General features: G+C 71.3%; 64 protein-coding genes and 1 pseudogene (1 of these 65 only partly in view). 52 read left to right on the forward strand and 13 right to left on the reverse strand.

The features are described from left to right. Positions 1-25 precede the first annotated feature (25 nt). The 30 genes and pseudogenes from rpsJ to CR162_RS22885 all read left to right on the forward strand — a co-directional run bounded on the left by rpsJ (position 26) and on the right by CR162_RS22885 (position 17,052). Positions 26-334, forward strand: coding sequence for a 30S ribosomal protein S10 (gene rpsJ, locus CR162_RS15350; protein ID WP_007004401.1), 309 nt, complete (start codon positions 26-28; stop codon positions 332-334). A gap of 20 nt (positions 335-354) precedes the next feature. After that, on the forward strand, positions 355-1,041 hold the full coding sequence (rplC, locus tag CR162_RS15355) for a 50S ribosomal protein L3 (RefSeq protein ID WP_099096417.1): 687 nt from the start codon (positions 355-357) through the stop codon (positions 1,039-1,041). A gap of 10 nt (positions 1,042-1,051) precedes the next feature. Then, a complete protein-coding gene (gene rplD / locus CR162_RS15360; RefSeq protein WP_099096418.1) occupies positions 1,052-1,672 on the forward strand; it encodes a 50S ribosomal protein L4 in 621 nt (206 codons plus the stop codon). Positions 1,673-1,701: 29 nt separating this feature from the next. After that, on the forward strand, positions 1,702-1,998 hold the full coding sequence (locus tag CR162_RS15365) for a 50S ribosomal protein L23 (RefSeq protein ID WP_456316220.1): 297 nt from the start codon (positions 1,702-1,704) through the stop codon (positions 1,996-1,998). Positions 1,999-2,002: 4 nt separating this feature from the next. Continuing rightward, positions 2,003-2,836 (forward strand): 50S ribosomal protein L2, encoded by an 834-nt coding sequence (gene rplB / locus CR162_RS15370; RefSeq protein ID WP_099096420.1) that lies wholly within the window; start codon positions 2,003-2,005, stop codon positions 2,834-2,836. A gap of 5 nt (positions 2,837-2,841) precedes the next feature. Next, positions 2,842-3,120 (forward strand): 30S ribosomal protein S19, encoded by a 279-nt coding sequence (rpsS, locus tag CR162_RS15375; protein ID WP_007004406.1) that lies wholly within the window; start codon positions 2,842-2,844, stop codon positions 3,118-3,120. A gap of 3 nt (positions 3,121-3,123) precedes the next feature. Beyond that, complete coding sequence (gene rplV, locus CR162_RS15380) at positions 3,124-3,528, forward strand: 50S ribosomal protein L22 (protein WP_099096421.1); 405 nt, start codon at positions 3,124-3,126, stop codon at positions 3,526-3,528. A gap of 2 nt (positions 3,529-3,530) precedes the next feature. Next, positions 3,531-4,208 carry a 30S ribosomal protein S3 gene (gene rpsC / locus CR162_RS15385; protein WP_099096422.1) on the forward strand — a complete coding sequence of 226 codons (678 nt, stop codon included), beginning with the start codon at positions 3,531-3,533 and terminating at the stop codon, positions 4,206-4,208. A 12-nt stretch (positions 4,209-4,220) separates the two neighbouring features. Further along, a complete protein-coding gene (rplP, locus tag CR162_RS15390) occupies positions 4,221-4,643 on the forward strand; it encodes a 50S ribosomal protein L16 (RefSeq protein WP_099096423.1) in 423 nt (140 codons plus the stop codon). 4 nt (positions 4,644-4,647) lie between these two features. After that, entirely contained in the window at positions 4,648-4,854 is a 207-nt protein-coding gene (gene rpmC / locus CR162_RS15395; protein WP_099096424.1) for a 50S ribosomal protein L29, read from the forward strand. A 16-nt stretch (positions 4,855-4,870) separates the two neighbouring features. After that, the gene (gene rpsQ, locus CR162_RS15400) at positions 4,871-5,167 is read left to right on the forward strand and encodes a 30S ribosomal protein S17 (RefSeq protein ID WP_099096425.1); all 297 of its coding nucleotides are present in this window, start codon (positions 4,871-4,873) and stop codon (positions 5,165-5,167) included. Positions 5,168-5,183: 16 nt separating this feature from the next. Further along, complete coding sequence (rplN, locus tag CR162_RS15405; RefSeq protein ID WP_099096426.1) at positions 5,184-5,552, forward strand: 50S ribosomal protein L14; 369 nt, start codon at positions 5,184-5,186, stop codon at positions 5,550-5,552. 3 nt (positions 5,553-5,555) lie between these two features. Beyond that, positions 5,556-5,876, forward strand: coding sequence for a 50S ribosomal protein L24 (rplX, locus tag CR162_RS15410; RefSeq protein ID WP_007004413.1), 321 nt, complete (start codon positions 5,556-5,558; stop codon positions 5,874-5,876). After that, positions 5,873-6,433, forward strand: a complete 561-nt coding sequence (rplE, locus tag CR162_RS15415) for a 50S ribosomal protein L5 (RefSeq protein WP_099096427.1) — start codon at positions 5,873-5,875, stop codon at positions 6,431-6,433. The genes rplX and rplE overlap by 4 nt, the downstream gene beginning before the upstream one ends. Before the next feature lie 66 nt (positions 6,434-6,499). Continuing rightward, positions 6,500-6,805 carry a 30S ribosomal protein S14 gene (gene rpsN / locus CR162_RS15420; protein ID WP_099096428.1) on the forward strand — a complete coding sequence of 102 codons (306 nt, stop codon included), beginning with the start codon at positions 6,500-6,502 and terminating at the stop codon, positions 6,803-6,805. Positions 6,806-6,814: 9 nt separating this feature from the next. Next, positions 6,815-7,213: a 30S ribosomal protein S8 gene (gene rpsH / locus CR162_RS15425; RefSeq protein ID WP_099096429.1), complete on the forward strand. Its 399-nt coding sequence runs from the start codon at positions 6,815-6,817 to the stop codon at positions 7,211-7,213. A gap of 13 nt (positions 7,214-7,226) precedes the next feature. Then, the gene (gene rplF / locus CR162_RS15430) at positions 7,227-7,763 is read left to right on the forward strand and encodes a 50S ribosomal protein L6 (RefSeq protein WP_099096430.1); all 537 of its coding nucleotides are present in this window, start codon (positions 7,227-7,229) and stop codon (positions 7,761-7,763) included. Between the two features lies 1 nt (position 7,764). Next, complete coding sequence (gene rplR / locus CR162_RS15435) at positions 7,765-8,127, forward strand: 50S ribosomal protein L18 (RefSeq protein ID WP_099096431.1); 363 nt, start codon at positions 7,765-7,767, stop codon at positions 8,125-8,127. 12 nt (positions 8,128-8,139) lie between these two features. Then, positions 8,140-8,751, forward strand: a complete 612-nt coding sequence (gene rpsE / locus CR162_RS15440; RefSeq protein ID WP_099096432.1) for a 30S ribosomal protein S5 — start codon at positions 8,140-8,142, stop codon at positions 8,749-8,751. Further along, positions 8,744-8,944, forward strand: a complete 201-nt coding sequence (gene rpmD, locus CR162_RS15445; RefSeq protein WP_099096433.1) for a 50S ribosomal protein L30 — start codon at positions 8,744-8,746, stop codon at positions 8,942-8,944. Before rpsE ends, rpmD begins: the two co-directional genes overlap by 8 nt. A gap of 1 nt (position 8,945) precedes the next feature. Continuing rightward, positions 8,946-9,437: a 50S ribosomal protein L15 gene (rplO, locus tag CR162_RS15450; RefSeq protein WP_099096434.1), complete on the forward strand. Its 492-nt coding sequence runs from the start codon at positions 8,946-8,948 to the stop codon at positions 9,435-9,437. Positions 9,438-9,556: 119 nt separating this feature from the next. Further along, entirely contained in the window at positions 9,557-10,924 is a 1,368-nt protein-coding gene (gene secY / locus CR162_RS15455; RefSeq protein WP_099096435.1) for a preprotein translocase subunit SecY, read from the forward strand. Between the two features lie 43 nt (positions 10,925-10,967). Beyond that, on the forward strand, positions 10,968-11,615 hold the full coding sequence (locus CR162_RS15460; protein ID WP_099096436.1) for an adenylate kinase: 648 nt from the start codon (positions 10,968-10,970) through the stop codon (positions 11,613-11,615). A 245-nt stretch (positions 11,616-11,860) separates the two neighbouring features. Continuing rightward, on the forward strand, positions 11,861-12,238 hold the full coding sequence (gene rpsM / locus CR162_RS15465; protein WP_099096437.1) for a 30S ribosomal protein S13: 378 nt from the start codon (positions 11,861-11,863) through the stop codon (positions 12,236-12,238). A 1-nt stretch (position 12,239) separates the two neighbouring features. After that, positions 12,240-12,632 (forward strand): 30S ribosomal protein S11, encoded by a 393-nt coding sequence (rpsK, locus tag CR162_RS15470; protein ID WP_099096438.1) that lies wholly within the window; start codon positions 12,240-12,242, stop codon positions 12,630-12,632. A gap of 24 nt (positions 12,633-12,656) precedes the next feature. Beyond that, positions 12,657-13,673, forward strand: coding sequence for a DNA-directed RNA polymerase subunit alpha (locus CR162_RS15475; RefSeq protein WP_099096439.1), 1,017 nt, complete (start codon positions 12,657-12,659; stop codon positions 13,671-13,673). A 27-nt stretch (positions 13,674-13,700) separates the two neighbouring features. Beyond that, on the forward strand, positions 13,701-14,132 hold the full coding sequence (gene rplQ, locus CR162_RS15480; protein WP_099096440.1) for a 50S ribosomal protein L17: 432 nt from the start codon (positions 13,701-13,703) through the stop codon (positions 14,130-14,132). 175 nt (positions 14,133-14,307) lie between these two features. Further along, a complete protein-coding gene (locus CR162_RS15485) occupies positions 14,308-15,162 on the forward strand; it encodes a carbon-nitrogen hydrolase family protein (RefSeq protein ID WP_099096441.1) in 855 nt (284 codons plus the stop codon). After that, complete coding sequence (locus CR162_RS15490; protein WP_176559869.1) at positions 15,159-15,983, forward strand: NAD kinase; 825 nt, start codon at positions 15,159-15,161, stop codon at positions 15,981-15,983. Before CR162_RS15485 ends, CR162_RS15490 begins: the two co-directional genes overlap by 4 nt. Before the next feature lie 376 nt (positions 15,984-16,359). Continuing rightward, a pseudogene (locus CR162_RS22885) lies at positions 16,360-17,052 on the forward strand (tripartite tricarboxylate transporter substrate-binding protein). 52 nt (positions 17,053-17,104) lie between these two features. On the opposite strand, the gene CR162_RS15505 reads toward CR162_RS22885, so the two are convergent. Next, positions 17,105-18,691 (reverse strand): ABC transporter substrate-binding protein, encoded by a 1,587-nt coding sequence (locus CR162_RS15505; RefSeq protein WP_099096444.1) that lies wholly within the window; start codon positions 18,689-18,691, stop codon positions 17,105-17,107. Between the two features lie 106 nt (positions 18,692-18,797). Between CR162_RS15505 and CR162_RS15510 the strand changes: the two genes are divergently transcribed. From CR162_RS15510 to CR162_RS15535, 6 genes are read left to right on the forward strand one after another with little or no spacing between them, the layout of a single operon-like run. Beyond that, positions 18,798-20,402 (forward strand): ABC transporter substrate-binding protein, encoded by a 1,605-nt coding sequence (locus tag CR162_RS15510; protein WP_099096445.1) that lies wholly within the window; start codon positions 18,798-18,800, stop codon positions 20,400-20,402. A 5-nt stretch (positions 20,403-20,407) separates the two neighbouring features. Beyond that, positions 20,408-21,379: an ABC transporter permease gene (locus tag CR162_RS15515; protein WP_099096446.1), complete on the forward strand. Its 972-nt coding sequence runs from the start codon at positions 20,408-20,410 to the stop codon at positions 21,377-21,379. A 1-nt stretch (position 21,380) separates the two neighbouring features. Next, on the forward strand, positions 21,381-22,310 hold the full coding sequence (locus CR162_RS15520) for an ABC transporter permease (RefSeq protein WP_099096447.1): 930 nt from the start codon (positions 21,381-21,383) through the stop codon (positions 22,308-22,310). Positions 22,311-22,333: 23 nt separating this feature from the next. Beyond that, positions 22,334-23,380, forward strand: coding sequence for an ABC transporter ATP-binding protein (locus CR162_RS15525; RefSeq protein ID WP_099096448.1), 1,047 nt, complete (start codon positions 22,334-22,336; stop codon positions 23,378-23,380). Continuing rightward, entirely contained in the window at positions 23,377-24,429 is a 1,053-nt protein-coding gene (locus tag CR162_RS15530) for an ABC transporter ATP-binding protein (RefSeq protein WP_099096449.1), read from the forward strand. Before CR162_RS15525 ends, CR162_RS15530 begins: the two co-directional genes overlap by 4 nt. 55 nt (positions 24,430-24,484) lie before the next feature. Further along, positions 24,485-24,916, forward strand: coding sequence for a hypothetical protein (locus CR162_RS15535; protein ID WP_099096450.1), 432 nt, complete (start codon positions 24,485-24,487; stop codon positions 24,914-24,916). A gap of 10 nt (positions 24,917-24,926) precedes the next feature. On the opposite strand, the gene CR162_RS15540 is transcribed toward CR162_RS15535, so the two are convergent. From CR162_RS15540 to CR162_RS15560, 5 genes are all read right to left on the reverse strand, one after another. Further along, positions 24,927-25,391: an Lrp/AsnC family transcriptional regulator gene (locus CR162_RS15540; RefSeq protein WP_099096451.1), complete on the reverse strand. Its 465-nt coding sequence runs from the start codon at positions 25,389-25,391 to the stop codon at positions 24,927-24,929. Positions 25,392-25,546: 155 nt separating this feature from the next. Continuing rightward, entirely contained in the window at positions 25,547-26,677 is a 1,131-nt protein-coding gene (locus CR162_RS15545; protein ID WP_099096452.1) for a type III PLP-dependent enzyme, read from the reverse strand. 575 nt (positions 26,678-27,252) lie between these two features. After that, positions 27,253-28,056, reverse strand: coding sequence for a thiazole synthase (locus CR162_RS15550; RefSeq protein ID WP_099096453.1), 804 nt, complete (start codon positions 28,054-28,056; stop codon positions 27,253-27,255). Between the two features lie 4 nt (positions 28,057-28,060). Next, positions 28,061-28,273, reverse strand: coding sequence for a sulfur carrier protein ThiS (gene thiS / locus CR162_RS15555; protein WP_099096454.1), 213 nt, complete (start codon positions 28,271-28,273; stop codon positions 28,061-28,063). Between the two features lie 80 nt (positions 28,274-28,353). Then, the gene (locus CR162_RS15560) at positions 28,354-29,064 is read right to left on the reverse strand and encodes an outer membrane lipoprotein (protein WP_176559870.1); all 711 of its coding nucleotides are present in this window, start codon (positions 29,062-29,064) and stop codon (positions 28,354-28,356) included. Between the two features lie 249 nt (positions 29,065-29,313). Here CR162_RS15560 and CR162_RS15565 point away from each other — a divergent pair, with 249 nt between their 5' ends. From CR162_RS15565 to aat, 6 genes are all read left to right on the forward strand, one after another. After that, the gene (locus CR162_RS15565; protein ID WP_245870407.1) at positions 29,314-31,293 is read left to right on the forward strand and encodes a BCCT family transporter; all 1,980 of its coding nucleotides are present in this window, start codon (positions 29,314-29,316) and stop codon (positions 31,291-31,293) included. 75 nt (positions 31,294-31,368) lie between these two features. After that, entirely contained in the window at positions 31,369-31,704 is a 336-nt protein-coding gene (locus CR162_RS15570) for a four-helix bundle copper-binding protein (RefSeq protein ID WP_099096456.1), read from the forward strand. A gap of 193 nt (positions 31,705-31,897) precedes the next feature. After that, positions 31,898-32,353, forward strand: a complete 456-nt coding sequence (gene aroQ / locus CR162_RS15575; protein WP_099096457.1) for a type II 3-dehydroquinate dehydratase — start codon at positions 31,898-31,900, stop codon at positions 32,351-32,353. Positions 32,354-32,402: 49 nt separating this feature from the next. Next, positions 32,403-32,870: an acetyl-CoA carboxylase biotin carboxyl carrier protein gene (gene accB / locus CR162_RS15580; protein WP_099096458.1), complete on the forward strand. Its 468-nt coding sequence runs from the start codon at positions 32,403-32,405 to the stop codon at positions 32,868-32,870. A gap of 27 nt (positions 32,871-32,897) precedes the next feature. Further along, positions 32,898-34,241: an acetyl-CoA carboxylase biotin carboxylase subunit gene (gene accC / locus CR162_RS15585; RefSeq protein ID WP_099096485.1), complete on the forward strand. Its 1,344-nt coding sequence runs from the start codon at positions 32,898-32,900 to the stop codon at positions 34,239-34,241. Positions 34,242-34,347: 106 nt separating this feature from the next. Beyond that, complete coding sequence (gene aat / locus CR162_RS15590; RefSeq protein ID WP_099096459.1) at positions 34,348-35,019, forward strand: leucyl/phenylalanyl-tRNA--protein transferase; 672 nt, start codon at positions 34,348-34,350, stop codon at positions 35,017-35,019. 12 nt (positions 35,020-35,031) lie between these two features. Here the strand turns inward: aat and CR162_RS15595 are convergent, their stop codons facing one another. The 7 genes from CR162_RS15595 to CR162_RS15625 all read right to left on the reverse strand — a co-directional run bounded on the left by CR162_RS15595 (position 35,032) and on the right by CR162_RS15625 (position 40,800). After that, on the reverse strand, positions 35,032-36,459 hold the full coding sequence (locus CR162_RS15595; protein ID WP_099096460.1) for an alpha,alpha-trehalose-phosphate synthase (UDP-forming): 1,428 nt from the start codon (positions 36,457-36,459) through the stop codon (positions 35,032-35,034). Then, complete coding sequence (locus tag CR162_RS15600; RefSeq protein ID WP_099096461.1) at positions 36,447-38,240, reverse strand: glycoside hydrolase family 15 protein; 1,794 nt, start codon at positions 38,238-38,240, stop codon at positions 36,447-36,449. Before CR162_RS15600 ends, CR162_RS15595 begins: the two co-directional genes overlap by 13 nt. Further along, positions 38,237-38,992 carry a trehalose-phosphatase gene (otsB, locus tag CR162_RS15605; RefSeq protein ID WP_099096462.1) on the reverse strand — a complete coding sequence of 252 codons (756 nt, stop codon included), beginning with the start codon at positions 38,990-38,992 and terminating at the stop codon, positions 38,237-38,239. Before otsB ends, CR162_RS15600 begins: the two co-directional genes overlap by 4 nt. A 213-nt stretch (positions 38,993-39,205) precedes the next feature. After that, entirely contained in the window at positions 39,206-39,601 is a 396-nt protein-coding gene (locus tag CR162_RS15610) for a DUF2155 domain-containing protein (RefSeq protein ID WP_099096463.1), read from the reverse strand. Then, the gene (locus tag CR162_RS15615) at positions 39,601-39,870 is read right to left on the reverse strand and encodes a hypothetical protein (protein ID WP_099096464.1); all 270 of its coding nucleotides are present in this window, start codon (positions 39,868-39,870) and stop codon (positions 39,601-39,603) included. Before CR162_RS15615 ends, CR162_RS15610 begins: the two co-directional genes overlap by 1 nt. Continuing rightward, positions 39,867-40,397: an outer membrane lipid asymmetry maintenance protein MlaD gene (gene mlaD / locus CR162_RS15620; protein WP_099096465.1), complete on the reverse strand. Its 531-nt coding sequence runs from the start codon at positions 40,395-40,397 to the stop codon at positions 39,867-39,869. The genes CR162_RS15615 and mlaD overlap by 4 nt, the downstream gene beginning before the upstream one ends. 46 nt (positions 40,398-40,443) lie before the next feature. Beyond that, entirely contained in the window at positions 40,444-40,800 is a 357-nt protein-coding gene (locus tag CR162_RS15625; RefSeq protein WP_099096466.1) for an NADH-ubiquinone oxidoreductase subunit NDUFA12 family protein, read from the reverse strand. 233 nt (positions 40,801-41,033) lie between these two features. On the opposite strand from CR162_RS15625, the gene CR162_RS15630 reads away from it, so the two are divergent. The 10 genes from CR162_RS15630 to CR162_RS15675 form a co-directional block, all read left to right on the forward strand. Beyond that, positions 41,034-42,620, forward strand: coding sequence for a TSCPD domain-containing protein (locus CR162_RS15630; RefSeq protein WP_141563174.1), 1,587 nt, complete (start codon positions 41,034-41,036; stop codon positions 42,618-42,620). 43 nt (positions 42,621-42,663) lie between these two features. Then, positions 42,664-43,137, forward strand: coding sequence for a RidA family protein (locus CR162_RS15635; protein ID WP_099096468.1), 474 nt, complete (start codon positions 42,664-42,666; stop codon positions 43,135-43,137). Continuing rightward, positions 43,134-43,565: a GNAT family N-acetyltransferase gene (locus CR162_RS15640; protein WP_218014912.1), complete on the forward strand. Its 432-nt coding sequence runs from the start codon at positions 43,134-43,136 to the stop codon at positions 43,563-43,565. The genes CR162_RS15635 and CR162_RS15640 overlap by 4 nt, the downstream gene beginning before the upstream one ends. Before the next feature lie 119 nt (positions 43,566-43,684). Beyond that, positions 43,685-45,100: a YcjX family protein gene (locus CR162_RS15645; RefSeq protein ID WP_245870409.1), complete on the forward strand. Its 1,416-nt coding sequence runs from the start codon at positions 43,685-43,687 to the stop codon at positions 45,098-45,100. 34 nt (positions 45,101-45,134) lie between these two features. Then, a complete protein-coding gene (locus CR162_RS15650) occupies positions 45,135-46,130 on the forward strand; it encodes a DUF697 domain-containing protein (RefSeq protein WP_176559871.1) in 996 nt (331 codons plus the stop codon). Between the two features lie 85 nt (positions 46,131-46,215). Further along, on the forward strand, positions 46,216-47,370 hold the full coding sequence (locus CR162_RS15655) for a GNAT family N-acetyltransferase (protein WP_099096471.1): 1,155 nt from the start codon (positions 46,216-46,218) through the stop codon (positions 47,368-47,370). Between the two features lie 93 nt (positions 47,371-47,463). Continuing rightward, positions 47,464-48,345 (forward strand): DMT family transporter, encoded by an 882-nt coding sequence (locus CR162_RS15660; protein ID WP_245870410.1) that lies wholly within the window; start codon positions 47,464-47,466, stop codon positions 48,343-48,345. After that, entirely contained in the window at positions 48,342-50,312 is a 1,971-nt protein-coding gene (locus CR162_RS15665) for a DUF2075 domain-containing protein (RefSeq protein ID WP_099096472.1), read from the forward strand. Before CR162_RS15660 ends, CR162_RS15665 begins: the two co-directional genes overlap by 4 nt. 131 nt (positions 50,313-50,443) lie before the next feature. Beyond that, complete coding sequence (locus CR162_RS15670) at positions 50,444-52,228, forward strand: thiamine pyrophosphate-requiring protein (RefSeq protein WP_099096473.1); 1,785 nt, start codon at positions 50,444-50,446, stop codon at positions 52,226-52,228. Between the two features lie 133 nt (positions 52,229-52,361). Continuing rightward, positions 52,362-53,547, forward strand: the start of a protein-coding gene (locus CR162_RS15675) for an FtsK/SpoIIIE family DNA translocase (RefSeq protein WP_141563175.1). The gene runs 1,583 nt beyond the window's last position; 1,186 of the gene's 2,769 nt are visible here — the first part of the coding sequence; it begins with the start codon at positions 52,362-52,364; its stop codon lies off the right edge, out of view.

Consider the following 53,547-nt stretch of genomic DNA (forward strand, 5'->3'; position numbering starts at 1 on the left):
AGCGGAAGAGAGACAGGCGCCAGACATGGACAGCCAGAACATCCGCATCCGCCTCAAGGCGTTCGATCACCGCGTGCTGGATGGCAGCACGCGGGAGATCGTGAACACCGCGAAGCGGACGGGCGCGCGCGTGCGTGGGCCCATCCCGCTGCCGACGGAGATCGAGCGTTTCACCGTGAACCGCTCGCCGCACGTCGACAAGAAGAGCCGTGAGCAGTTCGAGATCCGGACTCATCGGCGTCTGCTTGATATCGTCGACCCCACCCCGCAGACCGTGGACGCGCTGATGAAGCTCGACCTGGCCGCCGGCGTGGACGTCGAGATCAAGCTCTAAGGCCCGGGGAGCAATCTGCCATGGCCGCGAAGAATGGTCGCACCGGCCTGATCGCGAAGAAGCTGGGCATGACCCGGCTGTTCAACGACGACGGCTCGACCGTGCCCGTCACCGTGCTGCACCTGGACCAGGTGCGCGTGGTGGCCACCCGCACGGAAGAGAAGGACGGTTACAATGCGGTTCAGCTTGGCTTCGGCCAGGCGAAGCCGAAGAACGTCTCGAAGCCCAACAAGGGTCACTTCGCCAAGGCGGGTGTCGAGGCGCCGAAGAAGGTCGTGGAGTTCCGCGTGGCGGCTGACGCCGTGCTGGAGCCCGGCGTGAAGCTCTCCGCGAATCACTTCGTGAAGGGCCAGATCGTCGACGTGACGGGCGCCTCGAAGGGCAAGGGGTTTGCCGGCGCCATGAAGCGCTGGAACTTCGCCGGCCTCGAGGCCTCGCACGGCGTGTCGATCTCGCACCGCAGCCACGGTTCGACGGGCAACCGTCAGGACCCTGGCAAGACCTTCAAGAACAAGAAGATGGCTGGCCATCTGGGCGTTGAGCGCGTGACCACGCAGAACCTGGAGGTCGCCGGCTTCGACCTCGACAAGGGGCTGCTGATGGTCAAGGGCGCGGTGCCTGGTGCGAAGGGCGGGTATGTGCTCGTGCGCGACGCGGTGAAGACCGCCCGCCACGCCGACGCGCCGTTCCCCGCGGCCGTGGCCTGAGGGTAAGGACATGCAGGTTCCTGTCATCACCCTGGACAACGGCCAGGCCGGCGAGATCGATCTGCCGGACGCGCTGTTCGCCGCCTCCCCCCGCGCCGACATCATGGCGCGCGTGGTGCACTGGCAGCTCGCCAAGCGCCGCGCCGGCACCCACAAGGTGAAGGGGATGGGCGAGGTTTCCGGGACGACCAAGAAGCCGTATCGGCAGAAGGGTACCGGTAACGCCCGCCAGGGCTCGCTCCGCGCGCCGCAGTTCCGCACCGGTGGTGTGGTGCACGGCCCCGTCGTGCGCGACCATGGCTACTCGCTGAACAAGAAGGTCCGCCGCCTGGGCCTGATCAGCGCGCTGAGCCAGAAGGCCGCCGAGGGCAAGCTGATCGTGCTCGACGCCGCCTCGCTGGGCGACGCCGCCAAGACCTCCGCCATGGCCTCCAAGGTCAAGGCGCTGGGCTGGAAGAGCGCGCTGGTGGTGGACGCCGCGGTCGAGGACGGCTTCGGCCGCGCCGTGCGCAACCTTCCGCATGTGAACGTGCTGCCCACCATGGGCGCCAACGTTTACGACATCCTGAAGCATGACGTGCTGGCGGTGACCCGCCAGGCCGTCGAGGCTCTGAAGGAGCGGCTGGCATGAGCGAGACCGCGACCAAGAAGAAGCCCGTGATCTCGCGCGAGAAGATGTATCTGACCATCCTCGCGCCGGTCATCACCGAGAAGGCCACCGGCCTCGCGGAGCAGAACCAGGTCACCTTCAAGGTGCCGCTGACCGCTTCCAAGCCGGAGATCAAGGCCTCGGTCGAGGGTCTGTTCGGGGTGACGGTCGTCACCGTGAACACCCTTGTCATGAAGGGCAAGACCAAGCGGGTGCGTGGCCGTGAGGGCCAGCGCTCCGACTGGAAGAAGGCGGTCGTCCGTCTGGCCGAGGGCCAGAGCATCGACCTCACCACGGGGCTCGCTTAACGCCATGGCGCTGAAGCACTTTAACCCGGTCACCCCCAGCCAGCGCGGCACGGTCCTGATCGACCGCTCCGAGCTGTACAAGGGCAAGCCGGTCAAGCAGCTGACGGAGGGCAAGAGCCACTCCGGCGGCCGCAACAATCATGGCCGCATCACCGTCCGGTTCCGGGGCGGCGGGCACAAGCAGAGCTACCGCGTCGTCGATTTCAAGCGCCGCAAGTTCGATGTGCCGGCCACCGTGGAGCGGCTGGAATACGACCCGAACCGCACCGCCTTCATCGCGCTGCTGAAGTACGAGGATGGCGAGCTCGCCTACATCCTCGCGCCGCAGCGCCTGAAGGTGGGCGACACGGTCGTGGCCGGTGAGCGCGTCGACATCAAGCCCGGCAACGCGATGCCGCTCGGCTCGATCCCGGTCGGCACGATCATCTACAACATCGAGATGAAGCCTGGCGCCGGCGGCAAGATCGCCCGCTCGGCCGGCACCTACGGGCAGCTCGTCGGCAAGGACGCCGGCTATGCCCAGGTGAAGCTGATGTCCGGCGAGCTGCGCCTGGTGCGCGGCGAGTGCATGGCCTCGATCGGTGCGGTGTCCAACCCGGACAACCAGAACCAGCACATCGGCAAGGCTGGCCGCTCGCGCTGGCTGGGCCGCAAGCCGCATCAGCGCGGCGTCGTCATGAACCCGGTCGACCACCCGCATGGTGGTGGCGAGGGCCGGACCTCGGGTGGCCGCCACCCGGTGACGCCGTGGGGCAAGCCCACCAAGGGCTACAAGACCCGCACCAACAAGCGCACGGACAAGCTGATCGTCCGTCGCCGCAACGTGACGAAGGGCTGACCGCGATGTCGCGCAGTGTCTGGAAGGGGCCGTTCGTTGACGGCTACCTGCTGAACAAGGCGGAAGCGGCCCGTGCCTCCACCCGCAACGAGATCATCAAGATCTGGTCGCGCCGGAGCACGATCCTGCCGCAGTTCGTCGGGCTGACCTTCGGTGTCTACAACGGCAAGAAGTTCATTCCCGTCCAGGTGTCCGAGAACATGGTGGGCCACAAGTTCGGCGAGTTCTCGCCGACGCGCACCTTCACCGGGCATTCCTCGGACAAGAAGGCGAAGCGGGGCTAAGCGATGAGCAAGCCAAAGCACGAGCGCACGCTCGCCGAGACCGAGGCGAAGGCCGTGACCCGGAACATCCGGGTCTCGCCCTACAAGCTCAACCTGGCCGCCGGGCTGATCCGTGGCAAGAAGGCGCAGGACGCGGTGGCGATCCTGACCTTCTCCAAGCGCCGCATCGCCCAGACGGTGAAGGCGACGCTGGAGAGCGCCATCGCGAACGCGGAGAACAACCACCAGCTCGACGTCGACCGCCTGGTCGTGTCGCGCGTGGAGGTGGGCCGCGCCATCGTGATGAAGCGCTTCCATGCGCGCGGCCGCGGCAAGGCGGCGCGGGTGGAGAAGTGGTTCAGCCACCTCTCCATCGTGGTTGCCGAGAAGCAGGCGGACGCCGAGCCGGCGCAGCAGGAGGCCGCGTAAACATGGGCCACAAAGTCAATCCGATCGGGCTGCGGCTCGGCATCAACCGGACCTGGGATTCCCGCTGGTTCGCCGATGCCGACTATTCCCGCCTGCTGCACGATGACCTGAAGCTTCGTAACACGCTGAAGTCGCGCCTGAAGGGCGCCGGCGTGTCGAAGGTCATCATCGAGCGTCCGGCGAAGAAGCCCCGCGTGACGATCCACGCCGCCCGTCCGGGCGTCGTGATCGGCAAGAAGGGCGCCGACATCGAGGTGCTGCGCAAGGACCTGGCGAAGCTCGCCGGGGCCGAGGTCGCGCTGAACATCGTCGAGATCCGCAAGCCGGAGATCGAGGCGCAGCTGGTGGCCGAGAGCATCGCCCAGCAGCTGGAGCGCCGCGTGGCGTTCCGCCGCGCGATGAAGCGCGCCGTGCAGTCCGCCATGCGCCTCGGCGCGGGCGGCATCCGGATCAATTGCGGCGGCCGCCTGGGCGGCGCCGAGATTGCCCGGATGGAGTGGTACCGCGAGGGCCGCGTGCCCCTGCACACCCTCCGCGCGGACATCGACTACGGCACGGCGACCGCGAAGACGACCTATGGCACCTGCGGTGTGAAGGTCTGGATCTTCAAGGGCGAGATCATGGCGCACGACCCGCTCGCGCAGGATAAGCGCGCGGCGGAGCAGGCGCCGCAGCGCTGAGGATAACGGACAATGCTTTCCCCGAAGCGCACGAAGTTCCGTAAGGCGCACAAGGGCCGCATCAAGGGCGTGGCGAAGGGCGGCTTCACGCTGTCCTTCGGCGGCTTTGGCCTGAAGGCTCTCGAGCCGGAGCGCGTCACCGCGCGCCAGATCGAGGCCGCGCGTCGTGCCATCACCCGCGCCATGAAGCGCCAGGGCCGGGTGTGGATCCGCATCTTCCCCGACGTTCCCGTCTCCACGAAGCCGGCGGAAGTCCGCATGGGTTCGGGCAAGGGCGCGCCGGAGTACTGGGCGGCCCGCGTCAAGCCTGGTCGCATCATGTTCGAGATCGACGGCGTCTCGCTCGAGACGGCGCGCGAGGCGCTGACCCTCGGCGCGGCCAAGCTGCCGATCAAGACCAAGCTCGTGACCCGCCTGGGCGCGGCGGAGGCCTGATCCTATGACCAAGATCGTGGATGTCCGCGCCAAGAGCGCGGACGAGCTCAAGGCGATGCTGCTGGACCTCCGCAAGGAGCAGTTCAACCTGCGCTTCCAGCGCGCGACAGGCCAGCTTGAGGCGGTTTCCCGCATCAAGGTGGTGCGCCGCGACATCGCCCGTGTTAAGACCGTCCTGGCCGAGCAGTCCCGCTCGGCCGCCAAGGCCTGACGAGGAGACCCCGGCTATGCCGAAGCGCGTCCTCACCGGGCGGGTGGTCAGCGACAAGATGGACAAGACCGTCACGGTCTTGGTCGAGCGTCGCGTGATGCACCCGCTCTACAAGAAGTTCATCCGGCGCTCCAAGAAGTACGCCGCGCATGACGACGCCAACCTGTGCAAGGAAGGCGACGTCGTGGCGATCGAGGAGTGCCGCCCGATCAGCAAGCGCAAGACCTGGCTGGTGATCGAGCGCAATGGCGCTGCGGTCGAGACCGCCGGCTTCACCGTGGGCGCCCCCGCGGCTGCCGACGCGCAGGCCTGAGAGTCGAGACTGACCGATGATCATCGTTGAGTCCAACCTCGAGGTCGCCGACAACTCGGGCGCGCGCCGCGTCCAGTGCATCAAGGTGCTAGGCGGCTCCAAGCGCCGCACCGCCTCGGTGGGCGACATCATCGTGGTGTCCGTGAAGGAAGCGATTCCCCGCGGCAAGGTGAAGAAGGGCGACGTGCAGCGCGCCGTGATCGTGCGGACGGCCTATCCCGTCCGCCGTCAGGACGGCACCGTCATCCGCTTCGATCGCAACGCGGCCGTGCTGCTGAACAAGCAGAACGAGCCGATCGGCACCCGCATCTTCGGGCCCGTCGTGCGCGAGCTGCGCGCGCGGAAGTTCATGAAGATCATCTCGCTGGCGCCGGAGGTTCTGTAATCCATGGCCGCGAAGATCAAGAAGGGCGACCGCGTCCAGATCCTGACGGGGAAGGACAAGGGCAAGCGCGGCGAAGTGCTGCGCGTGCTGCCGGAAGAGGGCCGTGCCGTGGTGCAGGGCCTGAACATGGTGAAGCGCCATACCAAGCCGAAGGGCATGGGCCAGCAGGGCGGCATCGTAGAGAAGGAGGCCTCGCTGCACCTCTCCAACGTTGCCCTGATCGACCCCAAGTCTGACAAGCCGACCCGCGTCGGCTTCAAGGTGCTTGAGGACGGCAAGAAGGTCCGGGTCGCGAAGGCCTCGGGCGAGGTGATCGACGCATGAGCGAGGCGAAGGAACTGCCCCGCCTCCAGCAGCATTATGCTGAGACGGTGCGCAAGGCCCTGGCGGAAGAGTTCGGCTACAAGAACCCGATGGAGGTTCCCAAGCTGAGCAAGATCGTCATCAACATGGGCGTGGGCGAGGCCGCGGGCGACCAGAAGAAGCTCGACGCCGCCCTGGCCGACCTGACGATGATCGCCGGCCAGAAGCCGGTGAAGACCCTGGCGAAGAAGGCGATCGCCGGCTTCAAGATCCGCCAGGGCCAGGCCATCGGCTGCAAGGTGACGCTGCGTCGCGCCCGGATGTTCGAGTTCCTCGACCGTCTGGTGACGATTGCGCTGCCGCGCATGCGTGACTTCCGCGGAATCCCTGGTAATAGGGGCTTCGACGGGCGGGGGAACTATTCCCTCGGCCTGAAGGAGCAGATCGTGTTCCCCGAGATCAGCTACGACAAGGTGGACGCGATCCGCGGCATGGACATCGTGTTCGTCACGACGGCGAAGACGGACAAGGAGGCCAAGGCCCTGCTGAAGGGCTTCGACCTTCCTTTCGTCAACTGAGTTTGGAAAACCGCCCTGGTACCCTGAGCCATGGGTGCCGGGCAGGTTCCGGAGGATTTAAACCGCATGGCCAAGACCTCGGCTGTCGAGAAGAACAAGCGCCGCGAGCGCCTCTCGAAGCTGCATTCCGCCAAGCGCGCCGCGCTGAAGGCCACGATCATGGATCGTGAGCTTCCGGTGGAGGAGCGCTTCGAGGCGACGCTGAAGCTGGCGGAGATGCCGCGCAATGCTTCGCGCGTTCGCGTCCGCCTGCGCTGTGAGCTGACTGGCCGCCCGCGCGGCAACTACCGCAAGTTCAAGCTGAGCCGTAACGCGCTCCGTGACCTGGCCTCGAACGGCCAGATCCCGGGGCTCGTCAAGGCCAGCTGGTAAGGGGGCCGCATGTCGCTGTCCGATCCGCTGGGCGATATGCTGACGCGCATCCGCAACGGGCACCGTGCCCGTAAGGCGCGCGTCTCGTCTCCCGCCAGCCGTCTTCGCGCCGATGTGCTCGAAGTCCTGAAGCGTGAAGGCTTCATCCGCGCCTACCGCGCCGAGCAGGTCCGCCCGGGCGTCAACGTGCTGGATATCGAGCTGAAGTACTCGGAGGGTGAGCCCGCCATCAAGGAGATCATGCGCGTCTCCAAGCCTGGCCGGCGCGTCTACTCCAAGATCAAGGAGCTGCCGAAGTTCTACAATGGGCTCGGCATCTCCATCCTCTCCACGCCGCGTGGCGTGATGAGCGACAACGAGGCCCGCGCTGCCAATGTCGGCGGCGAGGTCCTGTGCCGCGTGTTCTGAGGGAGGGATAGTCATGTCGCGCGTCGGCAAGTATCCCGTCACGGTTCCCGCCGGTGTTACGGTCGCTCTGAAGGACGGCACCATCTCCGCCAAGGGCAAGCTGGGCGAGCTTTCGCTCCCGCTGGTCACGGACGCGGTCGAGGTGAGCGTCGAGGACAACAAGGTCACGGTCAAGCCGCTGGGCTCCGACCGCCGTGCGCGCACCCTCTGGGGCACCACGCGGAGCCTGATCAACGGCATGGTGACCGGCGTCTCCGCCGGCTACTCCAAGTCCATGGAGATCACCGGCACGGGTTACCGCGCCGCGGTCCAGGGCAAGGAGCTGGTGCTGAACCTCGGCTACAGCCACGAGATCCGCTACGCGATCCCGGACGGCATCAAGATCACCACGGAGCGCCCGACCGCCATCAAGGTCGAGGGCGTGAACAAGCAGGTGGTCGGCCAGGTCGCCGCTGAGATCCGCGCCTTCCGCGGCCCCGAGCCGTACAAGGGCAAGGGCGTCCGGTACACGGACGAGGTGATCCTCCGGAAGGAGGGGAAGAAGAAGTAAGATGGCGAACAAGCTCAACCTGCTGGAGCGGCGGCGCGCGCGCCTGCGCTACCAGCTGCGCCTCAAGAGCGGTGGTCGGCCCCGTCTTTCGGTCTTCCGCTCCGGGAAGCACATCTACGCCCAGGTCATCGACGACAAGGCCGGCCGCACCCTCGCCGCCGCCTCGTCGCTGGAGAAGGTCCAGCGCGACAGCCTGCGCACGGGCGCGGACCGTTCGGCGGCCACGACCATCGGCAAGCTGCTGGCGGAGCGTGCTCTGGCGGCCGGCGTGACCGAGGTCGTGTTCGACCGTGGTCCCTATCTGTATCACGGCCGGGTGAAAGCCCTGGCGGACGGCGCCCGCGAGGGCGGGCTGTCGTTCTAAGGAGCACAGAATATGGCACGTGAACCGAGGAGCGGCGGCGGCGGTGACCGCGATCGCCGCGGCCGGGGTCCGGACCGCAACACCGAGCGCGAGCCGGGCGACGAGCTGAAGGACAAGCTGGTCACCATCAACCGCGTCGCCAAGGTGGTGAAGGGTGGCCGTCGCTTCTCCTTCGCCGCGCTGGTCGTGGTGGGCGACGAGAAGGGCCGCGTGGGCTGGGGCGCCGGCAAGGCGCGCGAGGTTCCGGAGGCGATCCGCAAGGCGACCGAGCGCGCCAAGCGGACGATGATCCGGGTGCCGATGCGCGAGGGCCGCACGCTGCATCACGACGTGATCGGCGAGTTCGGCGCCGGCCGCGTGATCCTGCGCGCGGCGCCCGCCGGTACCGGCATCATCGCCGGCGGCCCGATGCGCGCGGTGTTCGAGACGCTGGGCATGGGCGACGTCGTCGCCAAGTGCACCGGCACCACGAACCCGCACAACATGGTCAAGGCGACCTTCGCCGCCCTGACGCGCTCCACCAGCCCCCGGGCTGTGGCCGCGCGCCGTGGCAAGAAGGTGTCCGACCTGCTGGGCCCGCGCAAGGACGCGGAGCCGGCGGCGCAGGAGGCTGCCAGTGTCTGAGGCCAAGAAGACCGTTCGGGTGACGCAGGTCGCGTCCCCCATCGGCCGCAAGCCGGGCCAGCGCGAGACGCTGATCGGGCTGGGGCTCAACAAGATCCGCCGTACGCGCGAGCTGGAGGACACTCCGGCCGTGCGTGGCATGATCCGCAAGGTCGCGCACCTGATCCAGGTGGGCGAGACCACGGAGAAGTAAGATGAAGCTCAACGAGCTGCGCGACAACGAGGGCGCCCGCCTGAAGTTCAAGCGCGTCGGCCGTGGCATCGGGTCGGGCAAGGGCAAGACCTCGGGCCGCGGCGTGAAGGGCCAGAAGGCGCGCACCGGCGTGTCGCTGAACGGGTTCGAGGGCGGTCAGCTCCCGATCTACCGGCGGCTGCCGAAGCGGGGCTTCGTCAACCCGTTCCGCAAGGAATACGCGCCGCTGAACCTCCGCTCGCTCGACGCGGCGATCGAGTCGGGCCGCCTGCCGGCGGACCAGCCGATCGACGAGGCGGCGCTGGAGGCGGCCGGCCTGGTCCGCACCGGGGCCAAGGTGGCGGGCGTCCGCCTCCTGGCGCAGGGCGAGATCAAGCGCGCGGTGACCATCACGGTTTCCGGCGCCTCGGCGGCCGCCCGCGCGGCGATCGAGGCGGCGGGCGGCACCATCACGGTGCTGGTGCCGGCCAAGGAAGAGGCGCCCGCGGCGTAACGCTTGCGCCCCCCGCCCCCGGGGGGCTAGGTGATGCACGTCAGGGCTGGCAGCGGCGCCGCGGGAATTGCCCCCGGCGCCGCAGTCATGTTGTCCGCGTGAGAATGAAGGGCGAAATCATGGCGTCCGCCGCCGAACAGCTTGCGGCCAACCTCAATCTCGGCGTGCTGTCCAAGGCCACCGAGCTCAAGAAGCGCATCTGGTTCACGCTGGCCGCGCTGATCGTTTACCGCATCGGCACCTATGTGCCCGTGCCGGGCGTGGACGCCGCCGTGATGGCGGACATCCTGCGCCAGCATGGCGGCAGCATCCTGGGCATGTTCGACATGTTCACGGGTGGCGCGCTGGGCCGCATGACGGTCTTCGCGCTGAACATCATGCCGTACATCTCGGCCAGCATCATCATCCAGCTCATGAGCGCGGCGGTGCCGACGCTGGAAGCCCTCAAGAAGGAGGGCGAGTCGGGCCGGAAGAAGCTGAACCAGTACACGCGCTACCTGACGGTGCTGATCGCCGTCTTCCAGGCCTACGGCATCGCCGTCGGGCTGGAACAGATGCAGGGCAGCTTCGGTCCGGCGGTCTATGATGCCGGCCTGTTCTTCCGCCTCTCCTGCGTGGTGACCCTGGTGGGCGGCACCATGTTCCTGATGTGGCTGGGCGAGCAGATCACCGCCCGCGGCGTCGGCAACGGCATCAGCCTGATCATCTTCGCGGGCATCGTGGCGAACCTGCCCTCGGCGCTGGTGGCGACGCTGGAGCTGGGCCGCACGGGCGCGCTGTCGCCGGTGTTCATCATCGCCTTCCTGCTGATCGCGCTGGCCGTCATCGCCTTCGTGGTGTTCATGGAGCGCGCCCAGCGGCGCATCCCCATCCAGTACCCGAAGCGCCAGGTCGGCAACCGCATGTTCGGCGGCGAGAACACGCATCTGCCGCTGAAGCTGAACACGGCCGGCGTCATCCCGCCGATCTTCGCCTCCTCGCTGCTGTTGCTGCCGGCCACCTTCGCGGGCTTCGCGGCGGCCGATCCCACGGCCGATTCCTGGCTGCTGCGGGTGGCCAACGCGCTGGCGCACGGGCAGCCGCTCTACATGGCGCTCTATGTGGCGCTGATCGTCTTCTTCGCCTTCTTCTACACGGCCGTGGTGTTCAACCCGACCGAGACGGCGGACAACCTGAAGAAGCATGGCGGCTTCGTGCCCGGCATCCGCCCCGGCCAGGCCACGGCCGACTACCTCGACCGCGTGCTGACCCGCCTCACCGGCGTCGGCGCCATCTATCTCTGCATCGTCTGCCTGCTGCCCGAGATCCTGATCAGCCAGTATGGCGTGCCCTTCTATTTCGGCGGCACTTCCCTTCTGATCATCGTTTCGGTCACCATGGACACGGTGGCGCAGGTCCAGTCGCACCTGTTCGCCCACCAGTATGAGGGCCTGATCCGCAAGGCCCGCATGGGCGGCGGGCGCGGCGGCACGCCGCGGATCCGCTGAAGGGAAGGGGACGGAGCATGATGATGGCGGGAACCGAGTGCCGATGAACCTGATTCTGCTGGGGCCCCCGGGGGCCGGCAAGGGCACCCAGGCCAAGCGGCTGGAGGAGCGCCACGGCATCGCGCAGATCTCCACCGGGGACATGCTGCGGGCCGAGGTGAAGAGCGGCAGCGAGATCGGCCGCGAGGCCAAGGCGATCATGGAGCAGGGCGCCCTGGTGCCCGACGCCATCATCACCGCCATGCTGGCCAATCGCGTCTCGCAGCCCGACGCGGCGCGCGGCTTCATCCTGGACGGCTTCCCCCGCACCACGCCGCAGGCCGAGGCGCTGGACATCATGCTGCGCGACAAGGGCCTCCAGCTCGACCACGTGATCGAGCTGAAGGTGGATGACGCGGCGCTGGTCGAGCGCATCGCCGGCCGCTTCACCTGCGCCAGCTGCGGCGCCGGCTACCATGACAGCTTCAAGCCCACGGCGAAGCCCGGCGTGTGCGACAGCTGCGGCGGCACGGAGTTCGTCCGCCGCGCCGACGACAAGGCGGAAACCGTGGCCGCCCGGCTCGAGGCCTATCACCGCCAGACCGCGCCGCTGCTGCCCTATTACGAGGCGCAGGGGAAGCTGAGCCAGGTGGACGGCATGGCCTCGATGGACGAGGTGGCCCGCCAGGTCGAGGCGATCCTGTCGCGCTGAGCGGCCCGGCCATGCCGGCGGAGACGGAAAGGGGCGGTTCTTCCGCCCCTTTTTCATGCGGTCATTCCGGCTTGACTCCTGGGGCGCGCCCTCGCTAAACCCGCCGCTCTCGCGGACGGAGGCAACTCCGGCCGCGATGATGGCCGTGTCTGGGGCACTTGAACCCGGGCCGGTTGATCACCTTCGCCGGACACATTCTGCCGGTACCGAACGGGAGCCCCCGGGGCTCCAGGAGCAGGTCATCGATGGCACGCATTGCAGGCGTGAACATTCCTACCAACAAGCGCGTTCTCATTTCCCTTCGCTACATCTACGGCATCGGTCCGTCGAACGCGAAGGTGATCTGCGAGCAGCTCGGCATCCCCGAGGATCGCCGCGTCAACCAGCTGACGGATGAGGAGATCCTCAAGATCCGTGAGCTGATCGACCGCGAATACCGGGTCGAGGGCGATCTGCGTCGCGAGAACGCGATGAACATCAAGCGCCTGATGGACATGGCCTGCTACCGTGGCCTGCGTCACCGCAAGGGCCTGCCGGTCCGTGGCCAGCGCACCCATACCAATGCCCGCACGCGCAAGGGCAAGGCCGTGGCGATTGCCGGCAAGAAGAAGGTGACGAAGTAAGATGGCCCGTCAGCCCACCGGTCGTCCGCGCAAGAAGGAGCGCAAGAATATTGCCTCCGGCGTGGCGCACGTCCTCGCCTCCTTCAACAACACCATCGTCACCATCACCGACAGCCAGGGCAACGCCATCGCGTGGTCCTCGGCCGGCAGCCAGGGCTTCAAGGGCAGCCGCAAGTCGACCCCGTATGCCGCCCAGGTGGCCGCCGAGGATGCGGGCCGCAAGGCGCGCGAGCACGGCATGGAGACGCTGGAGATCATGGTCTCCGGGCCCGGCTCGGGGCGTGAGTCCGCCCTGCGCGCCCTGCAGGCCGTCGGCTTCTACGTGACGGCCATCAAGGACGTGACCCCCATCCCGCACAATGGCTGCCGTCCGCGCAAGCGGCGTCGGGTCTGAGGCGAGGCTGCAGGAGAAACCGTAGTGCTCGAGCGCAACTGGCGTTCCCTGATCCGTCCCGAGAAGCTCGACGTCGAGCCTGGGGCCGACCCTTCGCGCGTCGCGACGGTGGTGGCGGAGCCGCTCGAGCGCGGCTTCGGCATGACCCTCGGCAACGCGCTGCGGCGCGTGCTGCTGTCGTCGCTGCAGGGTGCGGCGGTCACCGCCATCCGCATCGATGGCGCGCTGCATGAGTTCTCCAGCCTGCAGGGTGTGCGGGAGGATGTCACCGACATCGTCCTGAACATCAAGCGCCTGGCCATCCGGATGCAGGGCGAGGGCGCCAAGCGCCTGCAGCTCACCGCCTCCGGCCCCGGCGAGGTGACGGCGGGGCAGATCCAGACCACCGGCGACATCGAGATCGCCAACCCGGATCTGGTCATCTGCACGCTCGACGACGGCGCCAAGCTGTCGATGGAGCTGACCGTCGATGTGGGCAAGGGCTATGTGCCCGCCTCCGAGAACCGCCCCGAGGACGCCCCCATCGGGCTGATCCCCGTGGATGCCATCTATTCCCCCGTCCGCCGCGTGGCGTACCAGGTGCAGCCGACCCGCGTCGGCCAGCGCACCGACTACGACAAGCTGGTGCTGACGGTGGAGACGGACGGCACGGTGGCGCCCGACGACGCGGTGGCGCTCGCCGCCCGCATCCTGCAGGACCAGCTGCAGCTCTTCATCAACTTCGATGAGCCGCGCGAGCGCAAGGTGGAGGAGGTGCAGGACGACCTGCCCTTCAACCGCAACCTGCTGCGCAAGGTGGATGAGCTGGAGCTGTCGGTCCGCAGCGCGAACTGCCTGAAGAACGACAACATCGTCTATATTGGCGATCTCGTTCAGAAGACCGAGCAGGAAATGCTGCGCACGCCGAACTTCGGCCGCAAGTCGCTGAATGAAATCAAGGAAGTCCTCGCCTCCATGGGGCTCTCGCTCGGCATGACCGTGCCGGGCTGGCCGCCGGAGAACATCGAGGACCTCGCGAAGAAGATCGAAGAGCCGTTCTGATTTTCGGCCACCTGAAGGAATAGGACCATGCGTCACGGGGTTGCCGGCCGGAAGCTCGGCGTCACCTCCACCCACCGTATTGCGATGCTCCGCAATATGGCGACCAGCCTGCTCAAGCACGAGCAGATCACCACGACGCTGCCGAAGGCCAAGGAGCTGCGCCCCTATGTGGAGCGCATCATCACCCTCGGCAAGCGCGGCGACCTGCACGCGCGCCGCCAGGCCTACGCGCAGATCATGGACAAGAAGGTGGTGGACAAGCTCTTCACCACCATCGCCGACCGCTACAAGACGCGCCAGGGTGGCTACACCCGCGTCCTGAAGGCCGGCATCCGCTACGGTGATGCCGCCGACATGGCGGTGATCGAGCTGGTGGAGCGCGACGTCGCGGCCAAGGGCCAGGATTCCGGCCCGAAGCCCGAGGTCGTCGAGACCGAGGGCCAGCAGGACGCGGCGTAAGCCGCTTCTGCCACGGCAGGATTGAGCGGAGGGGGCGGATGGGCGACCATCCGCCCTTTCTGCGTCCGGCCCCGCCCCTTGCGGCGCGGCGCGGCGCAGGGCTTGATGCCGGCCACAGCGACTGGCCAGAGCGGCCCGTCACGGCGGCCCGTCACCGCGGAAGGAGCGCCCCGCCATGCGTGTCTCGGTCGTGCAGATGAACCCCGGCCACGACAAGGCCGAAAACATCGCCCAGGCCGGCCGGCTGATCGAGGCGGCCATCGCCGCGGACCGCCCTGGCCTCGTGGCGCTGCCGGAGATGTGGACCTGCCTCGGCGGCGACCGCGCTACCCGCCTCGCCGCGGCCGAGGCGCTGCCGCCCGAGGGCTCCGGCGCGCCGGGTGGCGAGGCCTATGAGTTCCTGCGCGGCCTGGCGCGGCGCCACGGCATCCACATCCATGGCGGGAGCCTGGCGGAAAGCGGCGCCGAGGGGGGGCGGCTGTTCAACACCACCCTGGCCTTCGGGCCGGATGGCACGGAGCTGGCGCGCTACCGCAAGATCTTCCTGTTCGACATCACCCGCCCCGACGGCACCGGCCACCGCGAAAGCAACACCTATGCGGCGGGGGAGGCGGTCGTCACCTACCAGGCGGGGGATGTGCGCGTCGGCTGCGCCATCTGCTACGACATCCGCTTTCCCGAGCTGTTCCTGGCGCTGCGGCGGCAGGGAGCGGAGCTGATCCTGCTGCCTTCCGCCTTCACGCTGGAAACCGGCAAGGACCATTGGGAGCCGCTGCTGCGGGCGCGCGCCATCGAGACGCAGTGCTGGCTGGCCGCCCCCGCCACCTGGGGCCAGCACCAGGAGCGGGCGGGGCCGCGCCGCACCTATGGCCATTCCCTGGTGGTCGACCCCTGGGGCCATGTGGTGGCCCGCGCCAGCGACGGCAAAGGCTGGGCCACGGCCCGGCTCGACGCCGCGCTCACCGCCCGGCTGCGCCGCGACATGCCGGTGCTGGAGCACCGGGACGCGGCGCGGATGCGCGGGCCATGACCGCCGCGCTGCTGGGCGGCGGCCATGGCGGCGACATGCCCGACCTGCCGCGGGACCTGCACGGTCGCATCGCCTTCCTCGCCGCCCCCACCGAGGTGGCGGAATCGGCCCGCGCCCACTTCACCGCGCTGCATGGCGACGCCGCGCCGGAGGAGGCGGCGGTGATCGTGGCGCTGGGGGGCGACGGCTTCATGCTGGAAACGCAGCACCGCTTCCTCGGCCGCAACCTGCCCGTCTATGGCATGAACTGCGGCAGCGTCGGCTTCCTGATGAACGCCTTCCACCCGGAGAACCTGCCGGGGCGGCTGGCCGTGGCGCAGTCCGCCACGCTGCACCCGCTGCGGATGCGGGCGGTGGACGCCACCGGCACGATGCGCGAGGCGCTGGCCATCAACGAGGTCTCGCTGCTACGCGAGACGCGGCAGGCGGCCAAGATCCGCATCCTGGTCGATGGCAAGGAGCGGATGCCGGAGCTGATCTGCGACGGCATCCTGGTGGCGACGCCCGCCGGCAGCACCGCCTACAACCTCTCGGCCTATGGCCCGATCGTGCCGCTCGGCGCCAACCTGCTGCCGATGACGCCGATCTCCGCCTTCCGCCCCCGGCGCTGGCGGGGCGCGCTGCTGCCCTCGGACGCCGTGGTGCTGCTGCAGATCCTGGAGCCCGCCAAGCGCCCCGTGGCCGCGGTGGCGGACAATGTGGAGGTGCGCGACATCCGCTCGGTGGAGGTGCGGGAGGATCGCGGCCTGCGCATGACCATGCTGTTTGACCCCGACCATGGCCTGTCCGAGCGGATCATCGCGGAACAGTTCACCGTGTGATCCGGTGCGCCGCTTCCGGCGGCCGGCACGCGGGCGCTATCGTAACGGCATTCCAACGAAACCCCGGGAGGGACGGGAATGTCGGACATCATCTCGCGGCGCCTGGCCCTGGCCATGCCGGCGCTGCTGCTGGGCGCGCTGCCGGCGGGCCGGGCCGGCCGGGCGCAGGGCGGCTTTCCCGCCCGGCCCGTGCGCCTCATCGTCCCCTACACGCCGGGCGGCGTTTCCGACATCACGGCGCGGCTGATGGCCGAGCCGCTGGCGGCGAAATGGGGCTTCCCCGTGCCGGTGGAGAACCGCCCCGGCGCCGACGGCATCATCGGCAGAGGCGGTGGCGCGCGCGGCGCCGGATGGCCACACCCTGGCGCTGGTCTCGGTGGGGCACCCGGTGAACGCGGCCTTCTACAGGCTGCCCTACGACACCATGGCCGATTTCAGCTTCGTCACCCTGACCACGCGCACGCCGCTGGTGCTCTGCGCGGCGCCGGGCTTCGCCCCCTCCACGCCGGAGGAGCTGGTGCGCCACGCGCGGGGCAGGCCGCCGGGCGCGGTCACCTTCGCGGGCACGAGCGGCGTGGTGCGGCTGGCGCCGGTGCTGTTCGCGCAGCGCGCAGGGGTGGAGTTCACCTATGTGCCCTACCGCGGCAGCACCTAGGCGCATCCGGACCTGATGTCGGGCCGGGTGGACATCATGTTCGACACCGTGCCGGCGGCGCTGGCGCATATCCGGTCGGGCAAGCTGAAGGCGCTGGCCACCACCGGGGCCGGGCGCGCGCCGCAGCTGCCCGAGGTGCCGACCCTCGGCGAGGCGGCCATGCCGGGCTTCGAGGCGAGCACCTGGGGCGTGGTGATCGGCCCCGCCGGGCTGCCGCCCGCCCTGCTGGCGAAGCTCTCGGCCGACTGCGCGGAGGCGCTGCGCCAGCATGCCGTGGCGGAGCGCCATGCCGCGCTCGGCGCCGCCATCGGGACCTCCTCCCCGGAGGAGACGCGCGCCTTCGTGCGGGCGGAACTCGGGAAATGGGGCGATGCCGCCCGCAAGGCCGGCATCGAGCCGCAGGCGATGGGCTGAGCGCCAGGCGGCAAGGTCACCCCGGGGGAGCCTCCTCCCCCGGGGGCTCCGCTCAGTCGGCCTTCCGCACGCCCATGGCGACGGTGCGCTCATCCATGCGCGGCGTGTAGGCGAGGCCCTTCCGCACCGCCCAGGTGTTCACCAGCTGGTAGAGCGGCGTGATGGCCACCTCGTCCATGGCGAACTTCACCGCCTCCTGGAGCAGCTTCTCGCGCTGCTCGTCGTCGATGGTGGCGGCGGCCCGCGCCGTCATCGCGTCCAGCTCGGGGTTGGAGTAGCGGCCGGAGTTGCTGGCGCCGGTGCGCTTCTCGCGGTCATAGGTGCCGATGATGTTGACCAGCAGATAGCTGGCCTCGCCGGTGGTGCTGCCCCAGCCGGAAAGCCGCATGCCGAATTCCTGCCGGTTGGAGCGGACCGAGAAGGTGGTCCAGGGCAGCGCCTCCACCTGGGTCTGCACGCCGATGCGGGTCCACATCTGCGCCACGGCCTGGGCGGTCTTGGCGTCGTTCGGGTAGCGGTCGTTCGGGCTGTGCAGGGTCATCTTGAAGCCCTGCGGGAAGCCGGCCTCGGCCAGCAGCTTCTTCGCCCCGTCCAGGTCATAGGCGGGGGGCTTCACGTCGGGGTTGTAGCCGAAGGTACCGGGCGGCAGCCACTGGCCGGTGGGCTGGGCGGTGCCCTCCATGATGCGCTCGGCCAGCGCCTCGCGCTGGATCGCCATGGACAGGGCGCGGCGCACGCGCACGTCCTGGAAGGGGTTGCTGGGCAGCGGCTTGCCGGCGTTGTCGGTGACGAAGGGCACCTCGCCGCTGCGCGAGAAGTCGGCCATCAGGTAGATCAGCCGCACGCCCTGGATCTCGGAGAGGGTGATGCGGCTGTCGCGGCGGAGCTTGGCGATGTCGGTGGAGGGAACCTGGTCGATCACATCCACGTCGCCCGCCAGGATGGCGGCGCTGCGCCCGCCATCATTGCCGATGAAGCGGAAATTGACCTTCTCCCAGGGCTCCTTCTCGCCCCAGTAGGCGTCGTTGCGCACCAGCTCGGCGCGGTCGCCGGGGCGGTAGGCCTGCAGCCGGTAGGGGCCGGTGCCGATGGCGGCCTTGCCGGAATTGTAGTCCTCGGTGCTGGCATTCTCGCCGGCGTGGCGGGAGATGATGGAGATGGCGCCCAGCTCCACCGGCAGCAGCGGGTGGGGCGCCGCGGTGTGGAAGCGGACGGTGAGGGGATCGACCACCTCGACCTTGGTGATGGCGCGCACGAAGCCGCCCATGCCGCCCGGGCTGTTCGGCACGTTGGGGGCGCGGGCGATGCTGAAGGCCACGTCGTCGGCGGTGAAGTCCCGGCCATCGTGCCACTTCACGCCCGAGCGGAGCTTGAACTCCCACAGCGTCGGCTCCACCGCGCGCCAGCTCTCGGCCAGCATCGGGTAGGGCTGCGCATTGGCGTCGCGGCCCACGAGATAGTCGAAGATGTGCATCGCCAGCGAGTGATTCGGCGAGGCGTTGTAGAAATGCGGGTCGGCCGAGGTGATGGCGCCGCCGATGCCGATGTTGAGCGTCTGCGCGCCAACCGGCTGGACTGCGGCCGCCAGGGCCAGCGGGGCCGCCAGCAAAGTAGCGCGCAGCGATATTCTCGTTGTCATTTCCAGCTTCTCCCGAGGTCACTGAAGATTCACCAACCTAGCGACCCTGGGACGCTCCTGCTACACTCGGCCGTGAAAGAGGGTAAACCTCCCGGGGGACGGTATCATGATGATCAGCATGCGGGCGGCCGCGATGGCCGCCGTTTCGGCGTTTGGGCTGAGCCTCGCCGCGCCGGTGGCCTCGGCGCAGAACCTCACCATGGCGGTGGGGGCGCAGGTCACCTCGCTCGACCCTCACTACCACGCCCTGTCGCCCAACCTGGCGGTGGCGACGATGCTCTTCGACACCCTGACGGCGTTCGACGCGGAGGCGCGGGTCGAGCCCGGCCTGGCGGAGAGCTGGCGGGTGGTGGAGCCCACGGTGTGGGAGTTCAAGCTCCGCCCGGGCGTCAAGTTCCACAACGGCAACGCCTTCACCGCCGAGGACGTGGCCTTCACCATCGCGCGCGTGCCGACGGTGCCCAACAGCCCGTCCTCCTACGCGATCTACACCCGCGCCATCGAGCGCGTGGAGATCGTCGATCCGCTGACGGTGCGCCTCCACACCCGCACCCCCTATCCGGTGCTGCCGAACGATCTCGGCCAGGTCGCGATCCTCGACAAGGAGACGCATGAGGGCGCCTCCACCGAGGACTTCAACAGCGGCAAGGTGGCGGTGGGCACCGGCCCGTTCCGCTACGTGAACTTCCGCTCGGGCGACCGGCTGGAACTGGAGCGCAACGACGCCTACTGGGGCGACAAGCCGCACTGGGCGAAGGTGAGCTACCGCATCCTGCCCAACGACGCCTCGCGCACCGCGGCGCTGCTGGCCGGCGACGTGGACTTCATCGACCAGGTGCCGACCAGCGACCTCGCCAGCCTGCGCCGCAGCGACAAGGTCCACCTCGCCGAGAAGGACGGGCTGCGCATCATCTTCCTGGCGCTGGACCACCAGCACCCCGAGGGCTCGCCGCAGATCGCGGATGCCGAGGGCAAGCCGCTCGGCAAGAACCCGCTGCACGACCTGCGGGTGCGCCGCGCCCTGTCCATCGCCATCGACCGGCCGGCCATCGCCAGCCGCGTGATGGAGGGCACCTCGATGCCCTCCGGCCAGTTCCTGCCGCCCACCGCCTTCGGCGCCATCCCCGACCTCGCCGCGCCCAAGACGGATCCCGATGCGGCGAAGAAGCTGCTGGCCGAGGCCGGCTACCCGAACGGCTTCCGCATCACGCTGAGCGGCCCGAACGACCGCTACATGAACGACGCCCGCATCGTGCAGGCGATCGGCCAGATGTGGACCCGCATCGGCGTGCGCACCCAGGTGGATGCGCAGCCCTGGACCACCTTCATCGGCCGCGCCGGCCGCCAGGAGCTGTCCGCCTTCCTGGTCGGCTGGGGCAGCTCCTCCGGCGAGGCGTCGAACCCGCTGCGTTCGCTCGTCGCCGGCTTCGACCGTGACAAGGGCTTCGGCACCTCCAATCGCGGACGCTATTCCAACCCCGAGGTGGACGCCAAGCTCGAGGCCGCGCTGCGCGAGCTCGACGACACCAAGCGCGAGGCGCTGCTGCGCGACGCGACCCGGCTTGCCATGGAGGATGTCGCCATCATCCCGATCCACATTCAGAAGAACCTCTGGGCCATGCGGCCGACGCTGCGGCACGACAGCCGCGCCGACGAGCTGACCCGCGCGCAGGACGTGCGCCCGGCCCCCGCCCAGCCCGCGGCGCGCTGACGGCGATGGCGGTCTATCTCCTGCGGCGGCTGCTGCAATCCGCCCTCGTCATGCTGGCGATGTCGGTCATCGTCTTCATCGGCGTCTATGCGATCGGCGACCCGGTCGAGATCCTGATCTCGCCGGACGCGGACCAGATGGAGCGCGAGCGCGCGATCAAGGCGCTCGGCCTCGACCTGCCGCTGTGGCAGCAATACCTGTCCTTCCTGGCCAACGCGCTGCGCGGCGACCTCGGCCGCAGCTTCGTCTTCAACGAGCCGGCGCTGCAGCTCATCCTGCAGCGCATGCCGGCGACGCTGGAGCTGGCCTTCGGCGCCATGTTCATCGCGCTGCTGATCGGCCTGCCGCTCGGCCTTTACGCCGGGCTCAAGCCGCACTCGGCCGGCGCCAAGGTGGTGATGGCCGGCTCCATCCTCGGCTTCTCGCTGCCCACCTTCTGGGTCGGGCTGATGCTGATCATGGTGTTCGCCGTGCAGCTCGGCTGGCTGCCCTCCACGGGGCGCGGCCCGACGGTCGAGGTGCTCGGCCTGCGCTGGTCCTTCCTGACCTGGGACGGGCTGCGCCACCTGGCGATGCCGGCGCTGAACCTGGCCTTGTTCAAGATCAGCCTCGTCATCCGCCTGACCCGCGCGGGCGTGCGCGAGACGATGCTGATGGACTACGTGAAGTTCGCCCGCGCCAAGGGCCTCAGCCCCGCGCGCGTCACCTATGTGCACGTCTTCAAGAACATCCTGATCCCGGTCGTCACCGTGGTCGGGCTGGAGCTCGGCTCCACCATCGCCTTCTCGGTGGTGACGGAGAGCGTCTTCGCCTGGCCGGGCATGGGCAAGCTGATCATCGACAGCATCAACGTGCTCGATCGCCCCGTGATCGTCGCCTACCTGATGATCATCGTGCTGATGTTCATCACCATCAACCTGCTGGTGGACCTCGCCTATTCGGCGCTCGACCCGCGGGTGCGGCTGGAGAACAAGTGAGATGAGCGCCTCGACCGCTTCCCCCGCCGCCACGACGCCCGCCCGGGCGCCCAAGGTGGAGACGCCCTGGCGCCGCTTCGTTTCCGAGTTCTGCGAGAGCAAGCTGGCGCTGGCCGGGCTGATCGTCTTCGCGATCATCGTCTTCATCGCCATCTTCGCGCCCTGGCTGTCGCCGCAGAACCCCTACGACCTGGCGCAGCTCGACATCATGGACGGCCGGCTGGAGCCGGGCGCGCGCGACGGCGCGGACACCATGACCTACTGGCTCGGCACGGACGACCAGGGGCGCGACATGCTGTCGGGCATCATGTACGGGCTGCGCATCTCGCTGCTGGTGGGCGCGGGCTCGGCGATCATCGCCTGCGCCGTCGGCGCCTCGCTCGGCCTGCTCGCCGCCTATGCGGGCGGGCGGACCGACACCGTCATCATGCGCCTCGTCGACCTGCAGCTCTCCTTCCCGACCATCCTGGCGGCGCTGATGATCCTGGCCTTCCTGGGCAAGGGCATCTTCAACGTCGTCATCGCGCTGGTGATCGTGGAATGGGCCTACTACGCCCGCACCGTGCGCGGCACGGCGCTGGTGGAGCGGCGGCGCGAATACATCGAGGCGGCGCAGTGCCTGGCGCTGCCGACGCGCCGCGTCATCTTCCGCCACCTGCTGCCGAACTGCCTGCCGCCGCTGATCGTCGTCGCCACCATGCAGATCGCCCGCGCCATCGCGCTGGAGGCGACGCTCTCCTTCCTCGGCCTCGGCGTGCCGATCACCGAGCCCTCGCTCGGCCTGCTGATCTCGAACGGCTACGAGTACATGCTGTCCGGCAAGTACTGGATCAGCTTCTATCCCGGCATCGCGCTGCTCATCACCATCGTCTCGATCAACCTGGTGGGCGACCAGATGCGCGACGTGCTCAATCCGCGACTGAAGAAGTAAGGGGCCGTATGTCTCAGACCCAGATGCAGACGAGCTCCCGGGCGGCCGCCACCGCCGCCGCGCCCACGCTCGAGGTGCGCGACCTGCAAACCCACTTCTTCACCCGCGCCGGCGTGGTGAAGGCGGTGGACGGCGTCTCCTTCACCGTCGGCCGCGGCAAGGTGCTGGGCCTGGTGGGCGAGTCCGGCTCCGGCAAGACGGTGACGGGCTTCTCCATCCTCGGCCTGGTGGACGCGCCGGGCCGCATCGTCGGCGGCGAGATCCTGTTCCACGGGCAGAACCTCGCCCGGCTCAAGGAGGAGGAGATGCGGCAGCTGCGCGGCAACCGCATCGCCATGATCTTCCAGGACCCGATGATGACGCTGAACCCGGTGCTCCGGGTCGACACGCAGATGATCGAGACCGTGCTGGCCCACACCAAGGTCAGCAAGGAGGAGGCCCGCCAGCGCGCCCGCGACACGCTGGGCATGGTGGGCATCCCCTCCCCGGACGAGCGGCTCAAGAGCTACCCGCACCAGTTCTCGGGCGGCATGCGCCAGCGCGTGGCCATCGCCATCGCCCTGCTGCACCGCCCCGAGCTGATCGTGGCCGACGAGCCGACCACCGCGCTCGACGTGACCATCCAGGCGCAGATCCTGGCCGAGGTGCAGAAGCTCTGCGCCGAGACCGGCACGGCGATGATCTGGGTGACGCACGACCTGTCCGTGGTCGCCGGTCTCGCCGACGACATCGCGGTCATGTATGCCGGCCGGGTGGTGGAGCGCGGCGCGGTGAGCGAGGTGCTGGACCAGCCGCTGCACCCCTACACCCATGGCCTGATCGGCAGCGTGCCCAGCCGCAACAAGCGCGGCGAGAAGCTGCGGCAGATCCCGGGCATGACGCCCTCGCTGCTGAGCCTGCCGCCGGGCTGCGCCTTCCGCACCCGCTGCCCCCGCGCCCAGGAGGACTGCGCCCGCGACCCGGCGCTGTCCGAGCTGCTGCCCGGCCGGCTGGCGCGCTGCTTCCATCCGCATGTGGCCACCCATGGGTCGGCCGTCCAAGGTTCGGTCACTCAGGGGAGCCCCGCATGAGCACGACCAGCACCGTCCGTTCGGCCGCCTCCGTGGCGGCCGGCGAGGCCGCCGCGCCCATCATCGAGCTGAGGAACGTTTCCAAGCGCTTCTCCAAGAAGCTCGACTTCGCCGGCAAGATCGCCCAGAAGCTCGGCGCGCCGGTGAAGGACGAGACCGTCCACGCCGTGGACGGCGTCGACCTCGTGGTGCGCAAGGGCGAGGTGGTCGGGCTGGTGGGCGAGTCCGGCTGCGGCAAGTCCACCCTGGGCCGCATGGTGGCCGGCATCATGCCCGCCTCGGGCGGCGAGATCTTCTGGCACGGCCGGCCGCTCAACAGCCTGAGCGGCGCCGAGGCGCGCCACGCCAAGCTGCAGACCCAGATGATCTTCCAGGACCCCTATGCCAGCCTGAACCCGCGCATGCGGGTGGCCGACATCGTGGGCGAGGCGCCGCTGGTGCACGGCCTGACCCGCCGGGCCGAGTGGGATGCCTATGTCGACAACCAGATGCGCCGCGCCGGGCTCGACCCGGCCTTCAAGCGCCGCTACCCGCACCAGTTCTCGGGCGGCCAGCGGCAGCGCATCGGCATCGCGCGCGCGCTCGCCGTGCAGCCCGAGTTCATCGTCTGCGACGAGGCGGTGGCGGCGCTCGACGTCTCCATCCAGGCGCAGATCCTGAACCTGTTCATGGAGCTGCGGCAGGAGCTGAACCTCACCTACCTGTTCATCAGCCATGATCTCGGTGTGGTGGAGCACCTCTCCGACCGCGTGGTGATCATGTATCTGGGCCGGGTGGTGGAGGAGGCGCCGGCCGAGGAGATCTTCGCCCGCGCCAACCACCCCTACACCCAGGCCCTGCTGGCCGAGGTGCCGCGGATCGAGGCGCGCAAGAAGAGCTTCGCCGGCATCAAGGGGGAGATCCCGTCGCCGCTGGCGCCGCCGCCGGGCTGCCACTTCCACCCGCGCTGCCCGCACGCCTTCGACCGCTGCCGGGTGGAGCGGCCGGCGCTGAAGGAGATCGCGCCCGGCCACAAGAGCGCCTGCCACCTGAACGACAAGGTGGCGTGAGGAGGAGGGGCCGGGGCCTTGCGGTCCCGGCCCTTTCCTTGCGAGGGAGGCGGGCATGCGACGCCTCCTGCTTTCCTGTCTCCTGCTCCTGCCCGCCTGCGCCATGAGCGCCTCTCGCGAGGTGGAGCTGGCGCGGCGGAGCCTGGTCGGCCTCAGCCGGGCGGATCTCTATGTCTGCGCGGGCTTTCCCAGCAAGCGCGAGCGCATCGACGTGGTGCGCGAGATGCTGTCCTACGAGCTGAAGGGCAACCAGGGCAGCGGCCTGAACGTGACGCTGCCCGTGGTGGGCGACCTCACCCTGACCGGCGGCAGCGGCTACTGCCACGCCACCTTCGAGCTGATCGACGCCCGTGTGACGCGGGTGGGCTTCGCCGGCGACAAGGACGTGCCGGCCGCGCCGGGCGCCGTCTGCGCGCCGCTGATCCGGGAATGCCTCCGCCCCCTCGGCGCGCCGGCAGGCCCGCCCGCGGAGGCGCCCACCGAGTGAGGCGGAAAGGCTATTCCTCCTCCGCCTCCGCCACCGGCAGGATGGCGGTCTCCTTGGCGGAGGTGATGGCGAGGATGGTTTCCGTCCGCTCCACCCCGGCCTGCCCGCGCACCTGCTCCGCCACGAAGCGCTCCAGCGCGGCGAGGTCGGGCAGGCGCAGCTTCAGCAGGAAGGTCCAGGCGCCGGTGACGTGGTGGCATTCCAGCACCGGCTCGGCCGCGCGCATGGCGGTGCGGAAGGCGTTCTCCTCCCGCCCGGGGCGGATGGAGACGAAGACGAAGGCGAGCAGTGGGCAGCCGATGGCGGCGGGGTCGAGGTCGGCGCGCCAGCCGCGGATGGTGCCGCGTTCCTCGAGGCGCTTCACCCGCTCGGCGGTGGCGGAAACCGACAGGCCGGCCACCTTGGCGAGTTCGGCGAGGCCCGCCGCCCCATTGTCCTGCAGGGCGACGAGGATGTTCCGGTCGATGGCGTCCATGCCGCGAGTTTATCCGGCGTTTTACGCCGGGGAAACGTGCGGGCGCGCGATTTCGGGAAAGGCGTGGCGGAGGAGGGCGATTTCCGCGCCTCCGCTCCGCCCAGGCTGGATCAGATCAGGCTGGATCAGATCAGGCTGGATCAGATCGGGCCGGATCAGATGTAGTGCTCGGCCAGCGGCGCGAAGCCGTTGAAGCCCTGGCTGGCATAGGTGGTGACATAGGCGCCGGTGGAGAGCAGCTCCACCCGGTCGCCGCATTCCAGCGCCAGCGGCAGGCGGTAGTTGGACTTCTCGTACAGCGTGTCGGTGCTGTCGCAGGTGGGGCCGGCGATGGTCACCGGACCCTCGGCGCCGCCGTCATGCGGGGTGCGGAAGGCGTACTTGATCGCCTCGCCCTCGGTCTCGGCCAGGCCGCCGAAGCGGCCGATGTCGAGATACACCCAGCGCACCGGGTCGTCCTTCTCCTTGCGGGAGACGAGCACGACCTCGGAGGAGAGCACGCCCGCATCGCCCACGATGAAGCGGCCCGGCTCCACCACGATCTCGGGCAGGGCATTGCCGAAATGCTCGACCATGGCGCCCATGATGGCGGCGCCGAACTCGTCGATCTCCGGCACCTCGGCGCGGTAGCGCACGGGATAGCCGCCGCCGAGATTGGCCATGCGGAGGTTGATGCCGGCTTCCTTCAGGTCGGTGAACAGCATGGCGACACGCGCGATCGCGGCCTCGTAGGCGGCGGTGCGGGTCTGCTGGCTGCCGACATGGAAGGAGATGCCATAGGGGTCGAGGCCGAGGTCGCGCGCCATCACCATCAGGTCGCGCGCCATCTCCACCTCGCAGCCGAACTTCTTCGACAGCGGCCATTCGGCGCCGACATTGCCCACCAGGATGCGGCAATACACCTTGGCGCCCGGCGCGGAGCGGGCCAGCTTGCGCAGCTCCGGCTCGGAGTCGAAGGCGAACATGCGCACGCCCGCCGCGTAGGCGGCCTGGATGGCGCTCTCCTTCTTCACCGTGTTGCCGAAGGAGATGTCCTGCGGGCGCGCGCCGGCATCGAGGCACAGGCGCACCTCTTCCAGCGAGGCGGCGTCGAAGCAGGACTGCAGGTCGACCAGCCGGCCCAGGATGGGGGCGGCCGGGTTCGCCTTCACCGCGTAGTAGATGCGGGCCAGCGGCATGGCGGCCTTCAGGCGGCCATAGTTCTCCGCGACGCGGTCCACGTCGACGACGAGGCAAGGCGTCGCCGGGGCGGCGTCGCGCAGGAAGCGGGAGACCTTGGGGGTCATCGCACACCCTCCAGTTCCAATAGGAGGACCGCCCCCAGAAGAGGCGCGGCCCCAAGTTGACGAAACGGTCGAACGAACCAGCGACCAAAGAAGGACCGGTGTCGGGCTCGCGCCTTTGCCGGGGTTGCCAGAACGCTTGACGTCGTTGCGTAAACCTTTGGCCGGGAAGAACCGGCCTGGGGCCAGAGGCACGTGCGTACTGCGTCTGCGGGGGCATATAGAGATCTCTGCCCCGGGCGCAAAGCATTTTCGGGCCTCCGCCCGGGTTTTTTCCGCATGTCTCCCCTGCGCGGCCGGAAACTTACCGAGCGGCCATGGAAGTGGCGGGAAGGCTCGCGCGTGAAAGCTGTGCCTGGGGCGAATCCCTCCGATTCCACTCTGCCGGCCTCCCGCCCTTGACGGCCAGAGGCCGGGCCCTTTTTCCCCGCTGCCCCCCATTCATTGCCCTGGCGGCGGCTGCGCGTTCTCGCGCTTCGGGTCGAGCGGCGCCTGGAGCGGGGCGCCGGGCACCTTGTGGCGGGTTTCCCGCCCTGGCGGGGCGGCCGGGGCGAGGCAGGGGGCGGCGCGCGCCGCCCTTAACGGATCATCCCCGCCAGCGGGCTGGAGGCGTCGGCGGCGTAGTTGCGCGGCATGCGGCCGGCGAGATGGGCATGCCGCCCCGCCTCCACCGCCGCCTTCATGGCGCGGGCCATGCGCACCGGGTCCTTCGCATGGGCGATGGCGGAGTTCAGCAGCACGGCGTGGCAGCCCAGCTCCATCGCCTGCGCCGCCTCGCTCGCCGTGCCGATCCCGGCATCGACCAGCACCGGCACGCGGGCCTGCTCGATGATGGAGCGCAGCATGAAGGGGTTGGTGAGGCCAAGGCCGGAGCCGATCGGCGCGCCGAGCGGCATCACCGCGACGCATCCCATTTCCTCCAGCCGCTTCGCCGCCAGCGGGTCGTCGGCGCAGTAGACCATCACCTGGAACCCGTCCCGGATGAGGGCCTGCGCCGCCTCGAAGGTGGCGGGCATGTCCGGGTAGAGGAAGGGCGGGGGGCCCAGCACCTCCAGCTTCACCAGGTTCCAGCCGCCCGCCTCCCGCGCCAGGCGCAGCGTGCGCACCGCCTCCTGCGCGGTGTGGCAGCCCGCCGTGTTGGGCAGGTAGGTGTAGCGCTGTGGGCTGACGAAATCCTGCAGCATGGGCGCGTTGCGGTCGGCCAGGTTCACCCGGCGCACCGCCACCGTCACCATCTCGGCGCCGCTTGCCTCGATGGCCGCCGCCGTCTCCTCCAGCGACTTGTACCGCCCCGTGCCGACCACGAGGCGCGAGCGGAAGCGGTGCCCTGCCACCTCCCAAGAATCGTCGGCCTGGTTCTGATGGTTCTGGTGTCCGTCCATGCGCTCAGCCCCCGCCGATGAAATGCACGATCTCAAGCGTGTCGCCCGCCGCCAGATGGGTCGCGGCATAGGCGGAGCGCGGCACGATCTCCAGGTTCCGCTCCACCGCCACCTTGCGCACGTCCAGGCTGAGCGTGCCCAGCAGGTCGGCCACGGTCGCGTCCCGCTGGATGAAACGGGTCTCCCCGTTGATGGTGATCTCGATGCTGTCCGCCATGCCGGGGAATGTGGCCCGATGCGGCGCGGGGGGGAAGGGGGAAGGGCGCCGCGCGGCCCCTTCCGGAAAGCCGGCGCGGCTCAGATGGCGAGCGGTGCCGGCGCCTGCGGCGTGCCGGGGCCGGCCGGCAGGGTGGCCGGGCCGGGCGCGGGGGCGGCGGCCGGCGCCCCGGCGGGGGCCTCGGGCAGGGGCGGCAGGGGCTCCTCGGCCGGTGCTGCTGGCTGGGGCGCTGCCGGCAAGGGGGCCGCTGGCAGGGGCGCCGCGGAAGGCGGAGAGGCGGGCGCGGGAGAGGCGGGGGCCGGCGCCGGGCCGGGCAGGTTCTCGTTCTGCACGGTGTAGTCCGGCACGATGCGCGCCTGCGCGCCGGCGATCACCAGCACCTTCTGCCCCAGCGCCAGCGGCGTCTCGTCGCGCTGCACCACGGAAACCATGTCGCCATTGGCCTTGCGCACGATGTATTCGTAGCCGGGCGCGGAGCCGACGCCCTGTTCCACCGCCGTGCCGAGCAGGCCGCCGAGCAGCCCGCCGCCGATGCCGGCAAAGGCGGAGGTGATGTCGCCGCCCCCCACCCGCGTGCCGGCGACGCCGCCGGCGGCCGCGCCGGTCACCGCGCCGGTGGCGCCATCGGCCGAGATCTCGATCTGCCGGCGGCCGGCCACCACCCCCTGCTCCACCTTGTTGGCCTGCTGCACGGCGCGGCTGGCATAGGTGTCGGGCGAGTAGCTGGGGCTGCAGGCGGCGAGCCCGCCCAGCATGATGGCCAGCAGGCCGGTCCTGGCGGCATGGGTCATGGCGGCCCTTTCATCCTTCGCGGCTTACGCTGCGGCGCAACCTAGAAAGCCCGCCTCCCGCTGTCATCCCGCGACGGTGTCGCTTCTGCCATACGAAGTGTTGCGGGGCGCCGCCGCCGGGGCCGTGCGGGTCCGCCCCGCCTCCGGCTGTAACTTTCCCGCACCTCCCGGGTTGGGCGTGCGATGGCCCGCCGCCCGCCGCGCCGGGCCGGTCCCACGACCCATCCCGGTCCCCGAGGAGTTCGGCCCGTGCCCGGTTCACCCCCGCTCCCCGCCACCCCGCCGCGCAGCCTGAACCCCACCGTGTTCATCGGCTCCGCCGTGCTGATCCTGGCCTTCGTGCTGTTCGGCGCCCTGGCACCGGGCGTCGCCGGCAGCGCCTTCGCCGCGCTGCAGGGCTGGATCACCGCCGAGCTGGGCTGGTTCTACCTGCTCGCGGTGGCGGTGTTCCTGCTGTTCGTCGTCTACCTGGCCATCAGCCGCCATGGCCGGGTGCGGCTGGGCCCCAACCATTCGGAGCCCGAATTCAGCTATGGCAGCTGGTTCGCCATGCTGTTCAGCGCCGGCATGGGCATCGGGCTGGTGTTCTTCGGCGTGGCCGAGCCGGTGACGCACTTCATGCTGCCGCCGGAAGGCGAGCCCGCCAGCATCGCCGCCGCCCGCGCCGCCATGCGGCTGAGCTACTTCCACTGGGGGCTGCATGCCTGGGCCATCTATGCCGTGATCGGCCTGGCGCTCGCCTATTTCAGCTTCCGCCACGGCCTGCCGCTGACCGTCCGCTCCGCCCTCTACCCGCTGGTGGGCGAGCGGATCCATGGCCCCATCGGCCATGCGGTGGACATCTTCGCGGTGATCGGCACCATGTTCGGCGTCGCCACCTCGCTGGGCTTCGGGGCGTTGCAGGTCAATGCCGGGCTTTCCCACGTGCTCGGCGTGCCGGTGGGCTTCGGCACGCAGCTCGCCCTCATCGCCGGCATCACCGCGCTGGCCACGCTCTCGGTGGCCACGGGGCTCGACAAGGGCATCAAGTTCCTTTCCAACGCCAACCTGGTGATGGCGGCGGCGCTGATGGTGTTCGTCTTCGTCGTGGGCCCCACCACCTTCCTGCTGCGCACCTTCGTGCAGAACCTGGGCGGCTACATCGACCAGTTCGCGCTGCGCACCTTCCACATGTACGCCTACGACCCGAATGACTGGCTGGGCGACTGGACGCTGTTCTACTGGGGCTGGTGGATCGCCTGGTCGCCCTTCGTGGGCATGTTCATCGCCCGCATCTCGCGCGGCCGCACCATCCGGGAGTTCGTCCTCGGCGTGCTGCTGGTGCCCACCGGCTTCACCTTCGCCTGGATGACCGTGTTCGGCGACAGCGCCCTCTGGCTGCATCTCAGCGGCACCACGGAGGCCGTCTCCCAGGCGGTGCGGAGCGACATCACCCTGGCGCTGTTCGTGTTCCTGGAGCAGTACCCGCTGGCCACCCTCTCCTCCTGGCTGGCCATGGTGCTGATCGTCACCTTCTTCATCACCTCCGCCGACAGCGCGGCCCTGGTGGTCAGCACCATCACCGCCGGCGGGCGGAGCGAGGTGCCGCTCTGGCAGCGGCTCTTCTGGGCGATTGGCTCCGGCGTCATCGCCGCGGTGCTGCTGGCCTCGGGCGAGGGGCTGAGGGCGCTGCAGACCGCCGCCATCGCCAGCGCGCTGCCCTTCGCGGTGGTGATGCTGCTGATCTGCCATGGCCTGTTGCGCGGATTGCAGCGCGAGGGGCTGCGGCACGACGCGCTGGCGCAAAGCCTGCCGCCGCGCCAGGGCGGCTCCTGGCAGCGGCAGCTCCAGGGCATCCTGTCCCATCCGGGCCAGGCCGAGGTCCGGCGCTTCCTCGAGGATGTGGCGGCGCCCGCCCTGCGGGCGGTGGCGGAGGAGCTGCGCGGGCGCGGCCTTTCCGCCGCGCTCGACATGCGCGAGGGCCGGCTCCGGCTGGTTTCCATGCCCGGCGCGCCGGAGGAGTTCCACTACGGCATCCGCTCGCGCCGCTACGCCATGCCGAGCTTCTCCTATTTCGAGAGCGGCCCGGAGCAGGGCCAGCGCGAGCACTACTGGCGCGCCGAGGTGTTCCTGGAGGATGGCAGCCAGGATTACGACGTGATGGGACTGACGCGGGACGAGCTGATCCAGGACGTGCTGGCGCAGTATGACCGCCACTTCCAGTACCTGCACGCGGTCCGCTCGGTCTGAGCGGGGGCGGGGGGCGCAACCCGGCCGGCCGGGGCGGGTTGTCCCGGCACAACCCCTGGGCCAAGGAGCGCGTGCATGAGCCACCATCTTTCCGCCGAGATGCGCGCCTGCATCGAGAACTGCCTCCGCTGCTACAGCATCTGCCTGTCCAGCTTCTCCGGCCATTGCCTGGAGGCGGGCGGCGAGCACATCGCCCCCGCCCATGCGCGGCTGATGCTGGCCTGCGCCGAGATCTGCCGCACCTCGGCGCACTTCATGCTGCTGGGCACCCCGCACCACCGCCACACCTGCGCGGAATGCGCCGAGATCTGCCGCGAATGCGCCGCCGACTGCGAGCGGGTGGGCGGCATGGAGGAATGCGTGGCCGCCTGCCGCCGCTGCGCCGAGAGCTGCGCCGCCATGGCCGCCTGAGGGCGGAGGCGCGACCGGGCGGCGCCCGCCCCTCCAGCGGGGCGGCCGGCTTTCCTGGTGCTGCATGTGTCGTGGCGTAACAGGCGGCGCGGCGGGGCTTGACCGCGCGGCCCGCCGGGCCGAAACCGGATGCTTGCGGTGTTCGGACCCCCCGTGTTAGGCGCCGCCGCACCGCACCGGACGGAAGCCACACGTGAACCCGCCGCTGATCTTTGTTCTGAACGGTCCCAACCTGAACCTGCTCGGCACCCGCCAGCCGGAAATCTACGGTTCGGAGACGCTGGACGACATCGAGGCGCTCTGCGCCGAGACGGCGGACGCGCTGGACCTGGCGATCGACTTCCGCCAGACCAACGTGGAGGGCGAGCTGATCTCCTGGGTGCAGGAGGCGCGCAGCCACGCAGCGGGCATCGTCATCAATCCCGCCGGCTATTCCCACACCTCGGTCGCGCTGATGGACGCGCTGCTGGCCTCCGATCTGCCGGTGGTCGAGGTGCATCTGAGCAACATCCACCGCCGGGAGTCCTTCCGGCACCTGTCCTATGTGTCGCGCGCGGCGCAGGGCGTGATCTGCGGCCTCGGGCCGCATGGCTACGCCCTGGCCCTGCGCGGCATCGCCGGCATCCTGGCCCAGTCCGAGCAGGACTGAGAACCGCCAGGCCGCCGGCACAGAGAAGAAGGCTTCGCTGAGAAACGTCATGAGCGGCATTTCCTTCACTCCGGAGGCGATCCGGGCGCTCGCGCAGATCCTGCGTGAGACGGATCTGAGCGAGATCGAGCTGGCCGACGGCGAGAGCCGCCTGCGCGTCACCCGCAGCATCACCGTCGCCCAGGTGGCGGTGGCGGCGCCCGCGCCGGCGCCCGCAGCCCCCGCCCTGGCCGCGCCCGTGCCTGCCCCCGCCGCCGCCTCGGCCGAGGTCACGGGCAGCACGCCGGGCGCCGTCACCTCGCCCATGGTGGGCGTCGCCTATCTCGCGCCGGAGCCGGGCGCCGCGCCCTTCGTGCAGCTTGGCGCCAAGGTGGCGGCGGGGCAGACCCTGCTGCTGATCGAGGCGATGAAGACCTTCAACCAGATCAAGGCGCCCAAGGCCGGCACGGTCACGCGCATCCTGGTGGAGAGCGGCACGCCGGTCGAGTATGGCGAGCCGCTGATGGTGGTCGAGTAAAGGCACCCCGTGATGTTCAAGCCCGGGATGTTCAAGAAGGTGCTGATCGCCAACCGGGGCGAGATCGCGCTGCGCGTCCACCGCGCCTGCCAGGAGATGGCCATCCGCACCGTGGCGGTGCATTCCACCGCCGACGCCACCGCCATGCATGTGCGGCTGGCCGATGAGAGCGTCTGCATCGGGCCGCCCGCGGCGCGGGACAGCTACCTCAACGTGGCCGCCATCCTGTCGGCGGCCAGCATCACGGGGGCGGATGCCATCCACCCCGGCTACGGCTTCCTGTCCGAGAACGCCTCCTTCGCCGAGATGGTGGAGGCACACGGCTTCGCCTTCATCGGCCCGACGGCCGAGCATATCCGCATGATGGGCGACAAGATCGCCGCCAAGGACGCCATGCGGCGCCTGGGCGTGCCGCTCGTCCCCGGCAGCGACGGCGCGCTGGAAAGCCTCGAGGAGGCGCGCGCGGTGGCCGAGCGGATCATGTACCCCGTGCTGATCAAGGCCGCCGCCGGCGGTGGCGGGCGCGGCATGAAGGTGGCCCATTCGGCCGACGAGCTGGAGGAGGCCTGGCGGGTCGCCCGCACCGAGGCCAAGGCCGCCTTCGGCAACGACGCCGTGTACATGGAGAAGTATCTCGACCGCCCGCGGCACATCGAGCTGCAGGTGATGGCCGACATGCACGGCAACGTGGTGCATTTCGGCGAGCGCGACTGCTCCCTCCAGCGCCGCCACCAGAAGCTGGTGGAGGAGGCGGGCTCCCCCGCGCTCACCGCCGCCGAGCGCGAGGCGATCGGCGCGCAGGTGACGCAGGGCCTCTCGAAGCTCGGCTACCGCAATGCCGGCACGCTGGAGTTCCTGTGGCAGGACGGGCAGTTCTCCTTCATCGAGATGAACACCCGCCTGCAGGTCGAGCATCCCGTCACCGAGATGGTCTGCGGCGTCGATCTGGTGAAGGAGCAGCTCCGCGTCGCCGCGGGCGAGCGGCTGGGCTATGCCCAGGAGGACATCTCCTTCACCGGCCATGCCATCGAGTGCCGCATCACCGCCGAGGACCCGGAAAGCTTCGCGCCCTCGCCGGGCCGGGTGAACACCTACCACGCGCCGGGCGGCCTGGGCGTGCGGGTGGATAGCGCGCTCTATTCCGGCTACGCCGTGCCGCCGCACTATGACAGCCTGGTGGCCAAGCTGGTGGTGCACGGCAAGAGCCGCGCCGAGGCCATCTCCCGCATGCGCCGGGCGCTCTCCGAGATGGTGGTGGACGGCATCCGCACCACGCTGCCGCTGCACCAGCGCATCATGGAGGACCCCCAGTTCCAGTCGGGGGACTACACCATCCACTGGCTCGAACGCTTCGTCGGCCTGCGCGGCTGAGGCCGCGCGGCCGCCGGGCCCTTTTCCGCGCCGCCCTTTCCCGCGCCGGGCCGGATGGCCACGCCATGGCTGGCATCCTGGCCCGGGCGGCGTCATGATGGGGGCCATGTCCCGCCGTCCGGTGGAAATCACCCCCGACCTCCTGCTCCGCGCCTATCGCGCCGGCCTCTTTCCCATGGCGGAGTCGCGCGCCGGCAACCGCCTCTACTGGCTGGACCCGGAGCTGCGCGGCATCCTGCCGCTGGATGGCTTCCACCTGTCCCGCCGGCTGCGCCGCACCGTGCTGTCCGGCCCCTACACCGTGACGGCCGACACCGCCTTCCCCCAGGTGATCGCCGCCTGCGCCGCCCCCGCCCCGGGGCGGGAGGACAGCTGGATCAACCCCGAGATCGAGACGCTGTTCAACGACCTCCACCGCATGGGGCACGGCCATTCGGTGGAGACCTGGCGGGACGGGGAGCTGGTGGGGGGGCTCTACGGCGTGTCCCTGGGCGGCGCCTTCTTTGGCGAGAGCATGTTCAGCCGGGCGCGGGACGCCTCGAAGGTGGCGCTGGTGCATCTGGTGGCGCGGCTGCGGCTGGGCGGCTTCACCCTGCTGGACACCCAGTTCATCACCGGGCACCTGGAGCAGTTCGGCGCGACCGAGGTGCCGCGCGCCGTCTACCGGCAGCGCCTCGCTGAGGCGATGGCGGCGCCGGCCCGCTGGCTCGGCCAGCCGGAGGGGCTGGAGGAGGCCATCCTGGCGCTGCGGGCGGAGGCGGCGGGGCCGGCGGCCTGAGCCCCCCGCGGCTCAGTTGCGGGTGGGGGTCGCCGAGAGCAGGTCCTGCTCGGGCAGGGGCAGCTCCTCCAGCTCGGCCAGGAAGCTTTCCGCCCAGCGCGTGGCGGTCTGCTCCTCCAGGCCGCGCATCATGCTCTCCCACCGCTCGCGCCGCTCGGCCAGCGGCATCTTCAGCGCGCGGTCCAGCGTCTCGGCCATCGCCTCGGCGTCCAGCGGGTTCACCAGCAGGGCGCCCTCCATGGTTTCGGCGGCGCCGGCGAAGGAGGACAGCACCAGCACGCCCGGATCCTCCGGGTCCTGCGCCGCGACATACTCCTTGGCCACGAGGTTCATGCCGTCGCGCAGCGGCGTCACCAGCCCGACGCGCGCGGCGCGGTAGAAGCCGGCGAGCGTCTCGCGCGCCACGGCGCGGGCGACGTAGCGCACGGGCGTCCAGTCGAACTCGGCGTAGTCGCCGTTGATGCGGCCGGCAAGGGTGTCCAGCTCGCGCCGCAGGTTGCGGTAGCTCGCCACCTCGTTGCGGCTGCGCGCCGCCACCTGGAGGTAGGTGACGCGGTTCAGGTGCTCGGGGAACTTGGCCAGCAGGGCGGCGAAGCCGCGCATCCGGTGCGGCAGGCCCTTGGTGTAGTCCAGCCGCTCGGCGCCGACGATCAGCGAGCGGTCGCCCATGCTGGCGATCAGGCGCTGCGTCTCGGGGCCATAGGCGGCCTTGCGCGCCAGGGTGGCGAAGCCGCGCGTGTCGATGCCGATGGGATGGGCCGAGAGCTGGGTGCGGCGCTGCACCCCCGCCACCTCGCCGCGCACGCCGCCGGTGGCGTCCGGGGTGAGGCCGAGCCCGTCCTGGAAGCAGTTGATCATCCCCGCCAGGTCGCGCTTGGTCTGGACGCCGACGAGATCATAGGCCAGCAGGTCGCGCAGCAGCTGCTCGGCGTCGGGAAGCGCCGAGAGCACCGCGAAGGGCGGGAAGGGGATGTGCAGGAAGAAGCCGATGCGCTGCCTGGCACCCAGCGCCCGCAGCTCCGCCGCCATGGGGATGAGCTGGTAGTCGTGGATCCAGACGGTGTCCTCGGGCGTGAGCAGGGGGAGCAGGGCCTGCGCGAAATCCCGGTTCACCTTGCGGTAGGAGGCGGCCTCGGCCCGGTCATACTCCATGAGGCCGAGGCGGAAATGGAACAGCGGCCAGAGGGTGTTGTTGGAATAGCCGGCGTAGAAGCCCTTGTGGTCCTCGTCCGACAGGTCGATCGTGGCGTAGTCGATGCCGCCCGAGCGCACCTGGCGGGGCTCGAGCGAGGGGTTCCGGCGCGTCTCGCCGCTCCAGCCGAACCAGAGGCCGCCGCTGGCCTTGAGCACGTCCTTCAGCGCCACGGCCAGGCCGCCGGCCGAGGGCTCGCCCCGCCGCGGCACCGCCACGCGATTGGAGACGACGACTACCCGCCCCACAGACCGTGCTCCCACGAACGGCTCAAACGCATTGCCGACAGGATCAGGCCAACATGGGAATAGGTCTGAGGAAAGTTCCCCCAGAGCTGGTTCCGTTTCGGGTCCAGGTCCTCGGCGAGTAGCCCCAGGTGATTCCGGCACGACAGGATGCTCCCGAACATGGCACGCGCTTCCTCCGTCCGGCCGGCGGCTGCAAGGGCGTCCACGTACCAGAACGAGCAAACGAGGAAGGCGGTTTCAGGTTTCCCGAAATCGTCCGACATGTCGTAACGGTAGAGGAATCCGTCATGCATCAGCCGGCGCCCGACCATGTCGAGGGTGCCGAGGAAGCGCGGGTCGGTGGCCGGCAGGAAGCCGATCTCGGGCAGCAGCAGCAGCGCCGCGTCCATGCCGTCGCTCTCGAAGCTTTCCACGAAGCTGCCCAGATGCGGGCGGAAGGCCTTCTCGCAGATCACCGCGTGCAGCTCGCGGGCCGACCGTGCCCAGCGCTCCGCCCGGTCGTGCAGGCCCAGATGCTTGGCGATGCCGGAAAGCCGCGCCATGCCCGCCCAGCACATGGCGGCCGAGAAGGTGTGGATGCGCGCGCGCCCGCGATATTCCCAGATGCCGGCATCGGGCGTCAGCGCCCGCGCCTCGGCCTGCTCGCCCAGCTTCTCCAGCAGCCGGAACAGCGGCTCGCCGGCGGGGCGGGACAGGCGCTGGTCGAAGAACATCTGCGCCGCGGCCATGATGACCGAGCCGTAGACGTCGTTCTGCACCTGCTCGGCCGCCTGGTTGCCGACCCGCACCGGCCCCATGCCCAGGAAGCCGGGGAGCGATTCCTCGATCCGTTCCGGCATGGGAAGGGAAGGTACCAGGGGATAGCAGGGTTTCAAAACCCCGCCCGGGGAGATCGCCACCACGTTAGTGACGTAGCGGATGTACTCCTCCATCGTCCGCGTGGTGCCCAGCCGGTTCAGCGCCTGCACCGTGAACAGCGCGTCGCGCAGCCAGCAGTAGCGGTAGTCCCAGTTGCGCTCGGTGTTTGCCGCCTCGGGGATGGAGGTGGTCAGCGCCGCCACCACCGCCCCCGTCTCCTCGAAGGTGCAGAGCTTGAGGGTGATGGCGGCGCGGATCACCGCCTCCTGCCACTCGAAGGGCAGGTGCAGGCCGCGCGTCCAGTCCAGCCAGTAGGCTTCCGTCTCGCGGATGAACTCCTGGCCCAGCGCCTCCGCCCCTTCCGGCACCGTCTCGTCCGGGCCCAGGATGAGCGTGACGGGCTGGTCGAGCAGGAAGGGCGCCTCCTCGGCCAGGCAGGCCAGCGGCGCGTCGGTGGTGACGCGCAGCGCCGAATCGTCGGTGAAGTAGCGCAGGTGGTTGGAGCCGGCGCGCCGCACCGGCCTGTCCTTGCCCCAGTGGGCGCGGGGGCGGATGCGCAGCCGGATCAGCGGCTGGCCGGCCAGCGGCTCGATCCGCCGCACCAGCATGGGGGGGCGGAAGTTGCGGCCGAAGCGGCGGAAGCGCGGCGCCGCGTCGATGATGCGCAGCCGCCCGCCCTGCTCGTCCTCCAGTTCCGTTTCCAGCACGGCGGTGTTGCGGCGATAGGCCTGCCGGGTCTGCTTGAGCCCGACCAGCTCGCATTCCATGAACCCGTCCTCCGGCTCCACGCCGCCGAGCAGGGCGGAGAAGATCGGGTCGCCGTCGAAGCGCGGCCAGCAGAGCCAGGAGCAGCGCCCCTTGCGGTCGAACAGCCCCGCGATGATGCCGTTGCCGACAGGGGCGAGGTCGAGCGGCTGGCTCATGCCGGCATCCTCTCGGCGATGCGGCCAAGCCAGTGCAGCACCGCCGCAGGGCCGGGAAAGTCGCGCGGGATGCGGTAGCCGGTGCCGCCGAGCGCCTTGCAGGCCTCGATGCCGAACTCGTCGGTCACGTCGTCGCCGATGAAGATGGGCACGCGGCCGGCAAAGGGCGGGTGGCGCATCAGCCAGGAAACGGCGACGCCCTTGTCCGTGGCGCGCGGGCGCAGCTCGGCCGCGGCATGGGCGGGCAGCACCTGGAACTCGCTGCCGGCGGCAAGGCCGTGCAGGAAGGCGGCCGTCTCCTCGCCGCGCTCCGGCACGGCGCGGAAATGCAGCACGAAGCCATGCTTCTTCTCCTCCAGCAGCAGGCCGGGCCGGGCCTCCACGAAGGCTTCCGCCGCGGCGCGCCACGCCTCGGGCGGAAAGGGCGGCGGCGGCATGGGCGGGATGGCGGCGCCGGGCAGGGCGGAGGCGTCGATGATGGTGCCGTGCTCGGCGGCGAAGGCGATGGGCGGGGTGCCGGCCAGCCCTCCCCGGGTCAGCGCCCGCGCCACCTCCAGCCCGCGTCCGGTGACGATGGCCACCGCCCCGCCGAGGCCCGCCGACAGCCGCGCCAGCAGCGGCGGCAGCTGCGGCGGCACCACCACGGCATCCGGCCGGGGCGCGATCTCGAGCAGGGTGCCGTCGAGGTCCAGGAAAAGCGCGGCGTCGCGCTGGGGCAGGGGCGGGCTGTCCGGAAAGGCGTTATGCTCCATGGTGTTCCGATATGGCTGGATGCGGAGGGATGGGGAACCCTGGGCCGGGGATCTCTTTCCCCAAATCCCGCGGCGGCCCGCAGGATGGAGCACGCTGGCGGGATTGTGACCCGCCCGCCCGCCTTCCGCCACCCGTCGCTGCCCCCCCCGGCCGGCGCCCCCGGGCCGGCGCCAACGGGTGGGAACCACCGGGGCGGAATCAGCCGGCCGGCCTCAGGAGCATTCCAGCACGCGCAGGTCGTAGACCGGGTGCTCCAGCATCGACACGCCCGGGGCGTTGGCGAACATCCAGCCGCGGAACACCGGGATGCCGCGCGAATCGTTGCGGGTTTCCAGCACCTCCAGCCAGGCGGCGGCGTCCGGCACCTCCTCGGGGGGACGGGCGTTGCAGGCATGCACGATCACCCGCAGCGTGCCGAAGCCGACCGGCTGGCCGACCGGCGTGTCGAGAAGGGTGATGCGCGCCGTCACCTTGTCCAGCGCCTGGAGCCGGGCGTTGCGCTTAGGCACCCAGCCCGGGTCCTGCGGCTGGGCGCGGGCGGGCGGGGCCGGCAGGGCGGCGGCACCCAGCAGCAGGCCGAGCAGCAGCGCCGGCAGGCGGCGGCGCATCAGCCGGCGCTCCCGGCGCCCGGGGTAGGACCAGGGGCAGGACCAGAAGGGGCCCCGGCGCGGCGCGGGCTGGGCAGGGACTGCACCAGCTCGGCCAGGATGCGGCGCATCGCCGCCTCGTCCACGCCCATCAGCACGGCGTCCTCCAGCAGGTCCCGCAGCATGGCCGCCGCTTCCCGGTGGTTCTCGGCCAGCACCTTCAGCTTCTCGCGGCAGGAAACGGGCTGGCCGTTGGCGCCCGGCCAGCGGGCCGGCGGCTCCAGGCTCATGGCCGGCCGGAAGGCGCGGGCGCCGGGCCCTGGGGCTGCTCGCCCTCCTGCTGGCGCGCGGTGTTCGAGGTCAGCTCGGTCACCGAGAAGATGAAGCGCCCGAGCAGCGACTCGAGGCTGACGGCGGACTGGGTGATGCCGATCTCCTGGCCGTCCCGCAGCATGGTCTCGGAGCCGCCCGGCACCAGCGCGACATACTTGCCGCCCAGCAGGCTTTCCGAGGTGATCTCGGCCGAGCTGTCCTCGGGGATGGCGATGCCGGAATCGACGCGCAGCCGCAGCACCGCGAGATAGGTCTGCGGGTCGATGCGCTGCTCCAGCACGCTGCCCACCTTGACGCCGCCGATGCGCACGTCGGCGCCGGGGGTCAGCCCGTCGATGCGGTCGAACTTGGCGCTGAGGGTGATGCCGCCGCTGCCGCCGCCCAGGCTGCGCCCGGACTGGCCCAGCGCGAAGGCCAGGAAGACGGCCGCCACCAGCACCACCACGGCGCCGGTGAGGATCTCGGCGATGTTGCGTCCCTGCATGCGGCTGCCCGCGACCTTTCCTGGGAGGACCTGCCCGGACACGGCCTCAGCCACCCGGGGTCCAGGCTTCGTAGTCGCCGGCCGTGGGGGCGCGGCGGGCGCCGGCGTAGTCGTGACCCGGCGGGCGGTAGGCCTGGGCGGTGCCGGTCAGGTTGCGCTGGTGCTCGCGCTGCCAGGGGTAGCGCTTCTGCTCGGAAAGCGGCGCGTCGGTCACGTGGTGCAGCCAGCAATGCCATTCGGGCGGCACGGTGGTCGGGTCCGGCTCGCCGGCATAGAGCACGAAGCGGCGCTTGCGGCCATAGCCGAGCCAGGACTTGCGGCTCTCGTAATAGGTGTTTCCGAAGCGGTCGGTGCCGATCTTGCTGGCGGTGAGGCCAGTGGTCAGCCGCTGCAGGAAGGACATGTCTCGGTCGGTTCCATGGCTGGGCGAGGGGATCGCGGTTACGGCCTCGCTCCCGGGGGGAGAGGGGGGTGTGCGCCGCCGGCTTCCTTCGCACATGCGGCGGCCGGGGGGAAGGGTGGCACGGAAGGGGGCTTCCCCTCCACCGCCGGCACGGCACCATATTGGCCGCCTGTTTGCTGATTTACCACCATATGCGGCTTCCGCGTGGGGCGGGGCAGCGGTAGCCTGGACGCATGGCACGGATCATGGCCGGGGTTTCCGGCACCTCCTGGGAAGGTCTCGCGCTGCGGCGCGCGCGCGCGGCGGCCGACCCGGATTCCGCGCCGCGCGCCGTCGCTCTCCCGGCGAGCTGGGAGGATGGCGCGGCCGAGGCCCTGGCGGCGCTGGCCCCCGGCTCCGGCCCCGTCTCGCTGCCCGCCCTGGCCGAGGACTGGATCGGCCGCCTCGCCGCCCGCGCCGTGTCGCTGAAGCTGCTGGAGGCGGCGGAGGCCGAGGCCCTGGCGCGGGCGCTGCGCGCCCTGCTGCTGGCCCGGCGCGGCGCCCCCGGCGCCAGCCTGTGGCGCAACGACGCCAAGGCCGAGCCGCGCTTCGTGCTGAACCTGCCCGCCTTCCTGGACGAGGCGGGCGGCTTCGACCACGCCGCCTATGCCGCGGCCACCGGCACCGCCGTGCGGGCGCTGGAGGTGGCAACGGGCGGCAAGGCCACGCGGCTGCGCGTCGGCTTCGCCGACCTCGCCGGGCTGCTGGCGGCGCTGGGCCTGGCCTACGACTCGGCCGAGGCGCGCGATGTCGGCACCTGCCTGTCCGCCCTGACGCGCGGCGCCGCCGAGCAGGCCAGCGCCGCCCTGGCCGAGCGCCTGGGCGCGCGGGAGCCCGCCGCGCTGCTGTGGCCGGCGCCGCCCGCCCGCTGCGCCGTGCCCGGCCTCGCCGCCGCCGCCCGCCGCGCGCTGGATGCCGCCGGCGCCACACAGGGGCTGCGCCATGCCGGCTGCTTCGCCCTGACGGTGCCCGACGCGGCCGAGGCGCTGCTCGGCATCGAGACGGGCGGCCTCGCCCCCGCCCAGGGCGCCACCCGGCTGGCACGCGACGAAGCGGGCCGGGTGGCGGAGCAGCCCACCCTGGCCGCGCGCCGCGCCATGGCCTGGCAGGGCGAGCGGGCCATGGCGCTGCTGGCCCCCATGCCCGATTCGGCGCGCGAGGCGATGGAAGCCGCCATCCGCCCCTACCTGCACGCCGCGAGCCCGGTGCCGGCGGCCCGGCCGCTGCCGGCGCGCCCGTTGCCGCCGCCGCGCCCCGCTGCCGCCCATGGGGCCGCCCATGGGACCGCTCCCGGCCTCGCCCGGCACGGGCAGGTGTGGCGCGTCGTGGTCGGCGGCCACCGCGTCACGCTGCGCGCCACCCACGCGGCCACGGGCGGGCTGGCCGAGATCGGGCTTTCCGCCGGCGGCAAGGAGGGCAGCGGCTCCCGCGGCCTGCTTGAAGGCCTGGTCCGGTCGGTGAACATCGGCCTCGCGCGCGGCGTGCCGCTGTCGGACTATGTCGGCAGCTTCGCCTATGCCCGCTTCGGCCCCGCCGGCGCGGTGGAGGGCGATCCCGAGATCCTTTGCGCCACCTCGGTGCTGGACTGGGCCTTCCGCCGGCTGGCCATCGCGCATCTGGGGGGCGAGGAGGCGCGGCGCCTCTGGCCCGATCCTTCGCCGGAGGAATGCGCGGCGGAGGCCGCCTTCACGCCGGGCGACCGGGGCCCGATGCTGCCGCTGGACCTGCCGGCGCAGCCCTCGCCCGCCGCCCGGCGGCGCACCCTCCGCCTGGTGGGCTGAGCGGCGCCGCTTCCTTCCGACGCATCTGAGAGGAGTTTGTCCCATGGCCGGACGCATCGAGTCGCGCCTCGCCGAGCTTGGCATCACCCTGCCCGTGCCAGCGGCGCCGGTGGCCAACTATGTGCCCTTCACCGTGCTGGCGGGCGGCACGCTGGTGGTGGTTTCCGGCCAGGTGCCGATGCGCGAGGGCAAGGTGGCCTTCACCGGCAAGCTGGGCGAGGTGATCGACATCGAGACGGGGCAGCAGGCGGCGCAGCTCTGCCTGATCAACGTGCTGGCGCAGCTCCGGGCGGCGGTGGGCGACCTCGACCGGGTGACGCGCGTGGCGCGCCTCGGCGGCTTCATCGCCGCGGGCCCCGGCTTCACCCAGCACGCCCAGGTGATGAACGGCGCCTCCGACCTCGCCGTGGCGGTGTTCGGCGAGGCGGGGCGGCATGCCCGCAGCACCATCGGCGTGCCCTCCCTGCCGATGGACGCGGCGGTCGAGGTCGAGGGGATGTTCGAGGTGGCGGCGTGAGCACGGCGCTGCCGTCGATCGAGGTCAGCGACGCGGCCGACGCGGATGCGCAGGGCGTGGTGCTCCAGGGCATCCTCGCCTTCAACGAGGCGGCGGTGGGCCCATCCGGCCGCCGCCCGCTCTCGGTGCTGGTGCGCGACCCGGAAACGGGCGCGGTGCGCGGCGGCCTGACCGGGCGCACGGACAAGAAGTGGCTGTTCATCGAGCTGTTCTACCTGCCCGAGGACCTGCGCCGCGGCGGCCTCGGCGCCGAGCTGATCGCGCGGGCGGAAGCGGAGGCGAAGGCGCGCGGCTGCGTCGGCGCCTGGCTGGACAGCTACAGCTTCCAGGCGCCGGAGTTCTACCGCAAGCAGGGCTACACCGAGTTCGGCCATGTGCCGGACAACCCGCCCGGCCATGTGCGCCACTTCTTCCGCAAGGTGTTCTGAGCGGCTCCGGCTGGACGGAACAGCCAGGGGCGGGGCGGCCGGGGGCGGGGCGGCCGGGGGCGGTTCAATCTTCCGCCCGGCCTCCCCACATGGAGCGATGACAGACAAGGCGGAGGCGGATGGCGGCAGGATTCGGTCTGCCCGGGTTGGACCTGCTCGGGCAGGGGCTGACCCGGCTCACCAGCGAGGCGGAACGGGCGCTCAACGAGACGACGCTGCGGATCGCCATCACCGGCCTCAGCCGCTCCGGCAAGACGGTGTTCATCACCTCCCTCATCGCCAACCTGCTGGCCATGGGGCGGGGGCGGGACACGCTGCCGGCGCTGCGCCGCCGCATGGCGGAGGAGGGGCGGCGCATCCAGGCGGTGCGGCTGGAGCCCGCCGGCACCCAGGCGCTCGACTGGTTCGACGCCGCCGACAAGCTGCGCGACCTGGCCGGCGCCACCCCGCACTGGCCGCCCCGCACCAGCGACCTGGCCAGCGCCACCCTGACCCTGGTGGTGGAGCGGCCCGGCGAATGGGGCCGCTGGCTGCCGGCGCGCCGGGTGCGGCTCGAGATCCTGGACTATCCGGGCGAATGGCTGCTGGACCTGCCGCTGCTGGACCAGAGCTACGAGGAATGGTCCGCCGCCACCCTGGCGCAGCTCCGGCAGCCGCCGCGCGCCGCCCTGGCCGGGGATTTCCTGGCCTTCCTGGCCGGGCTGGACCGCAACGCGCCGGCCGACGATGCCGTGGCCAAGCGCGGCTTCCTGCTCTACCGCGACCTGCTGGCGGCGGCGCGGGACCGGCACGGGCTGCGCTGGCTGCAGCCGGGGCGCTTCCTGGTGCCCGGCCCCAAGGGCGAGAGCCCGATGATGTGGTTCTTTCCGCTGGCGGGGCAGGGCAGCGCGGGTGCGGGCAGCCTGCGCGCCGCCCTGGCCGAGCGGTTCGACGCCTATCGCGACGATATGCGCCGCAGCTACTTCGACCCCTGGTTCGCCCGCTTCGACCGGCAGGTGGTGCTGGTCGATGCGCTGGGCGCGCTCTGCGCGGGCGAGGGCGCCTTCACCGATGCGCGGCAGGCGGTGGCGCGGATCGCCCAGGCCTATGACGCCCGCTCGCGCTCCCGCTGGCTCGGGCTGCGCACGCTGAAGCGCGTGGCCTTCGTCGCCACCAAGGCGGACTATGTGCCGCAGGCGCAGCGCGAGGCGTTTCTCGGCCTGTTCCGCGGCATGGTGGGCCTGGGCGGTGGCGCCGGAGACCCGGCCGTGACGCATGCCGCGCTGGCCGCGCTGCGCTGCACGGAGGAGGGCGAGTCGCCCGCCTCGGGCGCGCCGGTGGTGTATGGCGTGCCGATGGGCGAGGCGCGGCGGCGGCCCTTCCGCCCGGGGCAGATCCCGCCGCAGCCGCCCGCCCCGGGCGATGCCTTCTGGCGCCGCCCCTATTTCGAGCTGCCCGTGTTCCGCCCGCCGGTGATCGACCCGGACGGGCGGGAGGGCCTGCCGCACCTGGAGATGGACCGGCTGATCGCCTGGCTGCTGGAGGATGCGCTGTGACCTGCCTGGATGTCCTGCTTCCCCGGAGTGCCCGATGAACGCCGGCCCCGGCTGGGACGACGAGCCCCAACGCCCCGTGCGCGCCCCCACCCGCGCGCCGGATCCGCGGCGCCCGCCCGGGCTTGCGCCCGATTCCGGGCTCGGGGTCATGCCCGATGCCATGCCGGGCGCGGCGCTGGGCCCCGGCCTCGGCCAGCCCACCGAGGGCGGGCTGATCCGCCATGGCGAGCCCATGGCGCTGCAAGGGCCGGATGCGGTGCGGAGCGCCGGCTGGCTCGCCTCGCTCGGCACGCTGGGGCTGGCCGCGGCGCTGCTGGTGCTGGGCAGCTTCGGCCTGTGGCTGGGGCTGATGGTGAACGACCTGTTCGCCGCCTCGCCGGTGCTGGGCTGGCTGGGCAGCGCGCTCGGCCTCGGCGTGGGCGGGTTGCTGGCGGTGGCGGCGGGGCGGGAATGGCGCGCGCTGCGCCGGCTCGACTCGCTGGAGCGGCTGGCCGCCCGCGTGCGCGAGACGCCGGACGCCGCCCCGCCGCCGCCCGCCCTGCTGGACTGGGCGGAGGCCGTGGCGCGCCGCCTGCCCGAGGCGGTGCCCGCCGTGGCCACGCTGCGCCGCGCCGCCACCATGGCCGAGGCGCGCGGCCTGCTCGCCGCCGGGCTGCTGCCGGTGCTGGACGCGCGGACCCGGAGCCTGGGCGGGCAGGCGGCGCGGCAGGTGTTCCTCGCCACCGCCGTCATCCCCTCGCCCGTGCTGGACGCGCTGGCCATGGGCTGGCTCGGCCTGCGGCTGATGCGGCAGGTGGCGGTGCTGCACGGGGTGCGCCCCGGCACGCTGGTGCTGGGCCGGCTGCTGCGGCGGCTGGCGCTCTCGGCCGGCCTCGCGGCGGGCGCGGAGGTCGTGACGGAGGCCGGTGTCGAGCAGCTGGTGGAGGGCCATGCGGCGAAGCTCGCGGGCGGTGCGGCGGGAGCGGCGGTGGCCGCCCGCCGCATGGTGCGCCTGGCCGGCGCCACCGCCCTGGCCTGCCGCCCGCTCTGAACGGACAGAAAAAAGAAGGGGTCCAGGGGAATTCCTTCCCCTGGCCTTGCTTGCAGCTTTCCGGCCGCGGCGCACATGCTGGGCCATGCCCGACGGTGCCCAAGAGCTGACCCTGCACCTGCATCCCGCCATCGCGGAGATCCCGCCCGCCGAGTGGGATGCCTGCGCGGGCGACGAGAACCCCTTTGTCAGCCACGCCTTCCTGTCGGCCCTGGAGGAGAGCGGCTCGGCTTCCGCCCGCACCGGCTGGCTGCCGCAGCACGCCGCGTTGCGCGACCCGGCCGGCCGCCTGCTCGCCGTGGCGCCCGCCTATGCCAAGAGCCACTCCTATGGCGAATACGTGTTCGACCATGCCTGGGCCAATGCCTTCGAGCGGGCCGGCGGAAGCTATTATCCCAAGCTCCAGGTGGCGGTGCCGTTCAGCCCGGTGCCCGGCCCCCGCCTGCTGACCCGCCCCGGCGCCGGCCTGCCGCATGGCGCGCTGGCCCAGGCGCTGGCCCAGGCCACGGAGCAGCTCGGCCTGTCCTCCGCCCATGTCACCTTCTGCACCGAGGCGGAGTGGCACGCGCTGGGCGAGGCGGGCTGGCTGCGGCGCCTCGGCACCCAGTTCCACTGGAGCAACGAGGGCTATGGCGGCTTCGAGGACTTCCTCGGTGCCCTGTCCAGCCGCAAGCGCAAGCAGCTGCGGCGCGAGCGGCGGGAGGCGCAATCGGCCGGCCTCGCCTTCCGCACCCTGCGCGGGGCCGAGATCACGCCGCGCCACTGGGCCGCCTTCCACCGCTTCTACATGGACACGGTGGACCGCAAATGGGGCAGCGCCTATCTCACCGCGCGCTTCTGGCCGCTGCTCGCCGAGCGGCTCGGCGACAGGGTGGTGCTGATGGTGGCCGAGCAGGATGGCCGCCCCGTGGCCGGCGCGCTGAACCTGATGGGGCGGGACGCGCTCTATGGCCGCAACTGGGGCACCACGGTGGAGGCGCCCTTCCTGCATTTCGAGCTCTGCTACTACCAGGCCATCGACTTCGCCATCACGCATGGGCTGAAGCGCGTGGAGGCGGGGGCGCAGGGGCAGCACAAGATCCAGCGCGGCTACCTGCCGGTGCCCACCTATTCGGCGCACTGGATCGGGCATGGCGGGCTGCGCCGCGCCGTGGCCCAGTTCCTGGAGGCCGAGCGCCCGGCCATGCTGGAGGAGATGGCCGCCCTGGCCGGGGCCTCGCCCTTCCGGCAGGAGGACTGAGCCGCCCCGCTCCCGGGCCTGGCCGCCCTCCGGCTTGGCGGGGCCCCGGAAGCCTGCGACCCTGCGCGCCCCTCCTCGCCGGGCCGGAGCCGCATGCTGACCGCTTACCTCCAACTGGGCGCCTCCATGGCGCTGGTCGGCCTCAACGTGGCGGTGGCGAAGCTGCTGGCCGGCGCCCTGCCGATCGCGCTGATCGTGCTGCTGCGCTGCCTGCTGGCCTGCCTGGTGCTGTGGCCGCTGGCGCGGCTGCGCGAGGGCGGCGCGCGGCCTTCCGGCGCGGCGCTGCGCAACCTGGCGCTCCAGGCGGCGCTCGGCACCCTGCTCTACAACGCGGCGCTGCTCACGGGGCTCCGCCACACCTCGGCGCTGGAGGCGGGGCTGGTGCTGGCCACGCTGCCGGCGGTGATCGCGCTGGGTTCCGCGCTGTGGCTGCGCGAGGCGCTGGCGCCCGGGCAGTGGGCGGCGTCCGGCCTCGCCATGGGCGGCATGGCGGCCATCACCCTGGCGCGGCTGGCGGGCGGGGACGGGGGCGGCGGCAGCCTGCTCGGCAACGCGCTGGTTTTCGTCGGCGTCTGCGGCGAGGCGGCCTATGTGCTGCTGGCCAAGCGCCTGTCCGGCCGCGTGCCGGTGATCACCGCCAGCCTCTGGATGCAGGCATGGAGCGCGGCGCTGGTGCTGCCCTTCGCGCTGCCGGTGCTGGGCGGCGTGGCGGCGCTGGCCTCCCCGGAAGTGTCCGCGCTGCTGGTGTTCCACAGCCTCACCGCCTCGGTGCTGTGCCTGCTGCTCTGGTATGCCGGGCTGCGGCGCGCGCCGGCGGGGGTGGCGGGCGTCTTCACCGTGTTCCTGCCCGCCACCGCGGCGCTGGTGGCGGTGGCGCTGCTGGGCGAGCACTTTACGCCGCTGCACGGGGCGGGGCTGGCCCTGATGCTGGCCAGCATCGGGCTGGCCACCTGGCCCCGGGAGAGGCGCCCGTGAGGGCCTGGGTTTCCTGCACCGGCGCGGCGCTGCTGGCCGGGGATGCCACGGGCTGGGCGGCGCGGCTGGCCCATGCCCAGGCCGGGCAGATGTCGGAGGTGCAGCGGGCGCAGCGGGAAAGCTGGCGCGCCCTGGTGGTCACCCTGCAGGCGGCGCTGCGCGAGGCGGGCGGCGAATCCTGGCAGGTGCTGCTGGAGCTCGACCTGCTGCGGCTGGAAAAGCGCATCGACGCCGTGCTGCTGACCGACCGCGCCATCCTGGTGCTGGAATACAAGCACGGCGCCGCCGGCTTCGCCGCGCCCGACCTGGCGCAGGTGGAGGATTACGCGCTCGACCTGTTCGACTTCCACGCCGCCAGCCGGGCGCATCCGGTGGTGCCGGTGCTGCTGGCCAGCGGTGCCGCGCCGCCGGCCAATGCCTGGCCGCTGTTCTTCCAGGGTGTCACGCCCGTGCTGCGCGCCAATCCATCCAGCCTCGGCGCCCTGCTGCGCGACATCCAGGCCGCCATCCCGGCGCCCGCCGCGCCGCTCGACCCCCTGGCCTGGGGCGCGGCGCCCTACCGGCCAGTGCCCACCATCATCGAGGCGGCGCGGCGGCTGTTCGACCGGCACGGGGTGGAGGCGATCGCCACGGCGCGGGCCGGTGCGCGCAACCTCACCCGCACCACCGATGCCATCCGCCACGCCATCGGGGGTGCGCGGGCGGCGGGGGAGCGGCGCGTGGTGTTCGTCACCGGCATTCCCGGCGCGGGCAAGACGCTGTGCGGGCTGAACCTGGCTTTCGGCCCCTGGCCGGATGCCGGGGCGGAAACGGGCGCCGCCTTTCTCACCGGCAACGCGCCGCTGGTGGCGGTGCTGCGCGGCGCGCTGGAGCGGGACGCGCGGGACCGGCAGGGCCGCGGCGCCCGCCAGCCGCGGCGCGAGGCGCGCACCGTGCTGCAGAACGTGCACCGCTTCCTGGAGCACCATGTGCGCCACGCTGGCGAGGCGCCGCCAGAGCATGTGGTGGTGTTCGACGAGGCCCAGCGTGCCTGGGACGCCGCCCAGGCGGGGCGGGACACGCAGCGTCGCAGCTCCATCCTGTCCACCTCCGAGCCCGGGCACATGCTGGAGATCATGGCGCGGGTGCCGGGCTGGTCGGTGATCGTGGCGCTGATCGGCCAGGGCCAGGAGATCAACACGGGCGAGGCGGGGCTGGCCGAGTGGGGAAGGGCGATCGCGGCCGGCGGCGGGGCGTGGCGGGCGGTGGCGGCGCCGCGCGCGCTGTCCGCCACCGAGCCGGCGCAAAGGCTGGCGGAAGGCCATCCGCCCTGGCTGGCGCTGGACGAGGATCTGGACCTCGTCGTGCCGATCCGCTCCATCCACCACGACCGCGGCGCGCAATGGGTGGCCGCCGTGCTGGAGGAGCGGCCGGAGGAGGCCGCCGCCATCGCCGCTGGCGGCGGGCTGCCCTTTTTCCTGACGCGCGATCTGGGCGCGTTGCGGCAGGCGCTGCGCGAGCGGGCGCGGGGCCTGCGGCGGGTCGGGCTGGTGTGCTCCGCCAAGGCGAAGCGGCTGCGGGCCGAGGGGTTGGGCGCGCAGCTGCACGGCGCGGATGACGAGGTGGTCAACTGGTTCCTGTGCCGCTGGCCGGATGTGCGGGCCTCCGACGCGCTGGAGGTCTGCGCCACGGAATATGCCTGCCAGGGGCTGGAGCTGGATTCGGTGGGCCTGGCCTGGGGCGGCGACTTCATTCGCGGCGCGCAGGGCTGGCAGGCGCGTCGCTTCGCCGGCACCGCCTGGCAGCGCGTGGCCTCGCCCGAGACGCGGCGCCACCTGCGCAACACCTACCGCGTGCTGCTGACGCGCGCGCGCCAGGACACGCTGATCTTCGTGCCGCGCGGCGATGCCGGGGATGCGACCCGCCCGCCCTCCGAGGCCGATGCCGTCGCCGCGTACCTGCAACGCTGCGGCGTGGCGCTCCTCTGAACTTGCAGAAAGAAGAAGGGCGCGGACGTGTACGTCCGCGTGGGGGAATTCATTCCCCCGGCCTTGTGGGCAACACCCATCCCTTTCTCGCGTTGGCCTCCGGAAAGCCACGCAGCGGAAGGGGAACGGCCATGGCCAAGACGGTCGGGGATTTCGTCTGGGAGCGCCTCGGGCAATGGGGTGTCAGGCGGGTCTATGGCTATCCGGGCGATGGCATCAACGGGCTGATCGGCGCGCTGGACCGGGCGAAGGAGGAGATGCCCTTCGTGCAGGTGCGGCACGAGGAGATGGCGGCCTTCATGGCCACCGCCCATGCCAAGTACACGGGCGAGGTGGGGGTGTGCCTGGCCACCTCCGGCCCCGGCGCCATCCACCTGCTGAACGGGCTTTACGACGCCAAGGCCGACCACATGCCGGTGCTGGCCATCGTCGGGCAGCAGGCGCGGGCGGCGCTGGGCGGGCACTACCAGCAGGAGGTGGATCTCGCCGCGCTGTTCGGCGATGTCTGCGCCTATGTGCAGCAGGCCAGCGTGCCGGAGCAGATCCGCCACCTGATCGACCGCGCCATGCGCGTCGCCCAGGGCGAGCGGAAGATCGCCTGCCTGATCCTGCCCAACGACCTCCAGGAGCTGCCGGCGGTCGAGGTGCCGCCGCACGCGCACGGCACCATCCACAGCGGCGTGGGCTATGCCGCGCCGCGCGTGGTGCCGGAGCCGCAGGCGCTGCAACAGGCGGCCGAGGTGCTGAACGCCGGCGAGCGGGTGGCCATGCTGGTCGGCGCCGGGGCGCTGGGCGCCACGGACGAGGTGCTGGCGGTGGCGGACATGACGCAGGCCGGCATCGCCAAGGCGCTGCTGGGCAAGGCCGCGGTGCCGGACGACCTGCCCTGGGTGACGGGCTCGATCGGCCTGCTCGGCACCGAGCCGTCCTGGAAGATGATGCAGGAATGCGACACGCTGCTGATGGTGGGCAGCGGCTTCCCCTATTCCGAGTTCCTGCCCAAGGAGGGCGCGGCGCGCGGCGTGCAGATCGACCGCGATCCCTCCATGCTCAGCCTGCGCTACCCGATGGAGGTGAACCTCGCGGGCGACTCGGCCGCCACGCTGCGCGCCCTGCTGCCGCTGCTGAGGCGCAAGGAGGCGGGCCGGTGGCGCGGCCGCATCGCCGGCTGGACGGAGGACTGGTGGGCGCTGCTGGAAAAGCGCGCCATGCAGAAGGCGGAGCCGATCAACCCGCAGCGCGTCTTCTGGGAGCTGTCCCGCCGCCTGCCGGAGCGAGCGATCATCGCCGCCGACTCAGGCTCCACCACCAACTGGTACGCGCGCGACGTGAAGCTGCGGCGGGGGATGATGGCCACGCTCTCGGGCGGGCTTGCCAGCATGGGGTCGGGGATGCCCTATGCCATCGCCGCCAAGTTCGCGCATCCCGAGCGGCCGGTGGTGGCCATCGTGGGCGACGGCGCCATGCAGATGAACGGCATGAACGAGCTGCTCACCGTGTCGCGCTACTGGAAGGAATGGGCCAACCCGCAGCTCGTGGTGCTGGTGCTGAACAACCGCGACCTGAACCAGGTGACCTGGGAACAGCGCGCCATGGGCGGCGATCCCAAGTTCCTCGGCTCGCAGACCCTGCCGGAATTCTCCTACGCCGCCTTCGCAGAGCTCGCCGGGCTGCGCGGCATCGCGGTGGACGACCCGGAGCGGATCGGCGCCGCCTGGGACGAGGCGCTGGCGATGGACCGGCCCGTGGTGCTCGACTTCCGCACCGACCCCAACGTGCCGCCGCTGCCGCCGCACATCACGCTGAAGCAGGCGCGCGCCTTCATGAGCAGCATGTTCGGCGAGCCGGAGCTTGGCAGCGTGCTGGCCAACACCGCGCGGCAGGTGGCCAGCCGGGTGCTGCCGAAGCGGGAATAGCCGCTTTGCCACGGTGCCGGGCCCAAACCGGCCCGGCTGGCGGCCAAGCAAGCTTTTTCAAGCGCTTTCCTTCTATTGCAAGCCCTTGTCGTGGTAGGCTGAGACACCCGCTCAGCAACAGACGACTGAGGCCATGCCGCGCGCCCTTGCCGATCGTTCCTCCGACCCGTCCTCCGGCAGCGCTGGGGGCCGCCTGGCCGCCAGCACGCGCCGCTTCGCCTCCCCCGCCGTGCAGGCCGCGCTGCGGCGGCGCGGCGCGGAGCTGCTGGGACTGGTGCTGGCGCTGGGCGGGCTCGGCCTGCTGCTGGCGCTGATCAGCTACAACCCCGCCGACCCGTCGCTGAACACCTCCGCCACCCGGGCGCCCACCAACCTGGCCGGGCCCGGGGGCGCCATCGTCTCCGACCTGCTGCTGCAGGGCTTCGGCTGGGGCGGCTACCTGCCGGTGGGGGTGATGCTGGGCTGGTCCTGGCGGCTGGCGACGCATCGCGGGCTGGCGCCCTTTGTCGGCCGCGTCGCGGCGGTGCTGGCGGCGGCGCCGCTGCTGGCCGCCGCCTTCGCCCTGGCCCCGCTGCCCGAGGGCGCGCCCACCCTGGCCGGGCCGGGCGGCGCCGCGGGCGAGCTGCTGCTGGGCAAGGTGCTGGGGCTGGCGGGCGGGGTGTTCGGCCCCTTCGGCTCGGTGATCGGGCAGGTGGGCACGGTGGCGCTGGCCGGCTCCCTGTCCTTCGCCGCGCTGGGCGTGCCGCTGCTGGCCTGGCGCCAGGCCGGCCGCGTCGCCGGCCATGCCGCCCGCAGCGGGGCGGGCATCACTGGGCGCGTGCTGCGCCGCACCGTGGCCGCCCCGGCCGCCCCGCCGCCCCACTACGCGGCACCCTGGGAAACGGATGAGGAGGCGGAGCGCGGCCCCGGCCTCGGCGCCCGGCTGGCGGCGCCGTTCCGCGCCATGGGCGGCATGCTGGCCCGCCGCCGGGCGGAGGCGCCCTCGCCGCAGCTGGCGGCCATGCTGCGCGCGGCCGATGCCGCCGCCGCCGATTCGCCGCCGCCCCATGCCGGGTTGCGTGGGCCGCGCCAGGCGCCGGTGGTGCCGCCGCCCGGCCGCCGCGCCGCCGCGCCGCATTTCGAGGCGGAGGACGAGGACGACGAGGCCCTGCCGCGCCTGATGCCCGAGGCCACGCCCGAGCTGCGCGCTCCGCGCGGAGGGGAGCGCGGCCCCGAGCGCGGTTCCGAGCGCGGTTCCGAGCGGGGCGGCGAGCCGCGTGCCATCGCCGCCCGGGGTGGCGATCTGGAGCTGCCGCCCCCGCCGCCCGTGCGCAGCGCGG

The organism is Teichococcus rhizosphaerae, from assembly GCF_002631185.1.
GTDB classification, from domain to species: domain Bacteria; phylum Pseudomonadota; class Alphaproteobacteria; order Acetobacterales; family Acetobacteraceae; genus Pseudoroseomonas; species Pseudoroseomonas rhizosphaerae.

Bases quoted from the DNA above. Each gene is read 5' to 3' on its own strand.
- rpsJ (WP_007004401.1), top strand. From the start codon at position 26: ATGGACAGCCAGAACATCCGCATCCGCCTCAAGGCGTTCGATCACCGC.
- rplC (WP_099096417.1), top strand. From the start codon at position 355: ATGGCCGCGAAGAATGGTCGCACCGGCCTGATCGCGAAGAAGCTGGGC.
- rplD (WP_099096418.1), top strand. From the start codon at position 1,052: ATGCAGGTTCCTGTCATCACCCTGGACAACGGCCAGGCCGGCGAGATC.
- rplB (WP_099096420.1), top strand. From the start codon at position 2,003: ATGGCGCTGAAGCACTTTAACCCGGTCACCCCCAGCCAGCGCGGCACG.
- rpsS (WP_007004406.1), top strand. From the start codon at position 2,842: ATGTCGCGCAGTGTCTGGAAGGGGCCGTTCGTTGACGGCTACCTGCTG.
- rplV (WP_099096421.1), top strand. From the start codon at position 3,124: ATGAGCAAGCCAAAGCACGAGCGCACGCTCGCCGAGACCGAGGCGAAG.
- rpsC (WP_099096422.1), top strand. From the start codon at position 3,531: ATGGGCCACAAAGTCAATCCGATCGGGCTGCGGCTCGGCATCAACCGG.
- rplP (WP_099096423.1), top strand. From the start codon at position 4,221: ATGCTTTCCCCGAAGCGCACGAAGTTCCGTAAGGCGCACAAGGGCCGC.
- rpmC (WP_099096424.1), top strand. From the start codon at position 4,648: ATGACCAAGATCGTGGATGTCCGCGCCAAGAGCGCGGACGAGCTCAAG.
- rpsQ (WP_099096425.1), top strand. From the start codon at position 4,871: ATGCCGAAGCGCGTCCTCACCGGGCGGGTGGTCAGCGACAAGATGGAC.
- rplN (WP_099096426.1), top strand. From the start codon at position 5,184: ATGATCATCGTTGAGTCCAACCTCGAGGTCGCCGACAACTCGGGCGCG.
- rplX (WP_007004413.1), top strand. From the start codon at position 5,556: ATGGCCGCGAAGATCAAGAAGGGCGACCGCGTCCAGATCCTGACGGGG.
- rplE (WP_099096427.1), top strand. From the start codon at position 5,873: ATGAGCGAGGCGAAGGAACTGCCCCGCCTCCAGCAGCATTATGCTGAG.
- rpsN (WP_099096428.1), top strand. From the start codon at position 6,500: ATGGCCAAGACCTCGGCTGTCGAGAAGAACAAGCGCCGCGAGCGCCTC.
- rpsH (WP_099096429.1), top strand. From the start codon at position 6,815: ATGTCGCTGTCCGATCCGCTGGGCGATATGCTGACGCGCATCCGCAAC.
- rplF (WP_099096430.1), top strand. From the start codon at position 7,227: ATGTCGCGCGTCGGCAAGTATCCCGTCACGGTTCCCGCCGGTGTTACG.
- rplR (WP_099096431.1), top strand. From the start codon at position 7,765: ATGGCGAACAAGCTCAACCTGCTGGAGCGGCGGCGCGCGCGCCTGCGC.
- rpsE (WP_099096432.1), top strand. From the start codon at position 8,140: ATGGCACGTGAACCGAGGAGCGGCGGCGGCGGTGACCGCGATCGCCGC.
- rplO (WP_099096434.1), top strand. From the start codon at position 8,946: ATGAAGCTCAACGAGCTGCGCGACAACGAGGGCGCCCGCCTGAAGTTC.
- secY (WP_099096435.1), top strand. From the start codon at position 9,557: ATGGCGTCCGCCGCCGAACAGCTTGCGGCCAACCTCAATCTCGGCGTG.
- CR162_RS15460 (WP_099096436.1), top strand. From the start codon at position 10,968: ATGAACCTGATTCTGCTGGGGCCCCCGGGGGCCGGCAAGGGCACCCAG.
- rpsM (WP_099096437.1), top strand. From the start codon at position 11,861: ATGGCACGCATTGCAGGCGTGAACATTCCTACCAACAAGCGCGTTCTC.
- rpsK (WP_099096438.1), top strand. From the start codon at position 12,240: ATGGCCCGTCAGCCCACCGGTCGTCCGCGCAAGAAGGAGCGCAAGAAT.
- rplQ (WP_099096440.1), top strand. From the start codon at position 13,701: ATGCGTCACGGGGTTGCCGGCCGGAAGCTCGGCGTCACCTCCACCCAC.
- CR162_RS15485 (WP_099096441.1), top strand. From the start codon at position 14,308: ATGCGTGTCTCGGTCGTGCAGATGAACCCCGGCCACGACAAGGCCGAA.
- CR162_RS15490 (WP_176559869.1), top strand. From the start codon at position 15,159: ATGACCGCCGCGCTGCTGGGCGGCGGCCATGGCGGCGACATGCCCGAC.
- CR162_RS15505 (WP_099096444.1), bottom strand. From the start codon at position 18,691: ATGACAACGAGAATATCGCTGCGCGCTACTTTGCTGGCGGCCCCGCTG.
- CR162_RS15510 (WP_099096445.1), top strand. From the start codon at position 18,798: ATGATGATCAGCATGCGGGCGGCCGCGATGGCCGCCGTTTCGGCGTTT.
- CR162_RS15515 (WP_099096446.1), top strand. From the start codon at position 20,408: ATGGCGGTCTATCTCCTGCGGCGGCTGCTGCAATCCGCCCTCGTCATG.
- CR162_RS15520 (WP_099096447.1), top strand. From the start codon at position 21,381: ATGAGCGCCTCGACCGCTTCCCCCGCCGCCACGACGCCCGCCCGGGCG.
- CR162_RS15525 (WP_099096448.1), top strand. From the start codon at position 22,334: ATGCAGACGAGCTCCCGGGCGGCCGCCACCGCCGCCGCGCCCACGCTC.
- CR162_RS15530 (WP_099096449.1), top strand. From the start codon at position 23,377: ATGAGCACGACCAGCACCGTCCGTTCGGCCGCCTCCGTGGCGGCCGGC.
- CR162_RS15535 (WP_099096450.1), top strand. From the start codon at position 24,485: ATGCGACGCCTCCTGCTTTCCTGTCTCCTGCTCCTGCCCGCCTGCGCC.
- CR162_RS15540 (WP_099096451.1), bottom strand. From the start codon at position 25,391: ATGGACGCCATCGACCGGAACATCCTCGTCGCCCTGCAGGACAATGGG.
- CR162_RS15545 (WP_099096452.1), bottom strand. From the start codon at position 26,677: ATGACCCCCAAGGTCTCCCGCTTCCTGCGCGACGCCGCCCCGGCGACG.
- CR162_RS15550 (WP_099096453.1), bottom strand. From the start codon at position 28,056: ATGGACGGACACCAGAACCATCAGAACCAGGCCGACGATTCTTGGGAG.
- thiS (WP_099096454.1), bottom strand. From the start codon at position 28,273: ATGGCGGACAGCATCGAGATCACCATCAACGGGGAGACCCGTTTCATC.
- CR162_RS15560 (WP_176559870.1), bottom strand. From the start codon at position 29,064: ATGACCCATGCCGCCAGGACCGGCCTGCTGGCCATCATGCTGGGCGGG.
- CR162_RS15570 (WP_099096456.1), top strand. From the start codon at position 31,369: ATGAGCCACCATCTTTCCGCCGAGATGCGCGCCTGCATCGAGAACTGC.
- accB (WP_099096458.1), top strand. From the start codon at position 32,403: ATGAGCGGCATTTCCTTCACTCCGGAGGCGATCCGGGCGCTCGCGCAG.
- accC (WP_099096485.1), top strand. From the start codon at position 32,898: ATGTTCAAGAAGGTGCTGATCGCCAACCGGGGCGAGATCGCGCTGCGC.
- aat (WP_099096459.1), top strand. From the start codon at position 34,348: ATGTCCCGCCGTCCGGTGGAAATCACCCCCGACCTCCTGCTCCGCGCC.
- CR162_RS15600 (WP_099096461.1), bottom strand. From the start codon at position 38,240: ATGAGCCAGCCGCTCGACCTCGCCCCTGTCGGCAACGGCATCATCGCG.
- otsB (WP_099096462.1), bottom strand. From the start codon at position 38,992: ATGGAGCATAACGCCTTTCCGGACAGCCCGCCCCTGCCCCAGCGCGAC.
- CR162_RS15610 (WP_099096463.1), bottom strand. From the start codon at position 39,601: ATGCGCCGCCGCCTGCCGGCGCTGCTGCTCGGCCTGCTGCTGGGTGCC.
- CR162_RS15615 (WP_099096464.1), bottom strand. From the start codon at position 39,870: ATGAGCCTGGAGCCGCCGGCCCGCTGGCCGGGCGCCAACGGCCAGCCC.
- mlaD (WP_099096465.1), bottom strand. From the start codon at position 40,397: ATGCAGGGACGCAACATCGCCGAGATCCTCACCGGCGCCGTGGTGGTG.
- CR162_RS15625 (WP_099096466.1), bottom strand. From the start codon at position 40,800: ATGTCCTTCCTGCAGCGGCTGACCACTGGCCTCACCGCCAGCAAGATC.
- CR162_RS15630 (WP_141563174.1), top strand. From the start codon at position 41,034: ATGGCACGGATCATGGCCGGGGTTTCCGGCACCTCCTGGGAAGGTCTC.
- CR162_RS15635 (WP_099096468.1), top strand. From the start codon at position 42,664: ATGGCCGGACGCATCGAGTCGCGCCTCGCCGAGCTTGGCATCACCCTG.
- CR162_RS15645 (WP_245870409.1), top strand. From the start codon at position 43,685: ATGGCGGCAGGATTCGGTCTGCCCGGGTTGGACCTGCTCGGGCAGGGG.
- CR162_RS15650 (WP_176559871.1), top strand. From the start codon at position 45,135: ATGAACGCCGGCCCCGGCTGGGACGACGAGCCCCAACGCCCCGTGCGC.
- CR162_RS15655 (WP_099096471.1), top strand. From the start codon at position 46,216: ATGCCCGACGGTGCCCAAGAGCTGACCCTGCACCTGCATCCCGCCATC.
- CR162_RS15660 (WP_245870410.1), top strand. From the start codon at position 47,464: ATGCTGACCGCTTACCTCCAACTGGGCGCCTCCATGGCGCTGGTCGGC.
- CR162_RS15670 (WP_099096473.1), top strand. From the start codon at position 50,444: ATGGCCAAGACGGTCGGGGATTTCGTCTGGGAGCGCCTCGGGCAATGG.